The sequence below is a fragment of the Arsenicicoccus cauae genome, from assembly GCF_043162025.1.
Taxonomy (GTDB): domain Bacteria; phylum Actinomycetota; class Actinomycetes; order Actinomycetales; family Dermatophilaceae; genus Arsenicicoccus; species Arsenicicoccus cauae.
In genome coordinates, this window is sequence record NZ_CP171001.1 from 2,700,324 (window position 1) to 2,755,742 (window position 55,419).

A 55,419-nucleotide genomic window follows, 5' to 3' on the forward strand; every position below is an offset into this window, starting at 1 on the left:
GCGGAAGGACATCGGCAGCGCACCGAACTTCAGCTGCTGGGCCAGGGCCTCGGAGCTGGTGGCGTTGAACGACCCGGTGATGCTGGAGCGGCCGTCGAGGATCGGCACGGTGATGCGCGGGGCGACGATGACCTCGCCGTCCAGCACCGACGCGAACTGGTTGCGGGGCGGGGACAGGTTGAGCAGCCGCTTGGACAGGTCCGCGAACTTCTTGCCGCCGTCCCCGGTCAGCGTGAGGTTGACGCCGTACTCCGTGCCCGTGCCGCCCGCCTGGTTGGGCTGCAGGCCCGAGGTCGCGTCGGCGATGTCCTGGCCCTCGAGCTCGGCCGGGCCGAGGATGTACTTGGCCGCGCGGTCGGTCGAGCAGGTGACCAGCGGCTTCTTGGGGTCGTCGGTGACCTTGAGGTCGAGGTTCGGGTCGCTGCAGTTGAGCGCTTCGTACTGCGCCTGCACCTCGGGCGTCACCCAGGCGGGGTCGCTGGCGTTGGTCGGCGTGGTGCCGCTGGACGTCGGGGTCGCTGCGGGGGTCGACGGCGTGGCGGCCGGGGCCGACGGCGAGACCGTCGCGGCCGGGGACGACGGCGAGACCGTGGCGGCCGGGGTGGACGGCGTGGTGGCCGGGGCCGACGGCGAGACCGTCGCGGCCGGTGCGGCCTGCGCGGCGGCGGGAGGCACGACGGCGGGTGCGCCGCTGGGCGTGGCGGTCGCGGTAGCGGTGGCCTTCGCGCTGGCCGGGGCGCTCGGCGCCGCCGACGCCGAACCGGTCGCGGGCGCGGAGGCAGGGGCCGTCGCGGTCCCGGTGGGGGTCGGGGCGGGCTGCGTGGAGCCGGGACCCTCGACCAGGACCGGCCGGAAACGCATCATCGAGGACTTCTTGAGCGAGTCCACCGTCTCCTGCGGCGTGCCCTTGGGCAGCGACACGACGATGTTGCGGCCACCCTGGGTGGACACCTCGGCCTCGGCGACACCGGACCCGTCCACGCGCTTCTGCATGATGTCGACGGCCTGGTTCATGGTCGACTCGTCGAGGGCGCGATCGCCCTCGACCTGCGGGGCGAGCACGACCTGGGTGCCGCCGGCGAGGTCCAGCCCGAGCTTGGGGGTGAGCTGGGCGGTGCCCCAGGTGTGGACCCCGGCGAGGAGCGCCGCGAGGCCGAGCAGGAGCGTGGCGAACCAGACCAGGGTCCGGCGGGCTCCCCTGGTGCGAGGGTTGCGGGCCATCAGTCAGTGCCCTCGGCGCGGGTCGTCGTGGCGCCGCCGGCAGCGGGGGCCTCGCCCATGAGGGCGCGCTCGTCGAGGGTCAGCACCACTCCGTCGGCCACCTCGACCTGCGCGATGCCGCCACCACGGGACACGAGGGTCCCGATGATGCCGGAGGCGGTGAGGATCCGCTGGCCCGGCTGGAGCGACTCGGCACGGGTGGCCGCCTCCCGCTGGCGCCGGCGCGTCGTCCACCACAACCACCCCAGCATGAGCACGGGGAGCAGGAAGATCAGGTAGGACAGAGCCCCTTGGTCGTTCTGCGCCGCAGCGGCGACGAACGGGGTGGCAGAGATCATCGACACGTTCTCTCGATCGGATGGTCTGACAAGATCGCCGGCCTGGGATGACGCAGAGTGGCGACCTTGACACGTGGTGCAACGAGGAGGATTCCTCTCGGCAGTCTACGTGTCGGGTCTGTCCCCACCCAATCACCACGCGCTCAGGCGAACCGTCCCTCGCCGTCCAGGGGCAGCTGCTGGGCGACCGCTGCGCCTGGCGCATCCGGCGGGGCCGCGAGGCCGAGGTGCTGCCACGCCAGCGCCGTCGCCGCCCGGCCTCGAGGCGTGCGGACCATGAAGCCCTCGCGCACGAGATAGGGCTCGGCGACGGTCTCGACGGTGTCCGGCTCCTCCCCGACGGCGACCGCGAGGGTCGACAGGCCCACGGGACCGCCGCCGAAGCGCGTGCACAGCAGCTCCAGCACGCCCCGGTCGAGGCGGTCCAGGCCGCGCGCGTCGACGTCGAAGAGCGCGAGCGCCTCGTGCGCGGCCTCGAGGTCGACGACACCGCGTCCGTGCACCTGCGACCAGTCGCGGACCCGCCGCAGCAGGCGGTTGGCGATGCGGGGCGTGCCCCGGGACCGCCCGGCGATCTCGGCGATGCCGTCGTCGAGGGCCTCGACGCCGAGCAGTCGCGCGGAGCGCCCGAGGATGGCAGCGAGGTCGTCGGCGGAGTAGAAGTCGAGGTGCCCGGTGAAGCCGAAGCGGTCGCGAAGCGGCGCCGGGAGCAGACCGGCCCGAGTGGTGGCCCCCACCACGGTGAAGGGGGGCAGCTCGAGCGGGATCGCGGTCGCGCCCGGGCCCTTGCCGACGATCACGTCGACCCGGAAGTCCTCCATCGCGAGATAGAGCATCTCCTCCGCCGGTCGCGCCATCCGATGGATCTCGTCGAGAAAGAGCACCTCCCCCTCGGCCAGGCTGGACAGGATCGCAGCGAGGTCACCGGCGTGCTGGATGGCGGGGCCGCTGGTGACCCGGATCGGCCGCTCGAGCTCGGCTGCGACGATCATCGCCAGGGTGGTCTTGCCGAGGCCTGGGGGCCCGGACAGCAGGATGTGGTCGGGCACGGCGTCGCGACGCCGGGCTGCCTCGAGCACGAGCGACAGCTGGTCGCGCACGCGTGGCTGGCCGGGGAAGTCGGCCAGACGCTTCGGCCGCAGCGCCGCCTCGACCCGCTGCTCGTCGTCGTTGCCCCGGGCGTCGACGACCCGCGCGGTCGCGTCGTAGCTGCCGTCGTCGAACGGGTCGCCGGGCCCGCTCTCCCACACCTCCGCCACGGGTCAGCGCCCCAGCTCGCGCAGCGCGGCGCGCAGCATCTCGCTCGTGGTCCCCGGAGCCTCGCCGGCCTTGAGGACGCGCCCGACGGCGTCCTCGGCCTGCTTGGCGCTCCAGCCGAGCCCGACCAGTGCCTCCACGACCTGCGGCTGGGTCCCACCGGCGGTCGGCGCGACACCCGCGCTCGTGGCCGCGCCCGGAAGCGCGCCCACCTTGTCGCGCAGCTCCAGCACGATGCGCTCGGCGCCCTTCTTGCCGATGCCCGGCACCTTGGTCAGCGCGACGATGTCGCCCCCGGAGATGGCCGCGCGCGCCACGTCAGGGGCGTGCACCGACAGGATCGCGAGGGCCACCTTGGGCCCCACCCCGCTCACGGTCTGGACCTGCTCGAAGAGGGCCCGCTCGTCGTCGTCGCCGAAGCCGTAGAGCGTCAACGAGTCCTCCCGGACCACCAGGCTCGTCGACAGGCGCGCCTGCTGCCCCACCCGCAGCCCGGACGCCGTGGCGGGGGTCGTGTGCACGAGCATGCCGACACCCCCGACCTCGACCACGACGTGGTCGAGCCGGGCGGTCAGCACGGTGCCCGAGACGGACGCGATCATGAGCTCTCCTGTGGTCCGGTCTGATGGGTCGTATGCCGCAGCGGCCGGCTCATCGCGCGGTCCCCCGCTGCACCGCCTGCCGCCGCGCGGCCGCGACCGCCGGGTGAGCCGACCCGCCGCTCGCGCGGTGCGCCGCCACGGCCTGCTGCCACCGGTTGGGGGCGGCGGGCTGACGGCGTCGGGCCGCGTCCAGCGCCTCGGTCGTGCGGTTGTCGGTCACGGCGTCGGCGAGCCGTGACGCCGCCCCTCCCCGCCATACCTGGCAGATGGCGAGGGCGAGGGCGTCCGCGGCGTCCGCGGGGGTGGGTCGCTCGTCGAGACCCAGGACCCGCATCACCATGCTGGTGACCTGGGCCTTGTCGGCGCGACCGTTGCCCGTGACGGCCGCCTTGACCTCCGAGGGCGTGTGCAGCGCCAGGGGCAGGCCGCGGCGCGCAGCCGCCAGCATCGGGATCGCGCTGGCCTGGGCGGTCCCCATGATCGTCGACACGTCGCCGCGGGCGAACATGCGTTCCACGGCGATGGCGTCCGGGTCGTGGTCGTGCAGCCAGTCCTCGAGCTCGGTCTGGATCGTCAGCAGCCGTTGGTGCAGCGGGTCACCGCTGGGGGTGCGGATCACCCCGACGGCCACGAGCCGCAGGGGTCGCCCCGGGACCCCCTCGACCACGCCGACACCGCAGCGGGTGAGGCCAGGGTCGACCCCGAGCACCCTCATGCCGTCACCCCTCTCGCCGATCGTTCGCGCGACGGTCTCACCGTGCGCACCGACAGTCTCCACCGTGCGCACCGTCAGGCTCGGCGGGACACACCGAGGCTCCGAACACACGTTCGCCGCACCCCGCCATCCCCCGTCTTGGGCTGCAGCACGAGACCGTGGCTGCACCCCCGGACCAGCGGCAGAAGCCAGACCAGGGAGGTGAAGGCACACGCGAGCGGGGCCGGCACGACCCCCGTCGCCCCAGCCCCGCTCCTACGTCGCTCGTGTCCTCGCGCGGTCGTCAGTCCTCGAACCCTCTGGTCGGACCTCCTCCGCGCTCCGGGCCTCGCTCCTACGTCGCTCGTGTCCTCGCGCTGTCGTCAGTCCTCGTCGTTCAGGCCGAGCTCGTCAGCCACCTCGTCGCTGATGTCGCCGTTGGTCCAGACGTTCTGCACGTCGTCGCTGTCCTCGAGCGCGTCCACGACCTTCATCATCTTGGTGGCGCCGTCGGCGTCCAGGTCGACCTTGAGGTTGGGCACGAACGACGCCTCCGCCGACTCGTACTCCAGCCCGGCCTCCTCAATGGCCTTGCGTACGCCCACGAAATCCGTTGCCTCCGAGATGATCTCGAAGGTGTCACCCTCGTCGTTGACCTCCTCGGCCCCGGCGTCCAGCACGATCTCGAGCAGGTCGTCCTCGGTCAGGTCCCGGCCCTTGTTGGCCTTGGGCACCGCGACGACACCCTTGCGGGAGAAGTTGTAGGCGACCGAGCCCGGGTCGGCGAGGTTGCCCCCGTTGCGGGTCAGGGCCACGCGCACCTCGGTGGCGGCCCGGTTGCGGTTGTCGGTGAGGCACTCGATGAGCACGGCGACGCCGTTGGGGGCGTACCCCTCGTACATGATCGTCTGCCAGTCGGCGCCGCCGGACTCCGCACCGGAGCCGCGCTTGAGCGCGCGGTCGATGTTGTCGTTGGGGACGGAGTTCTTCTTGGCCTTCTGGACCGCGTCGTACAGCGTCGGGTTGCCGGCCGGGTCGGCGCCGCCGGACTTGCACGCGACCTCGATGTTCTTGATCAGCTTGGCGAACAGCTTGCCCCGCTTGGCGTCGATCGTCGCCTTCTTGTGCTTGGTGGTGGCCCATTTGGAGTGGCCGCTCATACGTAAGCTCCTCGTGTGTCCGGCGTGGCAACTGGCCCAGTCTACGCGCCGCGCACCAGGTCGACGAAGTACTCGTGCACCCGCAGGTCGCCCGTGACCTCGGGGTGAAAGCTCGTGACCAGCAGGGGGCCCTGCCGCGCCATCACGACCTTGCCCGCCGCGTCGCCCTGGACCGACGACGGCACGCTGGCCAGCACCTCGACCCCGCTCCCCACGTCCTCGACCCACGGCGCCCGGATGAACACCGCCCGCAGCGGGTCGGCCACCCCGTCCCGGATCGACGGCACCGACAGATCCGCCTCGAAGGAGTCCACCTGCCGCCCGAACGCGTTGCGCCGCACCGTGATGTCCATGCCGCCCAGCGTCTGCTGGTCGGCCGTCGCGTCGGTCACGCGGTCGGCGAGCATGATCATGCCCGCGCAGGACCCGTAGGCCGGCATACCGGCCGTGATCCGGTCCTGCAACGGGCCCTGCAGGCCGAAGGCCCGGACCAGCTTGTCCATGACGGTGGACTCGCCACCGGGGATGACGATCCCGTCCAGCTCGTCGAGCTCCTCGGGCCGGCGGACGGTGATGGCCTGCACGCGCAGGCACTCCAAGGCGTGGACGTGCTCGCGCACGTCCCCCTGGACGGCGAGGACTCCGATGCGGGTGGGGGCGGTCACCCGCGCCACCCTAGTGTCCCTGCTCGTATGACGACGACCGCGCCCGCCACGAGTCGTCGCCCAGCGGGGTTCGGGCATACAGGACCTCACGGCCCCGCCGCCGCGGACTGACCAGACCGGCCCGGGTCACGACCTGCTCCGCCCTGACCGTCACCGCCGTGCACCGCGTCCGGGGCTCCTCACCCCGCCCCGAGGCGAGGTGAGGAGCTCGGCGCGCTCAGCTCACCAGCCGCGCTCGGCGAGGCGGTGCGGCACGGGGATGTCGTCGACGTTGATGCCGACCATGGCCTCCCCGAGGCCGCGGGAGACCTGGGCGATGGTGTCGGGGTCGTCGTAGAAGGTGGTGGCCTTGACGATGGCCGCCGCCCGCTCGGCCGGGTTGCCGGACTTGAAGATCCCGGACCCGACGAAGACGCCCTCGGCGCCGAGCTGCATCATCATGGCCGCGTCGGCGGGGGTGGCGATGCCGCCGGCGGTGAAGAGCACGACGGGCAGCTTGCCGGCCTGCGCGACCTCACGCACGAGCTCGTAGGGCGCCTGCAGCTCCTTGGCCGCGACGTACAGCTCGTCGGCGGCCATGGACTGCAGCCGGTTGATCTCGCTGCGGATCTTGCGCATGTGCATCGTGGCGTTGGAGACGTCACCGGTGCCGGCCTCGCCCTTGGAGCGGATCATGGCGGCGCCTTCGGTGATGCGGCGCAGGGCCTCGCCCAGGTTGGTCGCCCCGCACACGAAGGGGACGGTGAAGGCCCACTTGTCGATGTGGTTGCTGTAGTCCGCCGGGGTGAGCACCTCGGACTCGTCGACGTAGTCGACGCCCAGCGACTGCAGCACCTGGGCCTCGACGAAGTGACCGATCCGGGCCTTGGCCATGACGGGGATGGAGACGGCGGAGATGATGCCGTCGATCATGTCGGGGTCGCTCATGCGCGACACGCCACCCTGGGCGCGGATGTCGGCGGGGACCCGCTCGAGCGCCATGACCGCGACGGCGCCGGCGTCCTCGGCGATCTTGGCCTGCTCCGGCGTGACGACGTCCATGATCACCCCGCCCTTGAGCATCTCGGCCATGCCGCGCTTGACGCGGGTGGTGCCGGTGCCGGCGCTGGGGACGGAGGGGGTGGTCGCAGGGGTGGACTCGGTGGTGCTCATCGCGATGGGGCTGCCTTAGCTCGAGGACTGCTGTGTCGACGTCGGTGTCGGCGTCATCGTAGGTCCAACCAGGCGCCACGCCCGCATCGGCCGGTCACTCCAGCGCGGACGGCAGCCGGTCGTCGAACTCGACGGTCCGCGGCAGCTCGGCGTGCCCGGCGAGCCGGAAGGCCCGCACGAGGCGCTTGCGACGCACCCGCTGCACGTCCACGACCGCGTCGTTGTGGAAGCGCCGCGCCAGCTGGACCCGCGTGCACGAGCTGCGGAGTCGCTGGAGGAGCACGCGCCCGCCGTGGTCACCGTCGCGGCGCAGCCCGTCGACCGTCTCGGGCGGCAGGGCGAGGTCCAGGGCCTGGGACAGGTCCGTCTCGGCCTCGACGCGGGCGTCGACCGGCTCGTCCTCGAGCTCGAGCGACTCGGCGGCCGCCGCGGCGAGGAACAGCGAGGTGGCAGGGTCCAGCAGGCCCGACCCGGCGAGCTCCTGCACCGTCTCGGCGCGTCTCACCAGCTGGGCGTCGACCGCGACCAGCGCGCCCTCCACGCGCGCGTGCAGCCGGTCCAGCCGCGCCGCGGTGTAGGTCAGCCGCCAGGCCAGCAGCACCAGCGCGAGCCCGAGGAGGACGAGCGGCCCGGGGATGCTGGGCACCTCGGGGATGCCGAGGAACCTCGCGATGACCGGGATGACCGGGATGACCGGGATGACCGCGATGACCGGGATGACCGGGGTGACCGGGGTGACCGGGACGGGCATCAGGAGCGCCTCGCCCCGCGGCCGAGGCTGTCACCGAGGCCCTGGGTGAGGCTGCGGCCGAGGCCCTCCAGCCGCCTCGACACGGCGCCACGGGGCTTCGCGGGGGCGCCGAGCAACACGGTCTCGTAGACCGCGAGCACCTGGTCGGCCACCACGGACCAGTCGAACTGCCGGGCCCGGTCCTGCCCCAGCCGGGACAGCTCCGCGCGCCGAGCGGGGTCCGCCAGCAGCGCCACGGCGGCCTCCGCCAGGGACCCGCTCGACTCGTTGGCAAAGGTCGCTCCGGCCCGGCCCCCGTCCAGCACGCGGACGAACGCCGGGATGTCCGACGCCAGCACCGGGGCCCCAGCGGCCATGGCCTCGACCAGGATGATCCCGAAGCTCTCGCCGCCGGTGTTGGGGGCGACGTAGAGGTCGGCGGAGCGAAAGAGCGCGGCCTTGTCGTCGTCGGAGACCGCCCCGAGCAGCTCGACGCTGCACCCGTCGGGCACCGCCGCGCGCACGGCCTCCTGGTCGCCCGGCCCCGCGACGAGCAGCCGCACGCCGGGCACCGCGCGGGTGATGGCGGGCAGAGCCTCGAGCAGCAGCGGCAGGCCCTTGCGCGGCTCCTGCAGCCGGCCGAGGAAGGCGATGGTCGGCCGCTCGGGCGAACCCTGCCACGCGGGCCGCACGGGCGCTGCCGCGAACCGGTCGACGTAGACGCCGTTGGGGATGACCACCGCGTCGCCGCCGTAGTGCGTGGTCACGGTGCGGCGCGCGTCCTCCGAGACCGCGATGCGGCCCAGGATCTTCTCCAGCGACGGGCGGAAGGCGGGATAGACGGTCTGCATCGCCCGCGAGCGCACCTGCGAGGAGTGGAAGGTCGCGACGATCGGGCACTCGGCCTGCCAGAGGGCGAGGGTGCCGATCGACGGGGTGATCGGCTCGTGGATGTGCACCACGTCGAAGGCGCCGTCCTCGAGCCAGCGACCGACGCGCGCGGCCGTCACCGGCCCGAAGTTCAGCCGCGCCACGGACCCGTTGTACTTGACGGGGACAGCGCGTCCGGCGCTCACGACGTACGGCGGCAGCACAGTCTCCTCGTCGGCCGGCGCCAGCACCGACACCGCGTGCCCCTCGCGCAGGAGCCACCCGGCCAGGTCGCGCACGTGGAACTGCACCCCCCCGGCCACGTCGAAGGAGTACGGGCAGACGATCCCGACGCGCAGCGAGGTCACCGCGCGTCCTCGGCAAAGACCCGCTGCATCATGTGCCAGTCGGCCGTGTGCCGGACGACCACTGCCTCGAGCGCCGCCGCACAGCTCTGGGTCATGGCCGCGGCCTTGTCCCTCGTGCGACCCGTCTCGGGCACGGGCACCTGCTCGTGGAAGGTCACGACGACGTCGTGGCCGCTGCCGGTCCCGCCCGGTCCCCGCCGGCGCTCGTAGTGCACCGAGACGGGGTGCAGGGGGTGCCCCCGTCGCGACGGCGAGGGCGGCCGGGCCGGGCGCCATCCGGGCCTCGCGCCCGCAGAAGGTCACGGTGACGCCCTGGTCGGTCAGGTCTCGGTCGGCGAGCAGGGGCACGAAACCCCCTGCGCGCAGCGCGCGCACGAGCTCGGGCATGGCCGGCGGCCCACCGGTCAGCGGCAGGATCCGCATGCCGAGCCGCTCGCGGAAGGCGACGAAGGCCTCGTAGACCTCCTCGGGGCGCAGGCGCTCCGCCACGGTCGTGACGGGCGCGAGCTCGTGCGTGGACCAGGCCCCCGCGAGGTCCCAGTTGCCCAGGTGGCCGAGGAACATCACTGCACCGCGCCCCTCGCGCAGCGACGCCCGCACCCCCTCGTCGCCGACGACCCGCACGGTCTCGTGCAGCACCTGCGGCGTGAGGTCGGGCAGGCGGAAGGCGTCGCACCAGTACCGCAGGTAGGAGCGCATCCCCTCGCCGACGAGCGTCTCGAGCTGGGTCGCCGTCAGCTCGGGCCGCACCCGCGCGTAGTTGGCCCGCAGCCGCTGCACCGAGCGCCCGTCCCGGCGGTGCGTGACGTCGGCGACCCGGTCGAAGGCGGCGTAGGCGACCCGGGCGGGCAGCAGGCGCACGACGCGCCAGCCGGCACGGAACGCCCAGACGGTGGCCCGGTCGGCGAGGCGGTTCGGCATACGGCCTCAGCCCCGGGCGAGGGCCTGGGTGCGCACCGCGAGGATCCGCTGGAGCACCGTGATCGCCGACAGGACGGCGAGGACCCACAGCGCCACCGCGACCATGGGCTCCCACAGGCCGGTGCCGGTCACGAAGGTCGCGACCAGGATCAGCACGAGCCGGTCCGCGCGCTCGGCCACGCCGACGCTGGCCGTCATGCCGAGGCCCTCGGCCCGCGCCCGGACGTAGGACACGAGCATCCCGAGCACGAGCACGGCGAGGGCGACGCAGGTCAGCACGCGCTCACCCCGCCACGCGTAGTAGAGGACGAGCCCGCCGAAGATCGAGGCGTCACCGATCCGGTCCAGGCTCGAGTCGAGGAAGGCGCCGAAGCTGGAGGTACGGCCGCTGTGCCGGGCCATGACCCCGTCGATGGTGTCGGAGAACACGAAGACGGCGATCAGCAGGGTCCCGACGAGGAGCTCGCCGCGAGGAAAGAACCACAGCGCGCTCGCCGCCACCCCGAGCGTGCCGACGACCGTCACGGCGTCGGGCGAGACCCCGAGGCGCAGCAGGATCTTGGCGACGGGCGTGAAGATCCGGGTGGCCAGAGCACGAAATCGGTTCAGCATGGTGCCCCCACCCTAGCCATAGGGGGACCCCGGTTGTCGGCACCGCTCGCCGGGAGTTGAGTATGGAACCACCCACCCTGCACGCGGGGGTGACGATCCGCCAACGACGAAGTCAGGTGAGATGACATGGCCGCTAACAACAGCCAGGGTCAAGGACCCGCGGGCTCCCCCGCCCCAGCCCGCCCCGAGGACATCCGGAATGTCGTCCTCGTGGGGCCGTCCGGGTCGGGCAAGAGCACGTTGTTCGAGCACCTCGTGGCCGCTCGCGTGCCCGGGCGCCGCGTCAAGGAGACCCCCAAGGGCGAGGACACCCGGTCGGTCGGGCTGGACGCGGCGTCCTTCGACGTCGACGGGACGACGGTCAACCTGCTCGACACGCCGGGGTACCCGGACTTCGTCGGTGACCTGCGGGCCGGGCTGCGCGCGGCCGACGCGGCGCTGTTCGTCGTCTCGGCGGTGGACGGGGTGGACGCGGCGACCGGCATGCTGTGGCACGAGTGCGAGGTCGTGGGTATGCCGCGCGCCATCGTCGTGACCAAGCTCGAGGCAGGGCGCGGGTCCTTCGAGGAGACGGTGGACTCGTGCCGGCGGGTGTTCGGCGACGCGCAGCCGTTGTACCTGCCGGTCCAGGCCGACGACGGCACGATCACCGGGACGCTGGCGCTGCTCAGCCGCCGCCACTACGACTCCTTCGGCGGGGACGTGCGGATCAGCGACGCCACGCCCGAGCAGCTGGAGGTCATCGACGAGGTCCGTGGCGACCTGGTCGAGGCGATCATCACCGAGTCGGAGGACGACACCCTGCTGGACCGCTACCTCGAGGGCGAGGACGTGTCCTTCGACACCATCCGGGCCGACCTCATGACCGCGGTGGCCGCCGGCACCTTCTTTCCCGCCATCCCGATCAGCGCACTGACGGGGGCGGGCGTCCCCGAGCTGCTGGAGATCTTCACCGACGCCTTCCCCGACCCCACGCGGCACCCCCTGCCGACGGTGACCTCGCTGGACGGCGAGCCGATCGAGGCCCTCGTCGGCGACCCGGACGGACCTCTGGTCGCCGAGGTCGTCCGGACCTCCACGGACCCCTACGTCGGGCGCGTCTCGCTCGTCCGCGTCTTCAACGGCACCCTGCGCGCCGAGGACGTGGTGCACGTCGCCGGCCACCTGTCGACCTTCGTCGGCAAGGAGGTCGATGGTCACCCCGACCACGACTCGGACGAGCGCGTGGGCCAGTTGTCCACGCCGCTCGGCGGCACCGAGCACGCCCCCAAGTCGTCCGGGTCCGCGGTGGCCGGCGACCTGGCGATCGTGGCCCGGCTCGCGCACGCCGAGACCGGGGACACGCTCTCGGACAAGGACTCCCCGTGCGTCGTGGAGCCCTGGCTGCTCCCCGACCCCCTGCTGCCGGTGGCGATCCACCCGGCCTCCAAGGCCGACGAGGACAAGCTCGCCAGCGCCCTGCAGCGGGTCGTCGCCGAGGACGTGACGATGCGGCTCGACCACGACGCCGAGACCCACCAGACGGTCCTGTGGACGATGGGCCAGGCCCACGTCGACGTGCTGCTGGGCCGGCTCCAGGAGCGCTACCAGGTCACCGTGGAGGCGGAGCCGCTGCGCGTGGCGCTGCGCGAGACCTTCGTGGCCCCGGCCAAGGCCCAGGGCCGCCACGTCAAGCAGTCCGGCGGGCACGGGCAGTTCGCCGTCTGCCACGTCGAGATCGAGCCGCTGGAGCGGGGCGCGGGCTTCGAGTTCGTCGACAAGGTGGTGGGCGGGGCCGTCCCGCGGCAGTTCATCCCGTCGGTGGAGAAGGGCGTCCGCGCCCAGATGGCCAAGGGCACCCTGGCGGGCTACCCCATGGTCGACATCCGCGTCACCCTGACCGACGGCAAGGCGCACTCCGTCGACTCCTCGGACATGGCCTTCCAGACCGCGGGGGCGCTGGCGCTCAAGGAGGCGACCAGCTCGGCCACCGTCACCCTGCTCGAGCCGGTGGACCGCGTGGACGTCGACGTGGCGGACGAGTACGTCGGTGCCGTCATGAGCGACCTGTCGACGCGCCGGGGGCGGGTCGTCGGGACCGAGGCCGGCAGTGTCGGGCGCACGGTCGTGCACGCCGAGGTCCCGGCGCTCGAGCTGACGCGCTACGCCATCGACCTGCGGTCGGTCTCCCACGGGACGGGCACCTTCGGCCGGGACCGGCTGCGCTACGACCCGCTGCCGCAACACCTCGCGGCCAAGCTCGTCACGGGCTGACCGCCGCGCCCGGCCAGTAGTCTGTGGGCATGAGCATCCAATTCCCGCATGGTGTGACGGTGCCCGAGATCGGCATCGGGACATGGTTCGTCGGCGACGAGCCGTCGCGTCGCGACGAGGAGATCGCCGCCATCCGTGCCGGGCTGGATGCGGGGCTGCGCGTGATCGACACGGCGGAGATGTACGGTGACGGGCGCTCGGAGCAGCTCGTCGGCGAGGCGATCCGCGGCCGGCGCGACGAGGTCTTCCTGGTGAGCAAGGTGCTGCCGTACAACGCGTCGGAGGCGGGTGTGCGCTCGGCGGTGCACGCGAGCCTGCAGCGGCTGGGCACCGACCGTCTCGACCTCTATCTGCTTCACTGGCGCGGCTCTGTGCCCTTCGACGAGACCGTCGCCGCGTTCGAGCGGCTGCAGAAGGACGGCGACATCGGCGCGTGGGGTGTCAGCAACCTCGGTCCGGATGACATGGCCGACCTGCCGCACGGATGCGCGACCGATCAGGTGCTCTACAACCCGATTCGCCGCGGTCCGGAGCTGGATCTCTTCCCGATCCTGCGATCCCGGGGTATTCCGGTGATGGCGTACTCGCCGCTCGAGCAGGCTCGGCTGCTCGATGACCCTCGGCTGCAGGCTCTTGCGGTCGAAAGCGGCCTCTCCGCGGCGCAGCTCGTGCTGGCCTGGGTGATCCGCGACGGCGACGTGCTGGCGATCCCGAAGGCGGGTTCCGCAGGCCATGCCCGCCAGAACGCCGCCGTGCTGGGCATGACTCTGTCCGCCGACGTCCAGGCGGAGATCGACCGGCTGTTCCCGGCTCCGCAAAACCCGGTGCCCCTCGAGATGCTCTGAGGCCGTCGACGCCCCTGGGTCAGAGTCGCTGCGCCGGGGGCGCAGACGTCTCGCCGGCGCGGGGCTGGCACGTGAAGTGCACCGACTGACCCTCGTCGCCCCCGAGCATGCGGGCCACCCCGGGCTGGGCGCCGGCCGTGGCGGATGACAGACTCTGGGGCATGGACCTCTTCGTCATCCGCCACGGTCAGTCCGAGAACAACAAGCTGTATGCCGAGACCGGCAGCCGCGCAGGCCGCACGCCCGACTCCGAGCTGTCCGAGCTCGGTCACGAACAGGCCCGGCGCCTCGCCGAGGCGGTGCGGGAGGACCGCAGCCACCTCGACGTGGAGGTCCTCCACACCGCCCTCACGCACCGGTGCCTGCAGACCGTCGCCCCGCTCGCCGACGCCCTAGGGCTCGAGCCCATCGGCCGGACGGACCTGGGCGAGGTCGGTGGCCTGTACGCCGCCCACCCTGCCACCGGCGTGCGCCGCCCCTACCCCGGCCTCAGCACGCAGGATATGCACGACATCGCGCCGTCCCTCACGCTGCCGGCCGACGTCGAGCAGGGCTCGGAGTGGGACGGCGGCTTCGAGGAGGAGCACGCCGAGGCCCAGCGCCGGGCCGCCGCGGTCCTCGACGACCTGGCGTCCCGTCACGGGGACCGGGCCAAGATCGGCATCCTCACCCACCAGCACTTCGGTCAGCTGCTGATCGGGGCGGCCGCCGGGATCGGCGAGGCCGGCCGCAAGTTCGAGCTGTCCAACTCCTCGGTGACCGCCCTGCGGCACGAGGACGGCGAGTGGCGCGTGCTCTGGGTCAACCGGGTCCGCCACCTCGACAGCGACCAGATCAACGCCTGAGGCGCCAACCGCTATCCTGGGCGACGAAAGGGAGTAGTCCCCAACAGTCGAGTCGACACATTGGCCCTAGGGCCCGGCTCGGCAGGCCACGACCTCGTGGCGGACGAGACTTTCGACCAGCACCCCGTCGACGGACGTGCCTGGCCGAGGTCCGTCCACGACGCGGGTCCGGCAGGCCTGAGAGGACCCCCTCGTGTACGCCTTCCTCCTGAGCACCGCGGTGATCTTCGCCGCCGAGCTCGGCGACAAGAGCCAGCTGATGGCCATGACCTTCGCCGCCCGCTACCGCGCCCGGGACGTGCTCCTCGGGATCACCGCGGCCACGGCCCTGGTCCACCTCGCGTCCGTCGGTATCGGCTACGCCATCGGTGACGTCTTCGCCGACGCCCAGGGCGCCATCCAGGTCGTGGCGGGCATCGCCTTCCTGGCCTTCGCCGCGTGGACCCTGCGCGGCGACGAGCTGACGGACGACGAGGCCGCCAAGGCCCGCAACAGCCGCGGCATGGCGCTGCTCGCGGTCGGCACGGCTTTCTTCCTGGCCGAGCTGGGCGACAAGACCATGCTCGCGACCATCACCCTGGCCACCCAGGAGGGGTGGTTCGGCACGTGGGTGGGCTCCACGCTCGGCATGGTGGCGGCCGACGCCCTCGCGATCGGTGCCGGGGCCCTGCTCGGCCGCAAGCTGCCAGAACGCACCATCAAGATCGGCGCCGCCCTGCTCTTCCTGGCCTTCGGCGTGGTGATGGTAGTCAGCGGCGTGCGCGCGCTCTGACGAGCCCCTCCACCGGGCGCACACCCGGCCGCAGGAAGCGGTGGCCGTGCCGCAGCAGCTCCGGCCAGACCCCGCGGCCGCGGGTCACCGTGCCGTCCCCGCCGACCCAGACCAGGTGTCCGCGGCAGTCCTCGGGGGCGAGACCCCACCGCTCGAGCGCCACCCGGCGCCAGGGCCGCAGCTCGAACCTGTCGCGCGACACCACGTGCCACAGCACCCGCGCCCGCGCCCGGCCGAGGGCGGTCGTGTCGTCGTAGAGGAGGACGGGCTGGGGGTCCGTCGGCATGGCGGGCAGGTCCGGCATACGGCTCACTCCCCCGGCCAGGCCGCCACGATCTGTTGCCGGGTGTCCTCGAGCAGGACGGGCAGGGCCTTGGTCTGACCGACGATCGGCAGGAAGTTCATGTCGCCGCCCCACCGCGGCACCACGTGCTGGTGCAGGTGCGCGGCGACGCCCGCCCCGGCGACGGCGCCCTGGTTCATGCCGAGGTTGAAGCCCATCGGGCTGCTCGCCGCCTCCAGCGCGCGGATGGCCGCCTTGGTCAGCCGGGTGAACTCCTCGGTCTCGTCGTCGGTGAGGTCGAGGTAGAGCGGGACGTGCCGGTAGGGGCAGACGAGCAGGTGCCCGGGGTTGTACGGGAAGAGGTTCATCACCACGAAGCACAGCTCGCCGCGGTGCACGATCAGCCCGTCGGCGTCGTCCTTGTCGGGGGCCGCGCAGAACGGGCATCCCTGTCCCGGACCGGTGCTCGGCCGGTCCGCCTGGATGTAGGCCATGCGGTGCGGCGTCCACAGACGCTCGAACCCGTCGTCCACGCCGGCGAGCTGGCCGGCGTCCTCGATGCTGCGCGGGCCCTGGAGGTCTGTCACCCCTCGATCCTAGACTCGACGGTATGGCGACGACGCCAGACCCCACGCCCGGCGCCCCGGAGCACCCGCAGTGGTTCCACAACCTGGTCGCCCACCCGCACCTGCGCCTGCAGGACGGCACGACCGTCACGCGTCAGGTGGCGCGCCTGGCCACCGATGACGAGCGCGCCGGTGGGTGGCCCCGCTGCGTCGAGGCGTTCCCGCCCTGCGCCGACTACCAGACCGAGACGGACCGTCAGATCCCGACCTTCCTGCTCGGGCAGCCGTGAAGGAGACCCGGCAGGAGCTCCACCGCCTCCAGGCGTTGCTCGACGCGTCGCGCTCCCGGTCCGCCCCACGGATCAGCGCGGTGGACGGGCACTTCCTGCACAGGACGTGGACCTTCTCGACCGCTCGGGAGTGGACCAAGGCACACCAGATCGCCGACAACGACGAGGTGGCCGAGGTGGACGCCCACTGGATGATCGGTGACGGCTTCGACGAGGTCGCCCAGGGCAGCCTGGCATGCTGGGCGCCATGACCAAGCACGCCGACACCCGTCGGGCCCGCATCCGCGCGACGCTCCAGGACGCCATCGATCAGACGACCTGCGTGCGCCTCACGACCCGGGACGGTGACGACGTCGTCGGCTACTGCGTCGGCGTGGGTCGCCGCTGGTGCCTGGTCGCGCTCGCCGCACCGTGGCCCGACGGCTACGCCGCTGTCCGGCTGGCCGCCCTCGAGCGCATCCACCGCGTCGAGCCCGCCACCGTCGAACGCCGCGCCTTCGAGCGGGACGACCGCTGGCCGCCGGCCGCTCTCGAGGACCTCGACCTGGACCGCACGGACGCGCTGCTCGCAGGACTGGCCGACCGCTTCCCGCTGGTGGGGCTGGACCTTCGCGACAGCGAGGACGACGTCTTCGTCGGGGCCCCCGCCCTGGTCGCCGAGGGCACGCTCATGCTGCTGGAGCTGGGGTCGGACGCGCAGTGGGACGCCCTGTCCGCGTGGCGCCTGCGGGACATCACGCGCGTCACCGTCCAGGACCGCTACCTGCAGCTGCTGGCGGACCTCGCGCCGCCGCAGCCGCAGCAGCCCTCCCCCTTCTCCGACTGACGGAGCAGGCCGGAGAGTGACAGGATCGCCGTGCCCGCCACCATGACCACCAACGACATCACGAGGCCCATATGCCGCCAGACGGACGGTGGTCCTGCGTTGCCGCGCGCGGCGTCATACCCGGCAGTGAGCGTCAGGACATCGGCAGGGCGACGAACGGGTCCATGATGGCGAACAGGCCACCCAGGGCCTTGACGCGCACGGTCTGGTCCATGACCGGATGAACTCAGAAGAGCGTTGCGGGGACCCTCAGCACCGACTCGAAGATCCCCTCATGAGCGGGCCGTCCACCCAGACGACGCGCGATGCCCGGGGCTGCCGGGCCGAGCTCGGTGAGGTCACCGCGCAGGTGCGTCAGCCCCTCGGCCGAGGACCACGCGAACACCTCCCGCGCCATCTGCCCACCGATCCCGCACCGGCGGAAGGTCGGCGTCACGAACATCGTGTGCACCTGGCCCCACCGCGAGCGCCGGGGGCCGCCGAGAACGGGCAGCTGCTCGACGAGGGTGACGCCGGCGATGCCGAGGGGCCGCTTCTCGATCTCGGCGAGCCAGTAGGCGTGGGAACCGCTGCTGCGCAGCCAGGCGTCGGCGAACCGGTCGATGAACTCCGGGTCCGGCGAGGCGCCGCGCTCCCTGCCGAGCTGCAGCATCATCGCGGCAACGGCGAACGCGTCGTGCGGACGGGCACGGCGGATGTGGGCAGGGGCGCTCATGGCCACAGTGAACCATCGGTCGAGGGTCTCGGCACCTCCTCGTGACCAAACCGTCACTCCATGGGAGCGTGGTCCGTATGCCGGGACGCCCCTCCCTCGCCCTGCGAGACCCCTCCTAGAGTCGCCGCAGGTCATGAGCGTCAGGAAGGGTACGTGGTCATGAGCGACTGGGCATTCGAGACCAAGCAGATCCATGCGGGGCAGACCCCGGACTCCGAGACGGGCGCGCGGGCGCTACCGATCTACCAGACCACCTCGTTCGTCTTCGACGACGCGCAGGTCGCGGCGGACCGGTTCGCGCTGTCGGACCTCGGACCGATCTACACCCGCCTCGGCAACCCGACGAACAACGCCATCGAGGAGCGCATCGCGACGCTGGAGGGTGGGGTCGGCGCGCTGCTGCTGGGGTCGGGCATGGCGGCGACGACCTTCGCGATCCTCAACGTCGCGCAGGCGGGCGACCACGTCGTGGCCTCCCCCGCGCTGTATGGCGGGACCTACAACCTGCTGCGCTACACGCTCCCGAAGCTGGGGATCACGACGACCTTCGTCGACGACCAGGCAGACCTTGAGCAGTGGCGCGCCGCGGTCCGCCCGGAGACCAAGCTCTTCTTCGGCGAGACGATCTCCAACCCCGACCAGAAGGTCCTCGACATCGCCGGGATCGCCGAGGTCGCCCACGAGGCGGGCGTGCCGTTGTTCGTCGACAACACCGTCGCGACGCCCTACCTCATCCGCCCGATCGAGCACGGCGCCGACGTCGTCATCCACTCGGCCACGAAGTTCCTCGGCGGCCACGGCACGTCGATCGTGGGGGCGCTCGTCGATGCCGGCACGTTCGACTACGCCCAGGACCCCGAGCGCTTCCCGCAGCTCAACACGCCGTCCGACAGCTACCACGGGCTCGTCTACGCCCGCGACCTCGGGGTCGGCTCGGCGCTCGGCGCCAACCTGGCGTTCATCCTCAAGGCGCGCGTCGAGCTGCTGCGCGACCTCGGCTCGGCGTGCTCGCCGTTCAACGCCTTCCTCGTGGGCCTCGGCATCGAGACCCTGTCGCTGCGCATCGAGCGGCACCTCGCCAACACCCGCCGCGTCGTCGAGCACCTGGCGGGCCACCCGCAGGTCGAGCGCGTCTACTACGCCTCGCTCGACGGCAGCCCGGAGAACGCGCGCGCAGAACGCTACTGCCCCAAGGGATCCGGTTCGGTGTTCTCCTTCGAGCTCGCCGGTGGGGTCGACGCGGGGCGGGCCTTCGTGGACGCTCTTGAGCTGCACAGCCACGTCGCCAACATCGGCGACGTCCGCTCGCTCGTCATCCACCCGGCCTCGACGACGCACTCGCAGGGGTCGGACGAGGACCGCCTCGGGGCCGGCGTCACGCCCGGCCTGGTGCGCCTGTCGGTGGGCCTGGAGCACATCGACGACATCCTGGCCGACCTCGACCGCGGCCTTGCGGCGGCGGCGTCAGCGGCGGGCACCGACCAGGCCTGAGGACGCGACACGGCACCCACCCCCGGGGGGTGGGTGCCGTCGGTCATCCTGCGCCGGTATGCCGAGCGCGTGCCGTCAGGCGCGAGCGGCGCTCAGGCAGTCTCGGCGGTCGTGGTGGGCTCAGCGGGCTCGACCGCCTCGGGCGACGCCTCGGGCGAGCCGATAGGCGCGGTCATGACCTGCTCACGGGACTCCACGGACCGCACGATCTCCTCGACAGCCTGTCCCACCGGGATCCCGTTGCGCTGCGACCCGTCGCGGTAGCGGAAGGACACCGCCCCCGCCTCGACGTCCTCGCCCCCCGCGATGAGCACGTAGGGCACCTTGGACTTCGAGGCGTTGCGGATCTTCTTGGGGAAGCGGTCGTCGCTGTGGTCCACCTCGACCCGCACGCCCCGGCGGCGCAGCTGCCGCGCCACGTCCTCCAGGTAGTCCGCGAAGTCCTCGGCCACCGGGACGCCCGTCACCTGGACCGGGGACAGCCACACCGGGAAGGCCCCCGCGTAGTGCTCGACCAGCACCCCCATGAACCGCTCGATCGACCCGAACTTGGCCGAGTGGATCATGACCGGCTGCTTGCGGGTGCCGTCGGCGGCCTGGTACTCCAGCCCGAAGCGCTCCGGCTGGTTGAAGTCGTACTGGATGGTCGACATCTGCCAGGTGCGCCCGATGGCGTCGCGGGCCTGCACCGACACCTTGGGGCCGTAGTAGGCGGCGCCGCCCGGGTCCGGCACGAGCTTGAGACCCGACTCGAGGCACACCTGCTCCAGCACGCGGGTCGCGGCCTCCCACTGCTCGTCCGAGCCGATGAACTTGTCCTTCTTGGCGCCCTCGGTCTCCCGCGTGGACAGCTCGAGGTAGAAGTCGGACAGCCCGAAGTCGCGCAGCAGCCCGAGCACGAAGTCCAGCAGGTGCTTGATCTCCGCCGGCGCCTGCTCGGCCGTGACATAGGAGTGCGAGTCGTCCTGGGCGAAGCCGCGCACGCGCGTCAGCCCGTGAATGACCCCGGACTTCTCGTAGCGGTAGACCGAACCGAACTCGAAGAGCCGCAGGGGGAGCTCGCGGTAGGACCGGCCACGGGAACGGTAGATGAGGTTGTGCATCGGGCAGTTCATCGCCTTGAGGCGGTAGTCCTGACCCGGCTTGGTCACCTCGCCGGCGTCGTTGCGCTCCTCGTCCACGTGCAGCGGCGGGAACATCGTGTCCGCGTAGTACGGCAGGTGCCCGGAGGTGTGGAAGAGCCCGTCCTTGGCAATGTGCGGGGTGCCGACGTACTCGAAGCCCTCCTCGATGTGCCGGCGCCGGACGTAGTCCTCCATCTCCCGCTTGATGATCCCGCCCTTGGGGTGGAACACGGGCAGGCCGGAGCCGATCTCGTCGGGGAAGGAGAACAGATCGAGCTCGACGCCCAGCTTGCGGTGGTCGCGCTTCTCGGCCTCGGCGAGGCGGTCGAGATAGGCGCGCAGCTCGTCCTTGCTGGGCCAGGCCGTGCCGTAGAGGCGCTGCAGCTGCTCGTTGGCCTGGTTGCCGCGCCAGTAGGCGGCGGCGGAGCGCATGAGCTTGAAGCCGTTGGCGATGATCTTGGTGCTCGGCAGGTGCGGGCCGCGGCACAGGTCGCTCCACGCGACGGTGCCGTCGCGGCGGACGTTGTCGTAGATCGTGAGCTCGCCCGCGCCGACCTCGACGCCCGCTCCGGCGTCCTCGTCGTCGTGGGTCATCGAGCCCTTGAGCCCGACCAGCTCGCACTTGAAGGGCTCGCCCGCGAGCTCCTCCAGCGCCTCGGTCTCGCTCACCACGCGGCGGCGGAAGGTCTGCCCCTCGTTGATGATCTTCTGCATGACCTTCTCGAGGGCCTTGAGGTCCTCGGGCGTGAAAGGCTCGTCCACCTGGAAGTCGTAGTAGAAGCCGTCGCGGACCGGCGGTCCGATACCGAGCCTGGCGTCGGGGTTGACCTGCTGCACGGCCTGCGCCATCACGTGCGCGCAGGAGTGCCGCAGCACGTCGAGGCCGTCGTCGCTGGCGATGTCGACGCCCTCGACCTGATCGCCGTCGCGCAGCTCCGTGGCCAGGTCCTTGAGCTCGCCACCCATGCGGGCCACGACGATGCGGCGGTCGTCGGCGAACAGGTCGGCGGCAGTCGTGCCTGCCGTCACCGTTCGCTCGTCTCCAGCGATGTGCACGGTGATGTCGGCTGACACAGGTGTCTCCAGTTCGTTCTCGTATGACGTCCCGCTGCCTCGCGGGCGGCCGTCACCGCTGCGGTGACGTTCTTCCTAGGCTATCGGGCAGGGCAACCGGGTTCGGTCAGGATGACCTCCCGCCGAGTGGTCAGAAGGACGCGCAGCAGCGCACGACGCGCGCCTGGTCCCCCACCAGCAGATCGCCGCCCTTGACGGTCTCGGCATACAGGCCCTCGCAGGCGCTCGGCTTGCACCCCAGCCGCACCACCACGTCACCGATCCGCAGCTCTTGCCCCTCGAGGGCGGCCAGCTCGTCGTCGCTCATGTCGAGGACCAGGTTGGCGCGCAGGTCGCCGGCTGCCTGCGTGGCCGTGGCGACCAGGAGCGGGTGCCGCTTGGCGCGGTCGCCGACGAGGCCGGAGTCGGTGAGCACGGCCTGGCGCAGGGGACGGCCCGGCTCACCCTTGACGGGATAGACGGCGATGTCGGTGAGGGGCCACACGGGCGTGACGCTGGATGCCATGGGTCAAGCGTGCACCCCCAGCACCGACCAGGGCCAATCCGCGCCGCCAGCCGGATCGACCCCGTCGGCAACGCCAGAGGGACCGGCACGCCCACAGCGTCCGGCCCCTCTCGATGATGGTGGACGTGAAGGGACTCGAACCCCTGACCTCTCGCGTGTGAAGCGAACGCTCTAACCAACTGAGCTACACGTCCAGGTGCCGCCGCGGCGGACAACTACGGCATCGTATCCGGTGTCGGGGTCCAGCACGAAATCGGGTCTCAGGGCAGCAGATCGACCAGGACTCGCTCCACCGGGTCGGGCAGCCAGGCGGGCACGCCGGTGATCGCCATGGTGGTCAGGACGACCAGCCCGACGAACGCCGCCGTGGCCAGGCCGACGGCCGCGCGCACCCACACCGGTTGCCGCAGGAGCCAGTCGTTCCACCGCCGCAGGTGCCCCATCCCCCACCCGTGCAGCCGCTGGGCCCACGCGAACTCCGTCGCCCAGACGAGGACGCCGAGAAAGACGATCAGCCACCCCGGCCCGGGGAACGGCACCAGGATCAGACCGACCACCACGATCACCAGGCCGACCGCCCCGACGACCGCCCGATACACGGCGTGGCTGCGCGGGTCCGCCCTGAGTCGCCGCCTCCAGGCCCAGTCACGCTCCGTCATGTTCACGCCCCCTTTGCGCGTTGATGCACGTCGATGACCCGATTCGTCTGGTCACAACCTGTGTTTCCGCCAAAGGTGGGGTTGCGCCAGCATCCGTGGGTAGTATCGCTGACAAGGCTGGCACCGAGGGCGTCCCCTAGCGGGTACCGGCCGGCCCGCAGGTCTAGAAGACGGCCTGTCTTACCCCGACAACGATCGAGGTTCCCCTGTTGAGCAAGTCTTCTCATCACATCGTCTTCGGCCTGCCGCACGTCCGGCCCGTCGGCGACGGCGAGTCCGAACGACTTCTCGCCACGATCCCCGACCTCCCCGCCGAGGAGCGCCAGGCCGTCTACAACAAGGTCATCTCCGACAACCTGTCGCTCGCCAAGCGGCTCGCGAGCCGCTACCGCAACCGTGGCGAACCCGCCGACGACCTCGAGCAGGTCGCCAACCTGGGCCTGGTCATGGCAGTCCTGCGCTACGACCCCTCCCACGGGGTCAGCCTCATCGACTTCGCCACCCCCACCATCATCGGTGAGCTGCGCAAGCACTTCCGGGACAAGTGCTGGTCCGTGCGCCCGCCGCGCCGGCTGCAGGAGCTGCGTCCCCGCGTCCGCGAGACCCAGCAGGAGCTGGAGCAGAAGCTCGGCCGCGCCCCCACCTCCACCGAGGTGGCCGACGCCCTGGGCCTGACGGCGCAGGAGCTCGCCGACGTCGAGCGCGCCGCCACCGGCTACCAGCCGCTGTCGCTCGAGCACCCGACCGGCGAGGGCTCGTCCACGACGCTGGGGCACCTGATCCCGGACGACGACGACGACCTCGCCAACCTGATGAACGAGATGACCGTCCACACGCTCCTGGACTGCCTGACCCCGCGCCAGCGCAAGATCATCGAGCTGCGCTACTTCTCGGAGATGACGCAGCAGGAGATCGCCGACGAGATCGGTGTCAGCCAGGTGCAGGTCTCGCGGCTGCTGTCCCAGATCCTGCGGCGCCTGCGCCACATCCTGGACATCCAGCGGATGCCGGTGCGCCCGGTCGCCTGAGCCGCAGCCCCTCCCGTATGTCGAAGGCCCGGTGCTCTCACGTGGTGAGGGCACCGGGCCTTCGTGACGCCAGGACGTCCCGCCAGGGTTGAGCCCCGGCGGCCACGATCAGGACCTCGGCCCCAGACGCACGAACCCCCTCTGGTCGCATCGCTGCGGCCAGAGGGGGTTCGCTGTGGTGGGCGATACTGGGTTTGAACCAGTGACCTCTTCCGTGTCAAGGAAGCGCGCTACCGCTGCGCCAATCGCCCTAGGGCGAGGGGCGCGATCTCTCGCGCCCCTCGTCGGAGCGGACAACCGGGCTCGAACCGGCGACCTCAACCTTGGCAAGGTTGCGCTCTACCAACTGAGCTATGTCCGCCTGCACCACGCCGTGGTGCGCGTAGAAACGATAGCCGATGGGTGACGTGCGGCCCAAATCGAGGTTACGGGGCGTCGGGCAGCCGGACGGTCAGGTCCGAGCCTGCGCTGAGCGTGATCGTGGCCTTGCCCGACAGACCCACCGCCGTGCCAGGCGCCGGGGCCTGCGCGGCCACGACGTCCTTGGGCCGCAACGGATCTGGGCCCGCCGCCGTCGGTGCCAGCGTGACGTCGAAGCCCGAGTCCTGCAGCACGCGGACGGCCTGGTCGCGCCCCAGGCCCCGGACGTCGGGCATGACGGCGTGGGTGCCGGCCAGCTCGGCGGGCCCGACGGGCGCGAAACCCTGGACCGGGAGCCCCTCGTGCATGGACCGCATGGCGTCCTGCCAGATGGGTCCGGCCGCCGTGGAGCCGAAGACGGAGCCGATGCGGCGGCCGTAGAGCTGCACGCTGTCGATGGGGTGCTTCTGGCCTCCGCGCGGATCCCCCACCCACACGGCGGTCGCGAGCTGGGGGGTGTAGCCCGCGAACCACACGGCGGCGTTGCCGTCCATGGTCCCGGTCTTGCCGGCGACCGGGCGCCCGATCGACAGGCGCTTGCCGGTGCGGTACGGGTCGGGGCCGTCGATGGTCTCCGCGAGACCCGCGGTCACGGCGTCGGCGATGCCCGGCCGGATCTCCTGGTGGCACTGCGGGTCGGGCGCCTTGCGCGGCTTGCCGTCGGCGCCGGTGATGGCCACGATGCCGACCGGCTTGCACACCCTGCCGTGGGCCGCGAAGGACGCGTAGACGGAGGCCACCTGGATCGGTGACGCGTCGTGCGTCCCCAGGGTCGTGGACCCCTCGTCCGCCCCGATCTTGTCGGCGGGCAAGGTCATCCCGAGCCGGTTGGCCATCTGGACCACCTTGGGCACGCCGACCTGCTCCTCCAGCATGACGAACCACGTGTTGGACGAGCGGGCGAGCGCCTGACCGGCCGTGAGCCGGCCCGCGTCGGCCGCCATCGAGTTGCGGTATCCCCCAGGCGGATAGCTCAGCTTGTCCGGGCGGTAGCGCGCGGGCGCGTCCTGGACGCCGTTGACGGGGAAGCCGCCCTCGAGCGCCGCGGCATACGTGATGGGTTTGAAGGTCGAGCCCGGCTGAAAGGCCGTCAGCGCCGGATAGATCTGGTTGGTCCGGCCCTGCCCCAGACCGAACGAGCGGTTCTGCGCGAAGGCCACGACCTGCCCGGTCCCGGGCTGCACGACCGCCACCCCGGCGGCGAACTGGTTGTCACGCCCGAGCGCATCGTCGGCGGCGCGCTGGGCCTGATCGGCGAGCCTCGGCTGCAGAGCGGTCCGGATCGTCAGCCCGGAGTTCATGAACCGACGTCGCTGCGCCGGGGTGGCGCCGAAGGTAGGGTCCCGCTCGAGCGTGTCCCTGACCCACTGGCAGTAGAAGGGGTAGCGGCTGGCCGTGCACCCGTTGGCGGCCTCGGACGGCTTGAGCCCGAGCGGGGTTCGCTGCGCCTGGGCCGCCTCCGGCGCGGTGATGACCCCCGTGTCGCGCATGCGTGCCAGCACGACGTTGCGGCGCTTCAGCGCCTGCTCGGGGTGCACCATCGGGTTGTAGCCGTAGGGGTTCTGGACCAGACCCGCGAGCAGCGCGGCCTGGGTGAGGGTCAGTCGGGACGCCGGGACGGAGAAGAAGTGCTGTGCGGCCGTGCCGATGCCGTAGGCGCCGTCGCCGAAGTAGGCGATGTTGAGGTAGCCCTGCAGGATGTCGTCCTTGCTCATGGTCCGGTTGAGCGCCGCCGCGAGCTTGGCCTCCTGCGCCTTGCGCGTGATCGTCGTCTCGGTGGCCCGCGCGCGGTCCTGCGGCGTCTCGGCGTTGTTGAGCAGGACGTTCTTGACGTACTGCTGCGTGAGGGTCGACCCACCCTGGCGGCCCCCGTCCCCGGCGTTGTTGACCAGCGCGCGCAGGGTGCCGCGCAGGTCGACCCCGCCGTGCTCGTAGAAGCGGTCGTCCTCGACCGCCACCACGGCCCGGCGCGCGACGGGGGCGACCTGCGCGAGAGGCAGCTCGACGCGGTTCTCGGAGTAGAACGTCGCGACGATGCTGCCGTCCGCCGCGAGGATCGTGGACCGCTGCGGCACCGGCTCGATGGGCAGCGTGGTCGGCAGCGCGTCCCAGTAGTCCGCGACGCTGTTGGCCGCGGCGCCGGTCATCATCACCGCGGGCGCGGCCGTGGCGGCGGCCGCGAGACCGGCCACCGCCGCGACACCGACCAGCCGCGCCATGAGGGCACGTCGCCGAGGGGCGGGCTGCCGCCCGCCAGGCCGGTCGTCGTACGGGATGGTCATCGTCAGGGCCTCGGGGTGGGGCGTGGGTCGGGCGGCGGGGACGGCGAGGTGGGCGAGGCGGGAGGCGGCAGGTCGAGGGCCGGGTCCCGTGCCGGGGGGCACGTGGGTGCCGGGACGCTGGTCGCGCTCGGTGCCGGCGAGGGCTGCGCCGGGTCCGTGGACGGCGGCGGCACCGTCGTCGCGCAGGCCGCGACCGCCGAGGCGTAGGCCGTCGCCAGGTCCTCGCGACGGCGAGTCTCCGCGTCGTAGGCCGCCAGGGCCTGCTGGTAGCCCTCGAGCGCCACCCGGTAGGTCTCCTGCTGGGCGCGGATGGTCGCCCACGCGCTCTCCACCTGCTGCGCGGCCACCGCGTAGTCGGTGTAGGCCTGCGCCTCGCGCTGGTAGCGCTGCCACGCCTGCTCGTAGGCCCGGACCGCCGCGGGGTAGGCCGCGACGGCGGCCTGCATGGCCGTCACCGCCGCCTTCCTCCGCTGCTCCTGCGTGGCGGCCGCCGCCTGCTCGTCGTAGGTCGGCGCGATGGTGCCGGTGAACGCCCAGCCGCAGCCGGGCCCCCGCTCGTCGGGGGCGGGCGCGAGGTAGGACGTCTGGACGGGGTAGGGCGTCGGCGGCTGCGGCTCGGTAGGGCTCGGGACCGGGTCGGGGGCCCGCTCGGGCCAGTAGGGCGGTTGTGGCGGCGTGGGGGTCGTGACGGGAGGCAACGGGGTGCCGGCGTGCGGGGGCGCGAGGTCGGGCAGCGGCGTGCCCTGGGCCGGCAGGTCCACCCCGCGAGGCACCTGCAGGCCCGTGAAGGCGGTCCGCGTGATGAGCGGAGAGCGGGCGAAGTCGGCCGTCGTCGAGTCCTGGTCGGCGCACAGCGGAGCGAGCAGCTGGGCCAGCCGGCGGTCGAGGTCGGCCGCGGCGTCCTCGGGCACGGGCCGCCCGGTGCCGGACACCGACACCACCACGTCGCCGCGCCGGAACAGCACCGACCGCGTGTCCACCGCCCCCTTGGTCCTGGCGGCCCGCAGCGTCTGCACACCGAGCCCCGAGGAGGCCGTCACCCGGGTCTGCCCCACGCACTCCTGGCGCGCGACCAGCATCGCGTCGAGGGCCGGTGCACCGGCTCCCGGCCCGTATGCCGTGGCCGTCACCGTCACGCCGGAGCCGAACCCTCCGGCGCCCGGCGGGCTCGCCCAGGTGCGCGAGCGCGACAGGACCGGCGAGACGGGGGTGTCGCACGTGGGCGACACGGCCGGCGACACGGTGCCCGTCACGGACGACGCGTCGACCAGGCCGGACGGCATCCCCGCCGGCACGGGCGCGAGGAGGGCGCGCAGCACGCCGGCCGCCGGAGCCGCCTCGGCCCGGGCCAGGGCGGCGCGCGTGGTGGCGGGTGGTGGCGCAGCGACGGTCGTCCGCTCCGGGCGCTGGTTGGTGAACCTCAGCGAGGGGTACATCGCGGTCAGCAGCAGCACCGCGCACACGCACCCGACCAGCACGCCCAGCAGCGCGCGACCGGCGTACACCCGGGCCTCGCGCTCCGGGTCCTGCGGTGACGCGCGCAACCACCGGGGCAGCCGGTCCGCACCGGCCGGCCGCGGGTGCTCCGGGCGCTCCGTGGGGTCCAGGGTGTCTCCGTCGCTGGGGTCGTCGTGGCAGGTCCCGTCACCGTACCAACGCAACCGATGGCCCAGCCGCATCCCGGTCCGCACACGCCAGCGGGCCCCGGACCGATCGGTCCGGGGCCCGCTGGAGGTGGTGGGCGATACTGGGTTTGAACCAGTGACCTCTTCCGTGTCAAGGAAGCGCGCTACCGCTGCGCCAATCGCCCGAGGTGGAGACGGGATTTGAACCCGTGTACACGGCTTTGCAGGCCGTTGCCTCGCCTCTCGGCCACTCCACCGTGCCGATGCGCCAGCATGGTGGCAGGTGCAACCATGCTAGCCAATGCATCACCGGAGGGTCCGAGGACCCCCCTGAGGGTCCAGGACCCTCGGAGCGGACAACCGGGCTCGAACCGGCGACCTCAACCTTGGCAAGGTTGCGCTCTACCAACTGAGCTATGTCCGCGTGCTGCACCGTGCGGTCGCCGGATCTTGGTGAATCCGCAGCGTGCACCTTCACCCGCCGTGCGTGCTGACCGACACTAACCGATGCCGCCGCGGGACGTCCAATTCCTGAGCACCCCGCGCGTCGGCCACGAGACCCACGATCACCGGCCCGAACGGCGAGGTCCGCGGGCGCGGCTCGCGGCGCACCTCGAGCTCGGTCCGGACCGCCTCGACCACCCGGGCCCGGGCGCTGGGCCGGTCGGGCACGGGCCACAGGTGGCGGACGGCAGCGTTCATGGCGGCTCCGATCAGGACGGCGATGGCGAGGAGGTAGAGCCAGACGAGCAGGACGATGGGTGCGGACAGTGGTCCGTAGACGGAGGTCCCGCCGATGGACGCACCGAGCCAGGTCCGCACGACGTAGGAGACGAGCACCCAGAGCACCACGGTGAGGGCGGCCCCCGGAAGGTCCCGGCGCCAGGGCGAGCGCCGGGGCGTGGCAACGTGGTAGAGCGAGGTCACCGCCCACAGCACGCCACCGGTGACGAGGGTCCCGTGGACGATGCCGACGAGCACCTCCGGCCCCGGCAGGACCCGGGACAGGATCGCGGGGCCGAGCAGGACCAGCGGCATCAGCACTGCGCCGACCATCACGGCGACGGAGTACATCGTGAAGGACAGGGTCCGGGCGCGCACGATGCCGCGGACCCCGCTCTGGCCATACATGATCGAGATGGTGTCGATGAAGACGTTCAGGGCCCGCGAACCCGACCACAGGGACAGGACGAACCCCAGCGACACCAGATCGATGCGACCTCCCCGCAGCACCTCGTCGATCGTCGGGACGATGACCGCGCCCACGCTGTCGTCCGTCAGGAACCGCCGCGCGTAGGCGGCGAGCCCGGCCACCACCTGGTCGACGGTGCCCTGCCCGGCCCAGCTCCCGGCATATCCCAGTCCCCCGATCAGGCCGAGGACCAGCGGGGGCAGGGAGAGGAGGGCGAAGAAGCCCGCCTCGGAGGCGAGCCCTGTCACGCGGTAGCGCAGGCAGACGCGGACCGTCTCGCGCACGAGGCGCGCGAAGGACAGCCCACCGGGCACCTGCTGGAGCAGGTGTCGCAGGGCCGTCCGAGGGGTCATGGCCACGACGCTAGGACGCGCGCCCGGCCGGGACGGCTGGGGCACGAGGGGCACGTGGGGCTCGTTGTCGAGACGTGATGTCGTCTCGCCGAGACCCGCAATCCCCCGGGGGGTCTCGTGGACCGCGTAAGGTGACCGGTTGATCGATCCCACCACCACTGCACGCGAGGACGAACCCCTTCATGGAAATCTGGCCCGGCAAGCCGTATCCCCTCGGCGCCACGTTCGACGGCAGCGGCGTGAACTTCGCCGTCTTCTCCGAGGTCGCCGAGCACGTCGAGCTGTGCCTCGTCGACGACGAGGGCGCGGAGCAGCGCGTCTCCCTCACCGAGGTCGACGGCTACGTGTGGCACTGCTACATCCCGCAGATCCAGCCGGGTCAGCGCTACGGATATCGCGTCCACGGCCCCTTCGACCCGGCGAGCGGCCACCGGTGCAACCCGGCCAAGCTGCTGCTCGACCCCTACGCCAAGGCGATCGACGGCCAGATCAGCAACGACGAGGCGCTGTTCTCCTACCGGTTCGACGACCCGTCGGCGTTCAACGACATCGACTCCCTCGGCCATACGATGCTGTCCGTCGTCATCAACCCCTACTTCGACTGGGGCCACGACCGACCGCCGCGCCGGGAGTACCACGACACGATCATCTACGAGGCGCACGTCAAGGGCCTGACGATGACGCACCCCGAGGTGCCCGAGGACATCCGCGGCACGTACGCCGCCATCGCGCACCCGGCCGTGATCACGCACCTCAAGCAGCTCGGCATCACGGCGATCGAGCTGCTCCCGGTGCACCAGTTCATCCAGGACACCTCGCTGCAGGAGAAGGGGCTGCGCAACTACTGGGGCTACAACACCATCGGCTTCCTCGCCCCGCACAACGAGTACGCCTCCTCCGGCACCCGCGGCCAGCAGGTCACGGAGTTCAAGGCCATGGTCAAGGCGCTGCACGAGGCCGACATCGAGGTCATCCTCGACGTCGTCTACAACCACACGGCCGAGGGCAACCACATGGGCCCGACGCTGGCCTTCCGCGGCCTGGACAACAACGCGTACTACCGCCTCGTGAGCGACGACCTCGCGAGCTACTACGACACCACGGGCACCGGCAACTCGCTGCTGATGCGCAACCCGCACGTGCTGCAGCTCATCATGGACTCGCTGCGCTACTGGGTCACCGAGATGCACGTCGACGGCTTCCGGTTCGACCTGGCGGCGACCCTCGCACGTCAGTTCCACGAGGTCGACAAGCTGTCGGCGTTCTTCGACCTGATCCAGCAGGACCCGGTGGTCAGCCAGGTCAAGCTGATCGCCGAGCCGTGGGACGTGGGCGACGGCGGCTACCAGGTCGGCAACTTCCCCCCGCTGTGGACCGAGTGGAACGGCAAGTACCGCGACACCGTCCGCGACTTCTGGCGTGGGGAGCCCTCGACCATCGGCGAGTTCGCCTCGCGCATCACGGGATCCAGCGACCTGTACGCCCACTCGGCCCGCAAGCCGATCGCGTCGATCAACTTCGTCATCGCGCACGACGGCTTCACGCTGCGCGACCTCGTGTCCTACAACGACAAGCACAACGACGCCAACGGCGAGGGCAACAACGACGGCGAGAGCCACAACCGGTCGTGGAACTGCGGGGTCGAGGGCCCGACCGACGACCCCGAGATCAACGCCCTGCGCGCCCAGCAGCAGCGCAACTTCCTCACCACCCTGCTCGTCAGCCAGGGGGTGCCGATGCTGGCCCACGGCGACGAGCTGGGGCGCAGCCAGGGCGGCAACAACAACGGCTACTGCCAGGACAACGAGATCTCCTGGATCGACTGGGACCTCGACGCCGACGACCTCGCGCTTCAGCAGTTCACGGCCAAGCTGACCGCGCTGCGCTCCGCCCACCCCGTGTTCCGGCGCCGTCGGTTCTTCGCCGGCGACGCGGCCCACGGCGGCATGTCCGACCTCGGCGACATCGCCTGGTTCACCGCCCACGGCACGCAGATGTCCGACCAGGACTGGGAGTCCGGCTACGCCAAGACGCTGAGCGTCTTCCTCAACGGTCACGCCATCGCCGCCCCGGACCAGCGCGGGCGCATGGTCGTCGACGACGACTTCCTGCTGCTGTTCAACGCCCACCACGACCACATCGACTTCACGATGCCGCCGGAGGACTACGGCACCGAGTGGACCGTGGTGCTCGACACCGCCGACCCGGAGCTGACCGAGCCCCGCGTCTGGGCGGCCCGCAGCGTCAACCGCGTCCCGGCTCGCTCGGTGGTGGTCCTGCGGTCCGAGCAGCCGGCCGAGCAGGCCTCCCCCGGGCTGGCGTCGCCGCTCACCGCCAAGACCGGTGCCGGCATCACGGGGCCGGTCACGACCGACCCCGCCGCCCGCCCGGCCCCCACCGAGCCGGTGACGCACCAGCACCAGGACAAGGACGACAGCGCCGACAGCGGTGCGGACGACCAGGCCGGCGGGTCGAGCGGCGGCAAGGCCCAGCCCGCGACCAAGGCGGACGGCGAGGGCTGAGTCCCGCTCCGCACCCCGTTCGCGCAGCGGGCCCGCCTCGTCCTGGACGAGGCGGGCCCGCTCGTATGCCGGACGCTGGGCACCCGACGTGGGCGCCGGGTGCCGCGAGACTCAGGTCTGGGCGAGGCGCTCCTGCTCGGTCGCCACGTCGAAGGTCGCCGCCGGCCACTCCAGGTCCAGCCCCCGCAGGTGCTCGAGCAGGATCTGCTGGACCGCGAGCCGGGCGTACCACTTGCGGTCCGCCGGGACGACGTGCCAGGGCGCGCCCTTGGTGCTCGTCTTGGCCAGCACCGCCTGGTAGGCCTCCATGTAGTCGTCCCAGCGTCCCCGCTCGGCGATGTCGCCCGGGTTGTACTTGTAGTACTTGTCCGGACGGGCCAGGCGCTCCTCGAGGCGCGACCGCTGCTCGTCGGAGGAGATGTGCAGCATCACCTTGACGACGGTGATCCCCCGCGCCAGGGCGGCCCGCTCGAAGGCGTTGATCTGGGCGTAGCGCCGCATCCACTCGGCGCGCGGCACCAGCTCGTTGACCCGGACGACCAGCACGTCCTCGTACTGCGACCGGTCGAACACCCCGAGCTGACCGGGGTCGGGCAGCGCCCGCTCGATGCGCCACAGGAAGGCGTGGGCGCGCTCCTCGGGCGTAGGCGCCTTGAAGGCGGTGTACTTGACGCCGCCCGGGTCGGTCGCGCCGACCACGTGGCGCATGATGCCGCCCTTGCCGGAGGTGTCCATGCCCTGCACGAGCAGCAGGACCGACGGTCCGTCGCCGTCCTTGCCGTTCGCCCAGAGGCGCTCCTGCAGGTCGGACAGCTCGGTCTGGCCCTCCACGAGGTCCATCGCGGCCGACTTCTTGTCGCCGGAGTAGCCCGGAGTGGACCGGGTGTCCACGTCCGCGAGCACGAATCCCCGCCCCACGCGCAGGGCCTCGCTGAACGTGAAGTCCGGGTCGCCGAAGGCGAGCGGCGCCGTGACCACCTCCGAGGCGCCGTCCTTCGACGTCTTGCCGCGGTCCTTCTTCGACGCCTTCTTGGACGCCTTCTGGTCGTCCTTGTGCGCCTTCGCCTCGTCGGTCGCGGCTGCGCTGCCCTCGTCCCGGACGAGCGTCTCGACGGCCTCGTCGGCGCGGTCGGCGGCCTTCTTCTTCTTGGAGGTCTTTGCCATGCGGCTTATGGTCGCACCCCCGGCGCAGGTGGGGCCGCACCTCGGCCCACGAAGCCCTCGACGAGTTGCTCCCACCGCTGCTGGTCGACGTTCCACTCCTTGCAGTGCCGGGCGACCTGCCAGGTCTCCAGCTGGACGAGGTCGGGCCGCGCCGCGGCCAGGTCGAGCGAGCGCTGGGCGGGCACGAACTCGTCGTCGAGCGAGTGCATCAGCAGGATGGGGTGACGCAGCTCGTCGGCCCGCCGCACGAAGTCGGTGGCCGCCAGGTCGATCACCGACTCGATCCCCACCAGGTGCCGTCCGGGAGGCACGCCGAGCAGCCGCATGCTCAGCGTGGTGAGCTGCCCGGGCACCCGCATCGCGCGCGCGTGGTGGTGCAGGACGTCCGGCCAGTCGACGACCGGCCCGTCCAGGACCACCTGCGAGATGCGGTCCCCGTGCGTGGAGTTGATGAGGGTCTGCAGCACGATCGCCCCGCCCATCGACCACCCGACGAGGACGACGTCTCGGGCGCCGTGCTCCAGGGCGTAGGCGACGGCAGCGTCCACGTCACGCCACTCGGACAGCCCGAGGCCGTACAACCCGTCGTTGCTGGCGGGGGCGACCTGGTCGTTGCGGTAGGACGGGGTGAGGCAGGTCAGGCCGGCGCGGTGCAGGGCGGCGATCCCACGCACGGTCTCCTCCCGGCCCGCGCCGCGACCGTGCACGAGCACGGCCCACCGGCTTCCGTCGACGCGGCCGCCCGGCGGCGGGACCAGCCAGGACGGCAGCGGACCGACCTCGCCGGGGACGTCCACGTCGCGCGTCGGGAGGCCCAGCGCGCCGTCGGGTCGCAGGGCGTAGTAGTAGGAGTGGAACCGGGCCGGTCCGGCGTGCAGCCGCCCGAGGTCGACGCCGTGCAGCCGCCGGGTGATGGTGCCCTGCCCCGGGTGGTCGGCCAGGATCCGGCCGAACCTCACGTGAGACTGCCCGCCATCCAGGAACAGGCCGTACTTGCCGGGCACCACGGTCTCGGCCGTGCGGCTCAGCGTGATGCTCCGCTCGTCGAAGGACACCACCTCGGTGTCGTCGGGGCGTCTGCGTTCCGGCGTCACGACCTTCTTGGCGAGGTAGACCGCGGCGCTCAGCCAGCCCGTCGCGGCTCCGACCGCCCCGACACCGCCGGCCACGGCTGCCGCCACCGCCCGAGGGTGCGCGCGCAGCACACCGGCGGGCCCCCCTGCCCTGTCGCGCGTGCTCACCCGCCCATCGTGACATCCGAGGGCGCGCGGGTGGGTCAGGTGGCGCGAGCGTGGCGCGGCATACGGCCCTCGACGAGGGACACAATGGGCCGTATGACGCTGCCCATCGCCACCCCGGTCTCCCCCATGCTGGCCAAGGCCGTCCCGACGGTCCCGGCCGCGGACTCCGTCCCGGGTGGGCTGTCCTACGAGCCGAAGTGGGACGGCTTCCGCTGCATCGTGATCCGCGACGGCGACGAGATCGAGCTGGCGAGCCGCGGCTCCAAGCCGCTCACGCGGTACTTCCCCGAGGTCGTCGAGCGGGTGCGCGAGCACCTGCCCCCTCGCTGCGTGGTCGACGCCGAGATCGTGGTCCGCGCGGGTGCCGCCGGCGCCGAGCACCTGGACTGGGACCTGCTCTCCCAGCGGATCCACCCGGCGGCCTCCCGCGTCGCCAAGCTCTCTGCGGAGACGCCGGCCGAGCTCATCTGCTTCGACCTGCTGGCCGACGACGACCGGGACCACACGGATCGACCCTTCCGCGAGCGCCGTGCAGCCCTGGAGTCCCTGCTCGCGGACGTCTCGCCCGCGTCGGGCATCCACCTGACCCGGGTCACCCGAGACCCGGAGCTGGCGCAGTCGTGGTTCGAGGACTTCGAGGGGGCGGGGCTCGACGGGGTGGTCGCCAAGCCGCTGGACGGGACCTACGAGCAGGGTCGGCGCACCATGCTCAAGGTCAAGCACAAGCGGACCGCGGAGGCGGTCGTGGTGGGCTACCGGGTCCACAAGAGCGGCCAGGGGGTCGGGTCGCTGCTGCTCGGGCTCGTGGACGAGGGAGGGCGGATCGTCAACGTCGGTGGCATCGCGGCGTTCACGGCCGCGCGGCGGCTCGAGCTCGTCGAGGAGCTCGAGCCCTATGTCATGCGGGAGGAGGACGGCTCGGTGGTCGCGGCGGAGACGGACCGGTCGCGGTTCAGCTCGTCCAAGGACGTGTCCTACGTGCCGCTGCGACCCGAGCGGGTCGTGGAGGTCGCCTTCGACCAGCTCGAGAAGTCCCGGTTCCGGCACGCCGTGACCTTCCTGCGCTGGCGTCCCGACCGCGAGCCGATGTCCTGCACGCTGGCCCAGGTCAGCCGGGCCCCGAGCTATGACCTCGGTCGCGTCCTGGTCGAGTAGCCCACGACAGCGTGTCGCGCCGAGTGACCGTCCGTCACCGGCTCACTCTGCATGCAGGTGAATCCCCTGATCGTTCCCTGGTGTGGTCCCGACCTGCGGATATGCCGTGTGACAGTGAAGTCATGACCACGCCAGCCGCCACCTGGGCCAGCCGCGACCTCCCGGTGCTCCGCGCCGTGGAGCAGCTGGACCTGCTCGGCGGTCCCACCCACGAGCTGTCCGAGGTCGTGGCCCGCACCGGCCTGCGCGGCGACGAGGTGGTCGCGGCCCTCGAGACGCTGCAGGCTCTGCGGGCGGTCCGGGTCGAGGTCCTCGACGGTCGGCGGACCCGCGTCGGCAACGTCACCGCCATCGGCGCCGCCATGCTGGCGATGCAGGCCGAGAACGACCTGGCCTGCTGATCCGCCTCGCCTGCTGATCCCCGGCCTCGTGCCCGGCGCGACGGCTCCCCTCATGCGTCGTCGACCTTGCGGGCCCGGGACGGCTGCACCCGCGGCGGCTCGCCCGCCATCTTCGGATAGTCCGGGGGGAAGTTGAGCTCCCCGAGCCCGCGCTCGTCCACGTCCCGCTGCCACCACTGCAACGCGGTGTCCACCCGTGCCCGGGCGTCGTCGAAGCCCGCCCAGGGGTCGTCCTCGGCGGCGACGATCTCGGGCGTCGTCCGCACGGTGTAGTCGCCGGGGGCGATGTCCCCGAGGACCTCCCAGGCGATCGGCATACTGACGGGCGCACCCGGCAGGGGGCGCGGGCTGTAGGCACCGGCCAGGGTGCGGTCACGACAGGCCTGGTTGAAGTCCGCGAAGATCCGCTCGCCCCGCAGCTCCTTCCACCAGGCCGTGGTCACCAGGTCCGGGACGCGGCGCTCGAGCTCACGGGCGATGGCGATCACCGCGTGGCGCACCTCGAGGAACTCGTGCGCCGGCTCGATCGGGGCGAAGACGTGGAGCCCGCGGTTGCCGCTCGTCTTGACGTAGGGGGTCAGGCCCGCCTCCTGCATGACCTCCCGCAGCACCCCCGCGGCCTCGACGGCCTCGGCGAAACCGGTGCCCGGCTGCGGGTCGAGGTCGATCCGCAGCTCGTCGGGGTCGTCGGTGTCCGAGGTGGTGACGGGCCAGGGGTGGAAGGTGACGGTGTTCATCTGCACGGCCCACACGGCGGTCGCCACCTCGTCGACGACGAGCTGCGGGTGCGTGCGACCGGAGGGATAGGTGCACACCACGGTGCGGGCGTAGTCGGGGACGCCACGGGGCGGGTTCTTGGAGTAGAACTCCTCCCCCGTGATCCCCTCGGGGAAGCGCTGCAGGGTCACGGGCCGGTCCGCGAGCCGGGCCACGAGCCGGTCCCCCACCGCCACGACGTAGCGGGCGAGGTCCTCCTTGGTGATCCCGTCGTCAGGCCACATGACCCGGTCCGGGCTCGAGACCCGCACCTGCCGGGTCGCGCCGTCCGGACCCGGGACCTCGATCGAGATGGCCTTGCTCGCCACGACGTGCTCCTGTCGGCCTGGTGAGCGGAATCTGCCGCGACCCCGCGAGGTTGGACCCAGTATGACCCAGCGCGAGTACCCCGTGACCAAGTCCGACGAGCAGTGGCGTGCCTCGCTGACGCCCGCCGAGTATGCCGTCCTGCGCCAGGCCGGCACCGAGCGACCCTTCGTCGGCGAGTACACCGACACGACCACCGAGGGCGTCTACAGCTGTCGCGCATGCGGCGCCGAGCTGTTCACGCACACCGAGAAGTTCTCCTCGCACTGCGGGTGGCCGTCCTTCTACGCCCCCTCCGAGGCCGACAACGTCGAGCTGCGCGAGGACCGGTCGCTGGGCATGGTGCGGGTCGAGGTGCTGTGCGCGCAGTGCGGCTCGCACCTGGGCCACGTCTTCGAGGGCGAGGGCTACCCGACGCCGACCGACCAGCGCTACTGCATCAACTCCGTCTCGATGCGACTCTCCCCCCGCTGACCCGCCGGGGGCCGGGGCATCGACCGGCCTTCGTCCCCCAGGCTGATGTTCCTAGGGCCGGCTGATCTCGCGGTCGTGCCCGTATGCCGACCCCCGATCCCCCTCGCGGCAGCTCAGGAGCTGTCTCATTGCCGCGCCCAGCCCGGTGTCCCTGCTCTGGGCCACGTTCTCCACCAGGTCGGCCAGACCGATGCCCTGGTCGTTCAGGGTGTGGTCATCCTCCGGTCGGAGGAGTCTCGGGGGTGAACGCGGCATCGGGCAGCATCGGGCGTGACATGGTGCCCCATCAGGAGTGGGCGATCTCGTGGCGGCGCGCGGTCGACCAGGACTCGCCGTCCTGGTCGGCACTCGTGGGGTGCACGCCGAGCTCGGACGGGCCGGTGCGATAGATCGGCCAGTCGTCGACCCCGACGCTGGGCAGCTGCGGCACGTCGCTCGGGAACGCGCGGGTCGCCTCGGGGTCGTCGGAGTAGATGAGGGTGTGCACCGCGGTGATCATGGCGCGAGCCCAGCCATCGCTTGCGGGGGGCCGCTGATCCTGCTCCGCCCCGAGATCAGCTGGAACCGCTCGTGGAGGAGACGGTCGCCGCCGTGATCGCCGCGATCATCCCGGCGTTGGCCGACTGGACCGCCCGGGCAACGCCGTCGGCACCGGGGCCGGCAGACTCCGCGACGGCCTTGATGCCTCGCTTGAGGTCACCCTTGTCCAGGCCGACCTCGTCGGGGTGGAAGACCTTGGTGCCGAGCTCCAGGCCGTGGACCAGCCCGACCAGCGCGTGCTGCTCGACCGTCGGTGAGGCGCCGCGCAACACCGCGACCAGCCCGCGGCGCAGCTCGGCCTCGCGGCTCACGTCCACGATCGGGTAGCGCTGCGGCTTGAGACCGAGCATGCCGCCCTCCTCGACCCGCACCACCCCGCGTCGGGCGAGGTAGTCCCCGACCTCGCGCTCGAGCTTGCGGGCTGCTCCGGGGATGACGGACGAGAGCCGCTTGCCGTCCTTGTGCCCGAACCTGCGCAGCCCCTCGTCGAGGAGCTCGTCGCCCGTCACGCTGGTGTCCAGGACACGGAGCTTCTTGCCGTCGTCGCTCACGCCGAGGCGACCGGCCGCGACGAGGTCGGAGAGCAGGGCGCCGGCCAGACCGTAGCCCGTCTGCTGCCCCATCGACACAGGCTTGCCATCGTCCTTGAGGACGAGCAGGAAGAGCGAGGTGGTCGTGCTGGGCTGGTTCGTCGTCATGCCCACGAACCTAGGGCGGGGCGCGGGGCGGGGCATCCCTCGGGAGGATGGTTCGCGTCGGCATACCTCCTCCTCCGGGAGGACGAGATCGACCGGCCTTGGTCTCATCGGCCTGGGGGACGAAGGCCGGTCGATGCCCCTACCCCCGGTAGGTCATGGAAGGTCGGCGACGAGCTGGTCGAGGTCGACGCGCGGGCCGGTGAAGAACGGCACCTCCTCGCGCGTGTGCCGCCGCGCAGCCGCCCCCCGCAGGTGCCGCATGAGGTCGACGATCCGGTGCAGGTCGTCGGCCTCGAAGGCCAGCAGCCACTCGTAGTCGCCGAGGGCGAAGCTCGCCACCGTGTTGGCCCGTACGTCGGGGTAGTCGCGGGCCATCCGGCCGTGCTCGACGAGCAGGTCGCGGCGCTCCTCGTCGGCAAGGAGGTACCACTCGTAGGACCGCACGAAGGGGTAGACGCACACGTAGGCGCGCGGCGTCTCGTCGGCCATGAACGCCGGGATGTGGCTCTTGTTGAACTCCGCCGGGCGGTGGATCGCGACATTGGACCACACCGGGTCGCACGCCCGGCCCAGCCCCGTGCGCCGGAAGGCGTGGTAGGCCCGCTGCACCGCCTCGACGGACTCGCCGTGCCACCACACCATGAAGTCCGCGTCGGCCCGCAGCCCGGCCACGTCGTAGATCCCGCGCACCGTGACCTGTCCGTCGGCGGCGAGCTGGTCGAAGAACGCCTGCGCCTCGGCGAGCAGCCCCTCGCGCTCCGCCTCGTCCCCCACGGAGTCGGTCACCTGGAAGACGGACCACATGGTGTAGCGGATCGAGTCGTTGATCGCGCGGACCTCGGCGGGGGACGGACGGCGGTGCTGCTGGGGCTTGAGACTCATGCCCGCATCATCCCACCTGCGCGCTGCCCAGAGCACACGCCAGGCAGCACGCGGCCCCGGGCCGGTCAGCGTCAGGCGACCGGCCCGGGGCCGCGGGATACGTGCGGTCAGGCGTTGTGGGCCTGGTAGCGCACGATCTTGGCGAACTCCTCCGGGTCCAGCGAGGCCCCGCCGACGAGGGCGCCGTCGACGTCCTCCTCGGCCATGATCTGGGCGACGTTGCCGGACTTGACCGAGCCGCCATAGAGGATGCGGACACCGTCGGCCAGCTCGGCGGAGTAGAGCTCGGCGAGCTTGCCGCGGATCGCGCCGCAGACCTCCTGCGCGTCCTCGGGGGTCGCGACCTCGCCGGTGCCGATGGCCCAGATGGGCTCGTAGGCGATGACGATGCTCCTGGCCTGGTCCTCGGGCAGCCCGTCGAGGTCGGCCTCGATCTGGGCGAGCACGTGCTCGACCTGACGCCCCTCCTTGCGGACGTCGAGGGCCTCGCCGCAGCACAGGATCGGCGTCAGGCCGTGCCGGTAGGCCGCCTTGACCTTGGCATTGAGCAGCTCGTCGGTCTCGCCGTGGCCCTCGCGCCGCTCGCTGTGACCGACCGCCACGTAGGTGCAGCCGAGCTTGGCGAGGAAGGCGCCGGAGATGTCACCGGTGTAGGCGCCGGAGTCGTGCTGCGAGAGGTCCTGGGCGCCGTACTTGAGCTCGAGCTTGTCGCCCTCGACCAGGGTCTGCACCGAGCGCAGGTCGGTGAACGGCGCCAGCACCGCGACCTCGACCGCGGCGTAGTCGTGCTTGGCGTCGCGCAGGGTCCAGTCGAGCTTTTGCACGAGGTGCGTGGCCTGCAGGTGGTCCTGGTTCATCTTCCAGTTGCCGGCCATCAACGGCGTGCGGGATGCCATGTGCGTCTCCTTGTGAGTCAAGAGTTTTCAGTCGTATGACGAGAAGGCGGCCCCGCCACCCGGGTCGGGTTCACGGGGCCGCCTCGTGTCGTGCAGCCGGCGTCAGCCGAGGATGGAGATGCCCGGGAGGTCCTTGCCCTCGAGGTACTCCAGGCTCGCGCCGCCACCGGTGGAGATGTGACCGAACTGGTCGTCGGAGAAGCCCAGCTGGCGCACGGCGGCGGCGGAGTCGCCACCACCGACGACGGTCAGCGCGCCCTTGGCGGTCGCGTCGACCAGGGCCTGGGCCACCGCCTTGGTGCCGGCGGCGTACGGCGCCATCTCGAAGGCCCCCATGGGGCCGTTCCAGAAGACGGTCCTGGCGTCGGCGACCTTGGAGGCGTAGAGCTCCGCGGACCTCGGCCCGATGTCCAGGCCCATCTGGTCTGCCGGGATCGCATCGGCAGCCACCGTGGTGACCTCGCCCTCGGCGCTGAACTCTGCGTTGCAGACCACGTCGACCGGCAGGACGATCTCGACGCCGGACTCCTCGGCCCGGTCGAGGTAGCCCTTGCAGGTCTCGACGTTGTCCTCGTCGAGCAGGCTCTTGCCCACCTCGTGGCCCTGGGCCTTGAGGAAGGTGAAGGCCATGCCGCCCCCGATGAGGAGGCGATCGGCCTTGCCGAGGAGGTTGTCGATGACGGCGAGCTTGTCGGCGACCTTGGCGCCGCCGAGGACCACGGCATACGGCCGCTCGGGGTCCTCGGTGAGGCGCTCGAGCACGTCGACCTCGGTCTTGACCAGACCGCCCATGGCGGCGGGCAGGATCTGCGCGACGTCGTAGACGGACGCCTGCTTGCGGTGCACGACGCCGAAGCCGTCGGACACGTAGGCGTCCGCGAGCGACGCGAGCTCCTTGGCGAAGGCCTGACGCTCGGACTCGTCCTTGCTCGTCTCGCCGGGGTTGAACCGGAGGTTCTCCAGGAGTGCCACCTGGCCGTCCTGCAGTCCCTCGACCGTGGCCTTGGCGGACTCCCCCACCGTGTCGGTGGCGAAGGCGACGTCCTGGCCGAGCAGCTCGCCCAGGCGGGAGACCACGGGCCTCAGCGAGTACTTGTCCTCCGGCGCGCCCTTGGGGCGACCGAGGTGGGCGACGACGACGACGCGCGCACCCTGCTCGGTCAGCTCCTGGATGGTGGGCACGGACGCGCGGACCCGGCCGTCGTCGGTGATGCGGTCACCGTCGAGCGGCACGTTGAGGTCCGAGCGGACGAGGACTCGCTTGCCGCGCAGGTCACCCAGGTCGGCAATGGTCTTCATCGGCTGTCCCCGATCGCTCAGAGCTTGGAGCCGACGAGGGCCGTGAGGTCCACGAGGCGGTTGGAGTAGCCCCACTCGTTGTCGTACCAGCCGACGACCTTGACCTGGTTGCCGATGACCTTGGTCAGCTGGGCGTCGAAGACGCAGGAGGCCGGGTCCGTCTCGATGTCCTTGGAGACGATCTCGTCCTCGGTGTAGACGAGCTTGCCCTTCATGGCGCCCTCGGCGGCCGCCTTGACGATCGCGTTGACCTCCTCGACCGTGGTCTCGCGCGAGGCCTCGAAGGTGAGGTCGGTGGCGGAGCCGGTCGGGGTCGGCACGCGCATGGCGTAGCCGTCGAGCTTGCCCTTGAGCTCGGGCAGGACGAGGGCGACGGCCTTGGCGGCACCGGTGGTGGTGGGGACCATGTTGAGGGCGGCGGCGCGGCTGCGGCGCAGGTCCTTGTGCGGACCGTCCTGGAGGTTCTGGTCCTGGGTGTAGGCGTGGATCGTGGTCATCAGACCCTTGACGATGCCCAGGCCGTCGTTGAGCGCCTTGGCCATGGGGGCGAGGCAGTTCGTGGTGCACGAGGCGTTGGAGATGATCGTCTGGGAGCCGTCGTACTGGTCGTCGTTGACGCCCATGACGATGGTGATGTCCTCGTTCTTCGCCGGGGCGGAGATGATGACCTTCTTGGCGCCGGCGTCGATGTGCGCCTTGGCCTTGGTGGCGTCGGTGAAGAAGCCGGTGGACTCCACGACGATGTCGACGGCGTTGTCCTTCCACGGCAGGGCGGCGGGGTCCTTCTCGGCGAAGGCCAGGATCTTCTTGCCGTCCACGGTGATGGACTCGTCGTCGTAGGTGACCTCGCCGGGGAAGCGGCCGAGGATCGAGTCGTACTTCAGCAGGTGGGCCAGCGTCTTGTTGTCGGTGAGGTCGTTGACCGCAACGACCTCGATGTCGGCACCGGAAGCCACCACGGCGCGGAAGAAGTTGCGGCCGATGCGGCCGAAGCCATTGATCCCAACGCGAACAGTCACGTCTTGAGCCTTCCTAGAGGGTCTTCGTCTTGGCGTTGTCCACCCTAGTCGGAAGTGGTGCGCGGCGCGTTGTCGGGCCGTGACCGGTCCGAGATGTGGGAGGGTCGGTCCGCTCTGCGGACCGACGGCGTCACGGACTACTCAGAGGTCGAGCATGTCGGGCGTCAGGTTGGCCTCGGTCCCGGGTATGCCGAGGTCCTGGGCGCGCTTGTCGGCCATCGCCAGCAGGCGCCGGATCCGCCCCGCGACCGCGTCCTTGGTCATCGGGGGCTGCGCGAGCTGGCCGAGCTCCTCGAGGCTGGCCTGCTTGTGCTGGAGTCGCAGCGTGCCGGCCTGACGCAGGTGGTCGGGCACCTCCTCGCCGAGGATCTCCAGGGCGCGCTCCACCCGCGAGCCCGCCGCGACGGCGGCCCGGGCCGAGCGCCGCAGGTTGGCGTCGTCGAAGTTGGCGAGGCGGTTGGCGGTGGCGCGGACCTCGCGACGCATCCGCCGCTCCTCCCAGGCCAGCACCGCGTCGTGGGCGCCCATGCGCGTGAGGACCTGGCTGATGGCGTCCCCGTCGCGGATGACGACACGGTCGATGCCCCGCACCTCCCGCGCCTTGGCCGCGATCGAGAACCGCCGGGCCGCGCCCACGAGGGCGAGGGCGGCCTCGGGGCCAGGGCAGGTGACCTCGAGGGCCGAGGACCGGCCAGGCTCGGTGAGCGAGCCGTGGGCGAGGAAGGCCCCGCGCCACGCGGCGACCGCGTCGTCGGTGGCGCCCGAGACGACCTTGGGCGGCAGACCGCGCACGGGGCGACCGCGCGGGTCGATCAGGCCGGTCTGGCGCGCGAGCGCCTCGCCGTCCTGGACGACGCGCACGACGTAGCGGCTGCCCTTGCGCAGGCCCCCGGCGGACAGCACCCCGATCTCGCTGGTGTAGCCGTAGACGTCGGCGACGTCCTTGACCAGGCGCCTCGCGACGGAGCCGGTGTCGAGCTCGGCCTCCACCACGATGCGTCCACCGACGATGTGCAGGCCACCGCTGAACCGGAGGATGGCGGAGACCTCAGCCTTGCGGCACGAGGGCTTGGTGATCTGGAGCCGGCTGAGCTCGTCCTTGACCATGGCCGTCATCGACATGGGATCCATCCTGACAGTAGGCCGCACGGTGCGTGGGCGAATTCGGCACGTTTCGTACAAATGCGACAGCGCAGTGTAGTCAGCTCATGATGTCACGGTAGGCGGCGGCGAGACGTAGCGAGTCGTGCTGGCCCGGGCTCCCGGCGGTCGCCACCTTGGCCACGACCAGCTCGGCACCGAGCTGCTGCGCCGCCTGGCGCAGGGCCTGCTCGTCGGCGACCACGGACGGGTCCGCCAGCACGACGTCCAGCCGCAGCTCCGGCGCGTGCGCCGCCAGCACCTCGAGGTGGCGCTCGGCGGTGAAGCCGGAGGTCTCGGACGTGTCCAGCTCGAGGTTGAGGTTGAGCAGGCGGCGCGCCGGGGTGCGCACCAGGGCCGCGCGCAGCTCCGGGACCAGCAGGTGCGGGATGACGGACGTGAACCACGACCCCGGTCCCAGCACGACCCACCCGGCCTCGTCGATGGCCTGCACCGCCTCGGGACTGGCGGGCGGCTCCTGCGGGACGACGGCGATCGACGCGACCTGGCCCGGGGTCTTGGCGACCGACGCCTGCCCCGTCACGGTGCTGAGCGCCTCGGGGTCGCCCGGGTCCAGCCCCCGCACCACCGCCTCGATCGTCAGGGGCACCGCGGCCATGGGCAGGACCCGCCCGCGGGCGCTCAGCAGCCGACCGACCATGTCGAGGCCACGCACCGTGTCGCCGTAGTGCTCCCACAGCGACAGGATCAGCAGGTTGCCGAGGCTGTGGCCGCCGAGCGGCCCCTCCCCCGCGAACCGGTGCTGCAGCACCGCCGCCCACGTGGTGCCCCACTCGTCGTCGTTGCAGAGCGCCGCCAGCGCCATACGGAGGTCGCCCGGTGGGAGGACGTCGAACTCCGCCCGCAGCCGACCCGAGGAGCCACCGTCGTCGGCCACGGTCACGACCGCGGTGATCTGGTCGCTGACCAGCCGCAGGGCGGACAGCGTCGCCGCCAGCCCGTGGCCTCCCCCCAGCGCCACGACCCGGGGCCGACTCACTCGCGCCCCAGGTCTCGGTGGACGGTGATCGTGCCGACCTCGGGCCCGGAGAGCTCGCGCGACAGGCGCTCGGCGACGGCCACGGACCGGTGCTTGCCGCCCGTGCACCCCACGGCCAGCGTCACGTAGCGGCGCCCCTCGCGGACGTAGCCGCTGATCATCGCGTCCATCATCGCCACGGCGCGCTCCACGAACTCATCGGCGCCCAGCGCGTCGAAGACGAAGCCGGCGACCTCCGGGTCACGCCCGGTCTTGCTGCGCAGCTCGGGCACCCAGAAGGGGTTGGGGAGGAAGCGCATGTCGAGGACGATGTCGGCGTCCAGGGGTATGCCGTACTTGAAGCCGAAGGACATGACCGCCACCCGCAGGCGCGGGCCCCGCTCGGAGTCGAAGATCTGGGCCATCTTGGCCGAGAACTGGTGGACGTTGAAGCCGCTCGTGTCGACGATCGTGTCGGCCACCGAGCGGATGTCACCCAGCCTGCGCCGCTCCTCCTGGATGGCCTCCAGCAGCCCCCCGTCCCCCTGCAGGGGATGGGGTCGGCGCACGCTCTCGAAGCGCCGCACCAGCGTCTCGTCGGTCGCGTCCAAGAAGACCACGCGCGGCTGCCACCCCAGGTCACGCAGCTCCTGCAGCGCCTCCGACAGCGACTCGAACATGTCGCGCGACCGGACGTCCACCACCGCCGCGACGCGCAGCACCTCCGGCTGCTTGTCCCGCAGCAGGGTCGCCATCGGCGCCAGCATCTGCGGCGGCAGGTTGTCCGTGACGTACCACCCGGTGTCCTGCAGGACGTTCGAGGCCGTGGACCGCCCCGCGCCGGACAGGCCGGTGACCACGACGAACTCGTGGCGGCGCGAGACGAGCGGCATGTCCGCGGTGTCGGGGTCACCCGACCGTCGGGAGGGTTCGCCCGGGCGGGTGTCGGACTCACGCTGCTCGGTCGGCTCGGCCACGGGTGGGCTCCTTGTCGGGTGGGCGGGTGGCCGTCAGTCTAGCCAGCGACGGCGCCTCGTCCTGGCGCTGTCGTCGTCACCAGACCGGCCAGGAGCAGGGCCAGCACGGCGATGACGACGACGGCGCCCGGCTCGGCCAGGGACAGGGTGGTGGCGGTGCTGGCACCGACGCTCGCCAGGCCGCGGCCGAGCAGGACGTACCCGAGGAACATCGGGACCACGGCGAGATGGGTGACGACGGCCAGGTTGACGCGCGTGGCCAGGATGCCGGACCCGGTGAGCACCAGGACCGGCATCAGCAGCACCCCGCCGAGGCCGAAGACGGCGCCCATCGCGGCGCGGGTCGGGATGCCGGTCCGGATGACCCGGACAGCACCCCAGGAGTCGAGGGCGTAGGTCGCCCCGCCGAGCAGGCCGAGGCCGATGCTGGCGACGTGGCCCCACCCGTCGACCGCGGCGGCACCTGCTCCCACGGGGCCTCCTCCTGCCGGGCCGGCGTGCGAGAAGGCCAGAGCGGTGACGCCCAGGAGGCCGAGGGCGGTCCCGACGGCCCACCGGCGGGAGAGGGGCGTGCCGTCCACGGCTCGGTCGACGAGCGCAGCGACGAGCGCAGCGGCGGGCGGTGCGGAGCCGATGGTGACGACGGTGCCGACGGCGACGCCACTGAGGCGCATCGAGGAGTAGAAGGCGAGGGGGAACACCGCCACGGCCGCCGCGGAGAGGGCCACGGCCGGCCCCTGCGCGCGCAGCGCCACCCGGTGACGACGGAGCTGCTGCACCTCCTCCTTGTGCCGCCGGACCTGCTCGCGCCCGGGAGCTCCGCTCGGCAGCTCCGCCGCTGCGTTGAGCAGACCGCACCCTCGGAAGCCGTGGACGTATGCGGCGTTGGCGTGGTCGGCATACGCGTCGAAGACCGCCGCCACGCCCGCCCGGCCGGAGCCGTCACCGGCGGCCCGCCTCGCCTCGTAGAGGCCGAGCCACTCCTCGTGGCGCTCCTGGAGGTAGGCGAGCACGAGCTCGTCCTTGGACGAGAAGTTGTTGTAACGCGGCCTACTAGAGCACCTCCCCGGTCGTGAGGTTGACCCCCGGCTCCGCCTGCTCGCCCGCCAGCCTGGCGTGCACGACCTCGGCCAGCGCCGGACCGATGCCCTGCACCTCCTGGAGCTCCTCGACCGTGGCGCCGCGCAGGCGCTTGACCGACCCGAAGGTCCGCAGCAGGGCCTTCTTGCGGGCCTCGCCGAGCCCGGGGATGCCGTCGAGCGCGCTCGTCGTCATTGCCTTGGAGCGCCGCTGCCGGTGGAAGGTGATCGCGAAGCGATGGGCCTCGTCGCGCAGGCGCTGCAGCAGGTAGAGACCCTCGCTGGAGCGCGGCAGGATCACCGGGAAGTCCTGGTGCGGGATCCACACCTCCTCGAGACGCTTGGCCAGCCCCACCAGGGCCACGTCGTCGATGCCGAGCTCGTCGAGCACCCGCTGGGCGGCGTTGACCTGCGGTAGCCCACCGTCGACCACGACGAGCTGCGGGGCATAGGCGAACCGGCGCGGCCTGCCCGTCTCGGGATCGATGCCCGCGGGCGTGTCGGGCAGGTCGGCGGACGCCCCCGCCGTGGCGGTCGGAGCCTCCTCGGTGGCGGTCTCCCCCTGCGCCTCGGCCTGGGCCAGGTGCCGACGGAACCTCCGCAGGAGGACCTCACGCATCGCAGCGGTGTCGTCGACGGCGGGACCCGCCGCCTCGTCGCCCCGCACGATGAAGCGGCGGTACTCCCCCTTGCGGGGCAGCCCGTCCTCGAAGACCACCATCGAGGCCACGACATTGGTCCCCTGCACGTGGGACACGTCGTAGCACTCGATCCGCAGGGGCGCCTCGTCGAGCTCGAGCGCGTCCTGCAGCTCCTGCAGCGCCTGGCTGCGCGCCGTGAGGTCGCCCGCCCGCGTCACCTTGTGCCGCGCCAGGGCCTGGTCGGCGTTGCGGCGCACCGTCTCCATGAGCTGGCGCTTGTCGCCCCGCTGCGGCACGCGCACCTCGACCCGGGCGTGGCGCAGCTCGCTCAGCCACTGCTCGACCGCCTCGGCATCCTCGGGCAGCACGGGGACCAGGACCTCGCGCGGCACGCCCTCGCTGCTCTCGCCGCCGTAGACCTGCTGCAGCAGCCGCTCCATGAGCAGGGGCAGGGAGGCGACATCCTCGGACTCGCGCTCCACCACCCAGCCCCGCTGGCCGCGGATGCGGCCGCCGCGCACGTGGAAGACCTGCACCGCGGCCTCGAGCTCGTCGTCGGACACGGCGAAGACGTCCGCGTCCGTGGCGTCGCCGAGCACCACCGCGGACTTCTCCAGGGCCTTGGTCATCGCCCCGAGGTTGTCCCGCAGGACGGCGGCGCGCTCGAACTCCAGCGCGGAGGACGCGGCCTGCATCTCGCGCTCGACCCGGCGCACGAAGCGGGTGGTGCTGCCCGCCATGAACTCGCAGAACTCCTCGGCGATCTCGCGGTGCTCCTCGGGCGTCACCCGCCCGACGCAGGGCGCCGAGCACTTGTCGATGTACCCGAGCAGGCAGGGTCGACCGACCTGGGCGGCCCGCTTGAACACGCCGGAGCTGCACGTCCTCACCGGAAAGACCTTGAGGAGCAGGTCGAGGGTCTCGCGGATCGCCCAGGCGTGGCCGTACGGCCCGAAGTAGCGCGTCCCCTTGCGCTTGGCCCCCCGCATGACCTGGGCGCGGGGGAACTCCTCGCCCATCGTGACCGCGAGGTAGGGGTAGGACTTGTCGTCGCGGTACCTCACGTTGAACCGCGGGTCGAACTCCTTGATCCAGGAGTACTCCAGCTGCAACGCCTCGACCTCGGTCTTGACGACGGTCCACTCGACCGACGCCCCGGTCGTGACCATGCGTCGCGTGCGGGGGTGCAGGGCACCGACGTCCTGGAAGTAGGAGCTCAGCCGGGAGCGCAGCGACTTCGCCTTGCCGACGTAGATGACCCGGCCTTCCTTGTCGCGGAAGCGGTAGACGCCCGGGTCGACCGGGATCTCTCCCGGGCGGGGTCGGTAGGACGAGGGATCAGCCACCCGACAACCCTATGCCGGTGCACCGACACACCCGGGACGGCGTCCGCGAGCGGGAGCCACCCCCGTCGTCATCCGTTCGGCTCAAACGACCCGAGTGCCGTGCGAGTGCGTCCGGGTTTGCCGCGAGCGGTCGCTTGGCGGCGATGAACGGTCACCCAGGACCCGCCCCCGGCGCCAGCCGGGCGGCATACGGAAGCAAACACGACCAAACGCTCGGGGTAACAGGCCAAGTCACTGGTAACAGGCAGGTCACAGTCACGCTCCGGCATCGACCGGACCCTGGTAGGACCTGGCCGGTAGCCCTATTGTCAGCCGCACTTCAAGCGGCGTCGACCATGACACCGCTCCCCCACACCCTCTGGGAGGAAACGTGCAGCAGCGTTCCTGGATGACCCTCGGTGCCACCGCGCTGGCGGCATCCCTCGCACTGTCGGCCTGCGGCTCGCGGGAGGCGTCCACGTCCAACAGCGGCTCGTCGGGCTCCGGCGCGGCCGCCACCAAGACCGTCAAGATCGGCGTCATCGCCCCCGTCTCGGGCGACCTGTCGGCGCTGGGTCTCGGCATCCAGCACTCCGTCGAGCTCGCCGCCAAGAAGGCCAACGAGAGCAACGCCGTCCCCGGCTGGAAGTTCGAGGTCGTGACCAAGGACGACGAGGCCAAGCCCGACGTCGCCAAGAACGCCGCCACCGCGATCGCCGCAGACAAGGACGTCCTGGGGGTCGTGGGGACGCTCAACTCCTCGACCTCGCAGTCGGTCCAGCCGGTGCTCTCGACCGCCAAGATCGTCCAGATCTCGCCGGCCAACACCAACCCCTCGCTGACCCGCGGCGCCAAGTTCGCCGACGCCCCGCAGCGGATGTACCCCTCGTACTTCCGCACCTGCACCACCGACTCGGTGCAGGGCCCGTTCGCGGCCAAGTACCTCCTCGAGCAGGGCATCAAGCAGGTCGCCACCATCCACGACAAGAAGACCTACGGCCAGGGCCTGGTCGAGGCCTTCACCGCGGAGTTCAAGAAGGGCGGCGGCACCGTGGTGGCCGCCGAGACCATCAACCCGGACGACTCCAACTACGGCCCGGTCATCTCCAAGATCAAGCCGTCCGCGCCCAAGGCGATCTACTACGGCGGCGAGTACCCCCAGGCCGGCCCGCTCTCGCAGCAGGCCAAGTCGGCGGGGCTCGCGGTCCCGGTGATGGGTGGGGACGGCATCTTCGCCGCCGACTTCATCAAGCTGGCCGGCGCCACCGCCACCGGTGACCTCGCCACCTCCGTCGGCGCCCCGACCGACACGCTCGAGAAGGGCAAGACCTTCCTGGCGGACTACAAGACGGCCGGCTACAAGGAGCCCTCCGAGGCCTACGGCGCGTACTCCTACGACGCGGCGAACGTCATCATCGAGGGCGCGAAGACGGCCCTCAAGGACGCCAAGACCGTCGAGGACGCCCGCGCCAAGATGGCCGACGCGGTCGGCAAGGTCGCGATCGAGGGAGTCACCGGCAAGGTCGAGTTCGACGAGTACGGCGACACCAAGACGCGCACCCTGACGGCGTACAAGGTCGAGGGCGGCAAGTGGGTCGCCGCCAAGACCGGCACGGCCTGATCGCCAGGTCGCCGGACGAGCTCCATCGGAGGCGGGGAGGCCAACCCTCCCCGCCTCCCACCCCTGTCATCACTCGATCGAAGGTGCCCGCATGCATTTCCTGCAGTACCTGGTGGACGGAGTGACCCTCGGTTCCCTCTACGCCCTGATCGCCGTCGGCTACACCGTCGTCTACGGCATCGTCCAGCTCATCAACTTCGCTCACGGCGAGGTCTTCATGATCGGCGCGTTCGGCGCCATGTCGACCTACCTGCTGCTCTTCAAGGGTCAGACCTCGATCTGGATCCTGCCCGTCCTGATCCTCGGCGCCATCCTCGCCTCGGTCGTGACGGCGGTCCTCATGGAGAGGGTGGCGTACCGGCCGCTGCGCAACGCGCCACGGCTCGCACCCCTCATCACCGCCATCGGCATCTCGGTCCTTCTGCAGGAGGCCGTGCGCCTCTTCTACGACCGGCCCGGCCTGTTCGTCGACTGGAACCCGCTCGAGTTCCCCAGCGCCAAGTCCAAGATCTCCTTCCCGCAGATCGAGGGCGTGACCGGGGCGGCCTGGAGCGTCGGCGGCGTGAGCCTGGCCCGGCCGGCGCTGTTCACGATCGCCTCCCTCCTGGTGTCCGCCGCCTTCCTGTGGTGGTTCGTCAACCGCACCCGGACCGGCCGCGGCATGCAGGCCGTGTCCCAGGACCCCGACACCGCCCGACTCATGGGCGTCGACGTCGACCGCATCATCGTCGTGTCCTTCGCCCTCGGCGCCGCGCTGGCTGCCATCGCCGGTGTCGCGCAGGGCCTGCAGGACGGGACCATCGGCTTCCGCATGGGCTTCCTCTACGGCCTCAAGGCGTTCACCGCCGCGGTGCTCGGGGGCATCGGCAACATCCAGGGCGCCGTCGTCGGCGGCATCGCCCTCGGGATCGTCGAGGCCTTCGCCACCAACCTGTTCCCCTCCGACTGGAAGGACGTGTGGGCCTTCGGGCTCCTCATCGTGTTCCTCGTCTTTCGCCCCCAGGGCATCATGGGCGCTCGGGTGGTGGACCGGGCATGAGCACCGTCACCACTTCGTCGAGCGACTCCCGTATGCCGCGTCGCGGGGCCGCCGCGGACCAGGCCCCCCTCGAGCCCCGGCTGACCCGCGCCTGGCTGCTGGGCATCGTCGGCTCGCTCCTGCTGATCGCCAGCGCGTTCCTCCCGTGGACCTACGACCCGGCCCTGCTGGGCAACGTCACGATCGTCGGCTACCCCGCACCGGTGCAGCTCATGGCGATCGCCCTCGGGCTGCTCGCGTTGTTCATGACGTTGGTCCGCAAGGGTCCGCTGGCCCGCCTGGGCCGGCACCTCGGGTCGCCGTCCGGGCTCAAGCGCCTCGGCATCGGCTCGCTGGTCTTCATGCTGCTGGTGCTGGTGGGGGTCGCTACCTCGGACCCCGCGCTGGTCGCTGCGGCCGACCCCGGTCTGTGGATCGGCATCGTGGGGGCCCTCCTCGTCGCCGCCGCCGGCTTCCTGCTGCCCGTGCGCAAGGTCCGCTCCGAGCCGCACCAGCGGTTCGCGGGGTGGGTCGAGATCTTGATCATCGTGGCGCTCGTCGCGCTGGTGCTGTTCGGCGCCGCCTACGGCCTCGGCATCGAGGACGCCTGGGTGTTCGTGCTCTTCCTGACCTTCGTCTTCGCGATGGGGGCGGGCCTGGTCGGGGGCGGGTTCTTCGACTGGTTGTCCGTCGTCGCCGCCCACCACAGCCGGGTGCTGCTCCTGGCGACCTTCCTGGCGGCGTTCGCCTTCCCGTTCACCCAGGGCGGGTCCAACGCCAATATGTCCATCGCGACGCAGGTCATCATCTTCGCCGCCACGGCGATCGGCCTCAACATCGTGGTCGGCCTGGCGGGCCTGCTCGACCTCGGCTACATCGCCTTCCTCGGGGCGGGTGCCTACGTGGCGGCGACCATGTCGGAGTCGACCTTCGCGACGATCGGGTGGCACCCGCCGTTCCTCGTCGTGGTGCTGATCGGCGCCTGCTTCTCGGCCGTCCTCGGCCTGATCATCGGCTCGCCGACGCTGCGCGTGTCCGGTGACTACCTGGCGATCGTGACGCTGGCCTTCGGCGAGATCTTCCGCCTGGCCATGAACAACCTCGACGGCGCCCACGGGCCCAACATCACCCGGGGCCCCAACGGGATCCCCGCCATCCCCGACCTGGAGTTCTACGGCTTCAACTTCGGGGACACGCACAACCTGCTCGGCGTCGACATCCCCCGGTTCGCCAACTACTACTTCCTGCTGCTGCTGCTGCTCGGCCTGATCACCCTGGTGTTCAGCCGCCTCAACGACAGCCGCATCGGGCGTGGCTGGATCGCGATCCGCGAGGACGAGAAGGCTGCCGAGGCCATGGGCGTCAACGTGTTCGGGCTCAAGCTGCTGGCCTTCGCCGGCGGCGCCTTCCTCGCCGGCCTCGCCGGCACGGTCAAGGCCCACCACGACCAGTCCGTCACCCCGGACCAGTACCAGTTCCTGGAGTCCGCCTTCCTGCTCGCCGCCGTGGTCCTCGGCGGCATGGGCACCATCGGCGGCGTCCTGCTCGGCGCCGTGGTGCTCAAGCTGCTGCCCGAGAAGCTCCGGTTCTTCAGCGAGTACCGCCTCCTGATGTTCGGTCTCCTGCTCGTGCTGATGATGCGCTTCCGGCCCGAGGGCCTGGTCGCCAACAAGCGTCGTCAGCTGGAGTTCCACGAGGACGACGAAGAGCTGGCGGACGAGATCGAGCACGTCCACGTGGAGAAGGTGTCATGAGCACGCGAGTCGACGAGCGTCCGGGCGGCCAGCCCTCGGGCGCGCCCAGCCCCGGCGGGGCCGTCCTGCTGGAGGCCCGAGGCGTCACCATGCGCTTCGGTGGCCTCACGGCCGTCAACCAGGTCGACATGGTCGTCCACGAGGGCGAGATCATGGGTCTGATCGGCCCCAACGGCGCCGGCAAGACGACCTTCTTCAACTGCCTCACCGGGCTCTACAAGCCCACGGAGGGACGGGTCGCCCTGGCGGGCAAGGAGATCCCGCCCAGGCCCGGCCTGGTCGTCAAGGAGGGGATGGCCCGCACCTTCCAGAACATCCGTCTCTTCGGCAACATGACCGCCCTCGAGAACGTCATGGTGGGTCGCTTCTGCCGCACCTCGGCCGGCCCGCTCACCTCCATCGTGCGCGGCCCGAAGTACCGCCGCGAGGAGCGCGAGACGCGCGAGCGAGCCCAGGAGCTCCTGGAGTTCGTGGGGCTGGGGGGCTCGACCGAGCTGCTGGCCCGCAACCTGCCGTATGGCGACCAGCGCCGCCTCGAGATCGCCAGGGCCCTGGCCACGGACCCCAAGGTGGTGCTGCTCGACGAGCCGACGGCCGGCATGAACCCCCGCGAGACCGAGCAGGCCCAGGAGCTCATCTTCCGCATCCGCGACAACGGCATGGCGGTCGTGGTGATCGAGCACGACATGCGCTTCATCTTCACGCTCTGCGACCGGGTGCTGTGCCTGGTGCGGGGCGAGGCGCTGGTCGAGGGCGCACCCTCGGTCGTCCAGTCCGACCCCCGGGTCATCGAGGCCTACATCGGGAGCCCGGACGTCGACGAGTCGGACGAGGAGCTCGACGCCGAGATCGGCAGCGAGCTGCACACCCAGAGGGAGGAAGGCCGATGAGCATGCTCGAGGTCAAGGACCTGCGCGTCGCCTACGGCAAGATCGAGGCCGTCAAGGGCATCTCCTTCGATGTCGAGGAGGGCCAGGTCGTCTCGCTCATCGGCACCAACGGTGCCGGCAAGACCACCACCTTGCGGACCATCTCGGGACTCCTGCGGCCCGCGCGCGGCTCGATCACCTTCGAGGGCAAGCGGATCGACGACGTGCCTGCGCACAAGATCGTCACCCTTGGCCTCGCGCAGTCACCCGAGGGTCGGCGCATCTTTCCTCGCATGACGGTCGAGGAGAACCTCATGCTCGGCGCCTTCGCCCGCAAGGACGGCTCCTCGGCCGTCCGGCAGGACCTCGACGCGGCGTTCGAGCTGTTCCCGATCCTGCGCGAGCGTCGCTCGCAGCCGGCCGGGACCTTCTCCGGCGGTGAGCAGCAGATGTTGGCCATGGGTCGGGCCATGATGTCGCGTCCGCGCCTGATGCTGCTCGACGAGCCGTCGATGGGGCTGTCCCCGCTGATGATGAAGAAGATCATGTCGACGGTGCAGACCCTCAAGGCCCAGGGCACGACGATCCTGCTGGTCGAGCAGAACGCCAACGCGGCGCTCAAGATCTCCGACGTGGGCTATGTCCTCGAGGTCGGCAAGATCGTGCTGCGGGGCACGGGCCAGGAGCTGCTGTCCTCGGACGAGGTGCGCAAGGCCTACCTCGGCGAGGAGTGACCGCCCGGTCGCCCTGACCGGTGGGCCCCGACCTCGCACGGCGGGGTCGGGGCCCACCGTCGTCAGGTCATCCCTGCGCCGCCGCCTCCAGCGCCGCGACCCAGATGCGATCGACCTCCTCCTGGTCGTCGCACACGACCTGGAGGGAGACGCACTCGCTGAACGGGACT

Annotated in this window: 52 protein-coding genes, 6 tRNA genes and 1 pseudogene (2 of these 59 running past the window's edge); 18 read left to right on the forward strand and 41 right to left on the reverse strand. The window is 71.6% G+C overall.

The window, feature by feature from the left end; genetic code table 11:
* The 11 genes from secD to pgsA form a co-directional block, all read right to left on the reverse strand.
* Positions 1-1,221, reverse strand: partial view of a protein translocase subunit SecD gene (gene secD / locus ACF3NS_RS12635; RefSeq protein WP_392466438.1) — the 5' portion only. The gene continues 717 nt to the left of window position 1, outside the view; 1,221 of the gene's 1,938 nt are visible here — the first part of the coding sequence; its start codon is at positions 1,219-1,221; its stop codon lies beyond the left edge, outside the window.
* On the reverse strand, positions 1,221-1,559 hold the full coding sequence (gene yajC, locus ACF3NS_RS12640; protein WP_154591874.1) for a preprotein translocase subunit YajC: 339 nt from the start codon (positions 1,557-1,559) through the stop codon (positions 1,221-1,223). The genes secD and yajC overlap by 1 nt, the downstream gene beginning before the upstream one ends.
* A 143-nt stretch (positions 1,560-1,702) precedes the next feature.
* Positions 1,703-2,818 (reverse strand): Holliday junction branch migration DNA helicase RuvB, encoded by a 1,116-nt coding sequence (ruvB, locus tag ACF3NS_RS12645; protein WP_288800207.1) that lies wholly within the window; start codon positions 2,816-2,818, stop codon positions 1,703-1,705.
* 3 nt (positions 2,819-2,821) lie between these two features.
* Positions 2,822-3,418, reverse strand: a complete 597-nt coding sequence (gene ruvA / locus ACF3NS_RS12650; RefSeq protein ID WP_154591875.1) for a Holliday junction branch migration protein RuvA — start codon at positions 3,416-3,418, stop codon at positions 2,822-2,824.
* Positions 3,419-3,467: 49 nt separating this feature from the next.
* Positions 3,468-4,133, reverse strand: coding sequence for a crossover junction endodeoxyribonuclease RuvC (locus ACF3NS_RS12655; protein ID WP_392466440.1), 666 nt, complete (start codon positions 4,131-4,133; stop codon positions 3,468-3,470).
* A 362-nt stretch (positions 4,134-4,495) separates the two neighbouring features.
* A complete protein-coding gene (locus tag ACF3NS_RS12660; protein ID WP_392466441.1) occupies positions 4,496-5,272 on the reverse strand; it encodes a YebC/PmpR family DNA-binding transcriptional regulator in 777 nt (258 codons plus the stop codon).
* A gap of 41 nt (positions 5,273-5,313) precedes the next feature.
* Positions 5,314-5,937, reverse strand: coding sequence for a pyridoxal 5'-phosphate synthase glutaminase subunit PdxT (gene pdxT, locus ACF3NS_RS12665; RefSeq protein ID WP_392466443.1), 624 nt, complete (start codon positions 5,935-5,937; stop codon positions 5,314-5,316).
* A gap of 222 nt (positions 5,938-6,159) precedes the next feature.
* On the reverse strand, positions 6,160-7,089 hold the full coding sequence (gene pdxS, locus ACF3NS_RS12670; RefSeq protein WP_392466445.1) for a pyridoxal 5'-phosphate synthase lyase subunit PdxS: 930 nt from the start codon (positions 7,087-7,089) through the stop codon (positions 6,160-6,162).
* Between the two features lie 94 nt (positions 7,090-7,183).
* On the reverse strand, positions 7,184-7,840 hold the full coding sequence (locus tag ACF3NS_RS12675) for a hypothetical protein (RefSeq protein WP_392466446.1): 657 nt from the start codon (positions 7,838-7,840) through the stop codon (positions 7,184-7,186).
* Entirely contained in the window at positions 7,840-9,978 is a 2,139-nt protein-coding gene (locus ACF3NS_RS12680) for a phosphatidylinositol mannoside acyltransferase (protein WP_392466447.1), read from the reverse strand. The genes ACF3NS_RS12675 and ACF3NS_RS12680 overlap by 1 nt, the downstream gene beginning before the upstream one ends.
* 6 nt (positions 9,979-9,984) lie before the next feature.
* Positions 9,985-10,590 carry a phosphatidylinositol phosphate synthase gene (gene pgsA / locus ACF3NS_RS12685; protein ID WP_392466448.1) on the reverse strand — a complete coding sequence of 202 codons (606 nt, stop codon included), beginning with the start codon at positions 10,588-10,590 and terminating at the stop codon, positions 9,985-9,987.
* A 126-nt stretch (positions 10,591-10,716) separates the two neighbouring features.
* Between pgsA and ACF3NS_RS12690 the strand changes: the two genes are divergently transcribed.
* From ACF3NS_RS12690 to ACF3NS_RS12705, 4 genes are all read left to right on the forward strand, one after another.
* On the forward strand, positions 10,717-12,843 hold the full coding sequence (locus tag ACF3NS_RS12690; protein ID WP_392466450.1) for an elongation factor G-like protein EF-G2: 2,127 nt from the start codon (positions 10,717-10,719) through the stop codon (positions 12,841-12,843).
* 29 nt (positions 12,844-12,872) lie between these two features.
* The gene (locus tag ACF3NS_RS12695) at positions 12,873-13,688 is read left to right on the forward strand and encodes an aldo/keto reductase (RefSeq protein WP_392466452.1); all 816 of its coding nucleotides are present in this window, start codon (positions 12,873-12,875) and stop codon (positions 13,686-13,688) included.
* Positions 13,689-13,849: 161 nt separating this feature from the next.
* Positions 13,850-14,533, forward strand: a complete 684-nt coding sequence (locus ACF3NS_RS12700) for a histidine phosphatase family protein (protein WP_392466453.1) — start codon at positions 13,850-13,852, stop codon at positions 14,531-14,533.
* Between the two features lie 193 nt (positions 14,534-14,726).
* The gene (locus ACF3NS_RS12705; RefSeq protein ID WP_392466454.1) at positions 14,727-15,305 is read left to right on the forward strand and encodes a TMEM165/GDT1 family protein; all 579 of its coding nucleotides are present in this window, start codon (positions 14,727-14,729) and stop codon (positions 15,303-15,305) included.
* On the opposite strand, the gene ACF3NS_RS12710 is transcribed toward ACF3NS_RS12705, so the two are convergent.
* Positions 15,283-15,609: a hypothetical protein gene (locus ACF3NS_RS12710; protein WP_154591885.1), complete on the reverse strand. Its 327-nt coding sequence runs from the start codon at positions 15,607-15,609 to the stop codon at positions 15,283-15,285. The genes ACF3NS_RS12705 and ACF3NS_RS12710 overlap by 23 nt on opposite strands.
* Positions 15,610-15,614: 5 nt before the next feature.
* On the reverse strand, positions 15,615-16,175 hold the full coding sequence (locus tag ACF3NS_RS12715) for an HIT domain-containing protein (protein WP_311966321.1): 561 nt from the start codon (positions 16,173-16,175) through the stop codon (positions 15,615-15,617).
* Between the two features lie 23 nt (positions 16,176-16,198).
* Between ACF3NS_RS12715 and ACF3NS_RS12720 the strand changes: the two genes are divergently transcribed.
* The 3 genes from ACF3NS_RS12720 to ACF3NS_RS12730 are packed head-to-tail and all read left to right on the forward strand — an operon-like array spanning position 16,199 to position 17,270.
* Positions 16,199-16,444: a nitroreductase/quinone reductase family protein gene (locus ACF3NS_RS12720; RefSeq protein WP_288798892.1), complete on the forward strand. Its 246-nt coding sequence runs from the start codon at positions 16,199-16,201 to the stop codon at positions 16,442-16,444.
* Complete coding sequence (locus tag ACF3NS_RS12725; RefSeq protein WP_392466457.1) at positions 16,441-16,695, forward strand: hypothetical protein; 255 nt, start codon at positions 16,441-16,443, stop codon at positions 16,693-16,695. The genes ACF3NS_RS12720 and ACF3NS_RS12725 overlap by 4 nt, the downstream gene beginning before the upstream one ends.
* Positions 16,692-17,270 carry a hypothetical protein gene (locus ACF3NS_RS12730; protein ID WP_392466459.1) on the forward strand — a complete coding sequence of 193 codons (579 nt, stop codon included), beginning with the start codon at positions 16,692-16,694 and terminating at the stop codon, positions 17,268-17,270. The genes ACF3NS_RS12725 and ACF3NS_RS12730 overlap by 4 nt, the downstream gene beginning before the upstream one ends.
* A gap of 226 nt (positions 17,271-17,496) precedes the next feature.
* On the opposite strand, the gene ACF3NS_RS12735 is transcribed toward ACF3NS_RS12730, so the two are convergent.
* Positions 17,497-17,985: a GNAT family N-acetyltransferase gene (locus ACF3NS_RS12735; RefSeq protein WP_154591888.1), complete on the reverse strand. Its 489-nt coding sequence runs from the start codon at positions 17,983-17,985 to the stop codon at positions 17,497-17,499.
* Between the two features lie 159 nt (positions 17,986-18,144).
* On the opposite strand from ACF3NS_RS12735, the gene ACF3NS_RS12740 reads away from it, so the two are divergent.
* A complete protein-coding gene (locus ACF3NS_RS12740) occupies positions 18,145-19,476 on the forward strand; it encodes a bifunctional o-acetylhomoserine/o-acetylserine sulfhydrylase (RefSeq protein WP_392466460.1) in 1,332 nt (443 codons plus the stop codon).
* Between the two features lie 92 nt (positions 19,477-19,568).
* Here the strand turns inward: ACF3NS_RS12740 and thrS are convergent, their stop codons facing one another.
* From thrS to ACF3NS_RS12760, 4 genes are all read right to left on the reverse strand, one after another.
* Entirely contained in the window at positions 19,569-21,674 is a 2,106-nt protein-coding gene (thrS, locus tag ACF3NS_RS12745; protein ID WP_392466462.1) for a threonine--tRNA ligase, read from the reverse strand.
* Positions 21,675-21,804: 130 nt separating this feature from the next.
* Positions 21,805-22,179: a hypothetical protein gene (locus ACF3NS_RS12750; RefSeq protein WP_154591891.1), complete on the reverse strand. Its 375-nt coding sequence runs from the start codon at positions 22,177-22,179 to the stop codon at positions 21,805-21,807.
* 117 nt (positions 22,180-22,296) lie between these two features.
* Positions 22,297-22,373: transfer RNA gene (locus ACF3NS_RS12755), tRNA-Val, on the reverse strand.
* Positions 22,374-22,439: 66 nt separating this feature from the next.
* Positions 22,440-22,838, reverse strand: a complete 399-nt coding sequence (locus ACF3NS_RS12760; protein WP_392466464.1) for a TIGR02611 family protein — start codon at positions 22,836-22,838, stop codon at positions 22,440-22,442.
* A 209-nt stretch (positions 22,839-23,047) separates the two neighbouring features.
* On the opposite strand from ACF3NS_RS12760, the gene ACF3NS_RS12765 reads away from it, so the two are divergent.
* Positions 23,048-23,866: a SigB/SigF/SigG family RNA polymerase sigma factor gene (locus ACF3NS_RS12765; RefSeq protein WP_392466466.1), complete on the forward strand. Its 819-nt coding sequence runs from the start codon at positions 23,048-23,050 to the stop codon at positions 23,864-23,866.
* Between the two features lie 176 nt (positions 23,867-24,042).
* Here ACF3NS_RS12765 and ACF3NS_RS12770 read toward each other — a convergent pair.
* The 8 genes from ACF3NS_RS12770 to ACF3NS_RS12805 form a co-directional block, all read right to left on the reverse strand.
* Positions 24,043-24,117: transfer RNA gene (locus ACF3NS_RS12770), tRNA-Val, on the reverse strand.
* 37 nt (positions 24,118-24,154) lie between these two features.
* A tRNA-Gly gene (locus tag ACF3NS_RS12775) sits at positions 24,155-24,227 on the reverse strand.
* A gap of 64 nt (positions 24,228-24,291) precedes the next feature.
* Positions 24,292-26,568, reverse strand: coding sequence for a transglycosylase domain-containing protein (locus tag ACF3NS_RS12780; protein WP_154591894.1), 2,277 nt, complete (start codon positions 26,566-26,568; stop codon positions 24,292-24,294).
* A 2-nt stretch (positions 26,569-26,570) separates the two neighbouring features.
* A complete protein-coding gene (locus tag ACF3NS_RS12785; protein ID WP_154591895.1) occupies positions 26,571-28,247 on the reverse strand; it encodes a hypothetical protein in 1,677 nt (558 codons plus the stop codon).
* Between the two features lie 56 nt (positions 28,248-28,303).
* A tRNA-Val gene (locus tag ACF3NS_RS12790) sits at positions 28,304-28,378 on the reverse strand.
* Position 28,379: 1 nt separating this feature from the next.
* A tRNA-Cys gene (locus tag ACF3NS_RS12795) sits at positions 28,380-28,450 on the reverse strand.
* 94 nt (positions 28,451-28,544) lie between these two features.
* Positions 28,545-28,617 (reverse strand) — tRNA-Gly (locus tag ACF3NS_RS12800).
* Between the two features lie 50 nt (positions 28,618-28,667).
* Positions 28,668-29,738, reverse strand: a complete 1,071-nt coding sequence (locus tag ACF3NS_RS12805) for a YihY/virulence factor BrkB family protein (RefSeq protein WP_392466468.1) — start codon at positions 29,736-29,738, stop codon at positions 28,668-28,670.
* Between the two features lie 182 nt (positions 29,739-29,920).
* On the opposite strand from ACF3NS_RS12805, the gene glgX reads away from it, so the two are divergent.
* Positions 29,921-32,260, forward strand: a complete 2,340-nt coding sequence (glgX, locus tag ACF3NS_RS12810) for a glycogen debranching protein GlgX (RefSeq protein WP_289032861.1) — start codon at positions 29,921-29,923, stop codon at positions 32,258-32,260.
* A gap of 111 nt (positions 32,261-32,371) precedes the next feature.
* Here glgX and ACF3NS_RS12815 read toward each other — a convergent pair whose 3' ends face one another.
* On the reverse strand, positions 32,372-33,424 hold the full coding sequence (locus ACF3NS_RS12815; RefSeq protein WP_392466470.1) for a PPK2 family polyphosphate kinase: 1,053 nt from the start codon (positions 33,422-33,424) through the stop codon (positions 32,372-32,374).
* Positions 33,425-33,429: 5 nt separating this feature from the next.
* On the reverse strand, positions 33,430-34,665 hold the full coding sequence (locus ACF3NS_RS12820; RefSeq protein WP_392466472.1) for an alpha/beta hydrolase family protein: 1,236 nt from the start codon (positions 34,663-34,665) through the stop codon (positions 33,430-33,432).
* 93 nt (positions 34,666-34,758) lie between these two features.
* Between ACF3NS_RS12820 and ACF3NS_RS12825 the strand changes: the two genes are divergently transcribed.
* Positions 34,759-35,820, forward strand: coding sequence for an ATP-dependent DNA ligase (locus tag ACF3NS_RS12825; RefSeq protein ID WP_288799889.1), 1,062 nt, complete (start codon positions 34,759-34,761; stop codon positions 35,818-35,820).
* 122 nt (positions 35,821-35,942) lie between these two features.
* Positions 35,943-36,221 carry a hypothetical protein gene (locus ACF3NS_RS12830; RefSeq protein ID WP_154591900.1) on the forward strand — a complete coding sequence of 93 codons (279 nt, stop codon included), beginning with the start codon at positions 35,943-35,945 and terminating at the stop codon, positions 36,219-36,221.
* Positions 36,222-36,271: 50 nt separating this feature from the next.
* Here the strand turns inward: ACF3NS_RS12830 and ligD are convergent, their stop codons facing one another.
* Complete coding sequence (gene ligD / locus ACF3NS_RS12835) at positions 36,272-37,306, reverse strand: non-homologous end-joining DNA ligase (protein ID WP_392466475.1); 1,035 nt, start codon at positions 37,304-37,306, stop codon at positions 36,272-36,274.
* A 61-nt stretch (positions 37,307-37,367) separates the two neighbouring features.
* On the opposite strand from ligD, the gene msrB reads away from it, so the two are divergent.
* Positions 37,368-37,778: a peptide-methionine (R)-S-oxide reductase MsrB gene (gene msrB, locus ACF3NS_RS12840; protein ID WP_154591901.1), complete on the forward strand. Its 411-nt coding sequence runs from the start codon at positions 37,368-37,370 to the stop codon at positions 37,776-37,778.
* Between the two features lie 286 nt (positions 37,779-38,064).
* On the opposite strand, the gene ACF3NS_RS12845 is transcribed toward msrB, so the two are convergent.
* The 11 genes from ACF3NS_RS12845 to uvrC all read right to left on the reverse strand — a co-directional run bounded on the left by ACF3NS_RS12845 (position 38,065) and on the right by uvrC (position 49,274).
* The gene (locus ACF3NS_RS12845) at positions 38,065-38,277 is read right to left on the reverse strand and encodes a hypothetical protein (RefSeq protein ID WP_392466478.1); all 213 of its coding nucleotides are present in this window, start codon (positions 38,275-38,277) and stop codon (positions 38,065-38,067) included.
* Between the two features lie 55 nt (positions 38,278-38,332).
* Complete coding sequence (locus ACF3NS_RS12850) at positions 38,333-39,016, reverse strand: GPP34 family phosphoprotein (protein WP_154591902.1); 684 nt, start codon at positions 39,014-39,016, stop codon at positions 38,333-38,335.
* Between the two features lie 153 nt (positions 39,017-39,169).
* Entirely contained in the window at positions 39,170-39,898 is a 729-nt protein-coding gene (gene hemQ / locus ACF3NS_RS12855; RefSeq protein ID WP_154591903.1) for a hydrogen peroxide-dependent heme synthase, read from the reverse strand.
* Between the two features lie 107 nt (positions 39,899-40,005).
* Positions 40,006-40,794 (reverse strand): triose-phosphate isomerase, encoded by a 789-nt coding sequence (gene tpiA, locus ACF3NS_RS12860; protein ID WP_288799747.1) that lies wholly within the window; start codon positions 40,792-40,794, stop codon positions 40,006-40,008.
* Between the two features lie 102 nt (positions 40,795-40,896).
* A complete protein-coding gene (locus ACF3NS_RS12865) occupies positions 40,897-42,093 on the reverse strand; it encodes a phosphoglycerate kinase (protein ID WP_288799745.1) in 1,197 nt (398 codons plus the stop codon).
* Positions 42,094-42,110: 17 nt separating this feature from the next.
* Positions 42,111-43,112 carry a type I glyceraldehyde-3-phosphate dehydrogenase gene (gap, locus tag ACF3NS_RS12870; RefSeq protein ID WP_288799743.1) on the reverse strand — a complete coding sequence of 334 codons (1,002 nt, stop codon included), beginning with the start codon at positions 43,110-43,112 and terminating at the stop codon, positions 42,111-42,113.
* Between the two features lie 141 nt (positions 43,113-43,253).
* A complete protein-coding gene (whiA, locus tag ACF3NS_RS12875; protein ID WP_154591906.1) occupies positions 43,254-44,234 on the reverse strand; it encodes a DNA-binding protein WhiA in 981 nt (326 codons plus the stop codon).
* A 79-nt stretch (positions 44,235-44,313) separates the two neighbouring features.
* On the reverse strand, positions 44,314-45,252 hold the full coding sequence (yvcK, locus tag ACF3NS_RS12880) for a uridine diphosphate-N-acetylglucosamine-binding protein YvcK (RefSeq protein WP_392466484.1): 939 nt from the start codon (positions 45,250-45,252) through the stop codon (positions 44,314-44,316).
* Positions 45,249-46,124: an RNase adapter RapZ gene (gene rapZ / locus ACF3NS_RS12885; protein WP_392469132.1), complete on the reverse strand. Its 876-nt coding sequence runs from the start codon at positions 46,122-46,124 to the stop codon at positions 45,249-45,251. The genes yvcK and rapZ overlap by 4 nt, the downstream gene beginning before the upstream one ends.
* Before the next feature lie 122 nt (positions 46,125-46,246).
* The gene (locus ACF3NS_RS12890) at positions 46,247-47,221 is read right to left on the reverse strand and encodes an EamA family transporter (RefSeq protein ID WP_392466486.1); all 975 of its coding nucleotides are present in this window, start codon (positions 47,219-47,221) and stop codon (positions 46,247-46,249) included.
* A gap of 40 nt (positions 47,222-47,261) precedes the next feature.
* Positions 47,262-49,274, reverse strand: a complete 2,013-nt coding sequence (gene uvrC, locus ACF3NS_RS12895; protein WP_392466489.1) for an excinuclease ABC subunit UvrC — start codon at positions 49,272-49,274, stop codon at positions 47,262-47,264.
* 388 nt (positions 49,275-49,662) lie between these two features.
* Here uvrC and ACF3NS_RS12900 point away from each other — a divergent pair, with 388 nt between their 5' ends.
* The 5 genes from ACF3NS_RS12900 to ACF3NS_RS12920 all read left to right on the forward strand — a co-directional run bounded on the left by ACF3NS_RS12900 (position 49,663) and on the right by ACF3NS_RS12920 (position 55,249).
* Positions 49,663-50,874, forward strand: coding sequence for a branched-chain amino acid ABC transporter substrate-binding protein (locus ACF3NS_RS12900; protein ID WP_392466490.1), 1,212 nt, complete (start codon positions 49,663-49,665; stop codon positions 50,872-50,874).
* Positions 50,875-50,965: 91 nt separating this feature from the next.
* The gene (locus ACF3NS_RS12905) at positions 50,966-51,913 is read left to right on the forward strand and encodes a branched-chain amino acid ABC transporter permease (protein WP_154591909.1); all 948 of its coding nucleotides are present in this window, start codon (positions 50,966-50,968) and stop codon (positions 51,911-51,913) included.
* Positions 51,910-53,646: a branched-chain amino acid ABC transporter permease gene (locus ACF3NS_RS12910; RefSeq protein WP_392466493.1), complete on the forward strand. Its 1,737-nt coding sequence runs from the start codon at positions 51,910-51,912 to the stop codon at positions 53,644-53,646. Before ACF3NS_RS12905 ends, ACF3NS_RS12910 begins: the two co-directional genes overlap by 4 nt.
* Positions 53,643-54,536 (forward strand): ABC transporter ATP-binding protein, encoded by an 894-nt coding sequence (locus tag ACF3NS_RS12915; RefSeq protein ID WP_392466495.1) that lies wholly within the window; start codon positions 53,643-53,645, stop codon positions 54,534-54,536. Before ACF3NS_RS12910 ends, ACF3NS_RS12915 begins: the two co-directional genes overlap by 4 nt.
* A 2-nt stretch (positions 54,537-54,538) precedes the next feature.
* Entirely contained in the window at positions 54,539-55,249 is a 711-nt protein-coding gene (locus tag ACF3NS_RS12920; protein WP_249776243.1) for an ABC transporter ATP-binding protein, read from the forward strand.
* Between the two features lie 162 nt (positions 55,250-55,411).
* Here ACF3NS_RS12920 and ACF3NS_RS12925 read toward each other — a convergent pair.
* Positions 55,412-55,419 (reverse strand): annotated as a pseudogene (locus ACF3NS_RS12925) (VOC family protein) (its annotated part continues 463 nt past the right edge of the window); the annotation flags it as partial.

Bases quoted from the DNA above. Each gene is read 5' to 3' on its own strand.
- yajC (WP_154591874.1), bottom strand. From the start codon at position 1,559: ATGATCTCTGCCACCCCGTTCGTCGCCGCTGCGGCGCAGAACGACCAA.
- ruvA (WP_154591875.1), bottom strand. From the start codon at position 3,418: ATGATCGCGTCCGTCTCGGGCACCGTGCTGACCGCCCGGCTCGACCAC.
- ACF3NS_RS12655 (WP_392466440.1), bottom strand. From the start codon at position 4,133: ATGAGGGTGCTCGGGGTCGACCCTGGCCTCACCCGCTGCGGTGTCGGC.
- ACF3NS_RS12660 (WP_392466441.1), bottom strand. From the start codon at position 5,272: ATGAGCGGCCACTCCAAATGGGCCACCACCAAGCACAAGAAGGCGACG.
- pdxS (WP_392466445.1), bottom strand. From the start codon at position 7,089: ATGAGCACCACCGAGTCCACCCCTGCGACCACCCCCTCCGTCCCCAGC.
- ACF3NS_RS12675 (WP_392466446.1), bottom strand. From the start codon at position 7,840: ATGCCCGTCCCGGTCACCCCGGTCACCCCGGTCATCCCGGTCATCGCG.
- ACF3NS_RS12680 (WP_392466447.1), bottom strand. From the start codon at position 9,978: ATGCCGAACCGCCTCGCCGACCGGGCCACCGTCTGGGCGTTCCGTGCC.
- pgsA (WP_392466448.1), bottom strand. From the start codon at position 10,590: ATGCTGAACCGATTTCGTGCTCTGGCCACCCGGATCTTCACGCCCGTC.
- ACF3NS_RS12690 (WP_392466450.1), top strand. From the start codon at position 10,717: ATGGCCGCTAACAACAGCCAGGGTCAAGGACCCGCGGGCTCCCCCGCC.
- ACF3NS_RS12695 (WP_392466452.1), top strand. From the start codon at position 12,873: ATGAGCATCCAATTCCCGCATGGTGTGACGGTGCCCGAGATCGGCATC.
- ACF3NS_RS12700 (WP_392466453.1), top strand. From the start codon at position 13,850: ATGGACCTCTTCGTCATCCGCCACGGTCAGTCCGAGAACAACAAGCTG.
- ACF3NS_RS12710 (WP_154591885.1), bottom strand. From the start codon at position 15,609: ATGCCGGACCTGCCCGCCATGCCGACGGACCCCCAGCCCGTCCTCCTC.
- ACF3NS_RS12720 (WP_288798892.1), top strand. From the start codon at position 16,199: ATGGCGACGACGCCAGACCCCACGCCCGGCGCCCCGGAGCACCCGCAG.
- ACF3NS_RS12730 (WP_392466459.1), top strand. From the start codon at position 16,692: ATGACCAAGCACGCCGACACCCGTCGGGCCCGCATCCGCGCGACGCTC.
- ACF3NS_RS12735 (WP_154591888.1), bottom strand. From the start codon at position 17,985: ATGAGCGCCCCTGCCCACATCCGCCGTGCCCGTCCGCACGACGCGTTC.
- ACF3NS_RS12740 (WP_392466460.1), top strand. From the start codon at position 18,145: ATGAGCGACTGGGCATTCGAGACCAAGCAGATCCATGCGGGGCAGACC.
- ACF3NS_RS12750 (WP_154591891.1), bottom strand. From the start codon at position 22,179: ATGGCATCCAGCGTCACGCCCGTGTGGCCCCTCACCGACATCGCCGTC.
- ACF3NS_RS12760 (WP_392466464.1), bottom strand. From the start codon at position 22,838: ATGACGGAGCGTGACTGGGCCTGGAGGCGGCGACTCAGGGCGGACCCG.
- ACF3NS_RS12780 (WP_154591894.1), bottom strand. From the start codon at position 26,568: ATGACCATCCCGTACGACGACCGGCCTGGCGGGCGGCAGCCCGCCCCT.
- ACF3NS_RS12785 (WP_154591895.1), bottom strand. From the start codon at position 28,247: ATGCGGCTGGGCCATCGGTTGCGTTGGTACGGTGACGGGACCTGCCAC.
- ACF3NS_RS12805 (WP_392466468.1), bottom strand. From the start codon at position 29,738: ATGACCCCTCGGACGGCCCTGCGACACCTGCTCCAGCAGGTGCCCGGT.
- glgX (WP_289032861.1), top strand. From the start codon at position 29,921: ATGGAAATCTGGCCCGGCAAGCCGTATCCCCTCGGCGCCACGTTCGAC.
- ACF3NS_RS12815 (WP_392466470.1), bottom strand. From the start codon at position 33,424: ATGGCAAAGACCTCCAAGAAGAAGAAGGCCGCCGACCGCGCCGACGAG.
- ACF3NS_RS12825 (WP_288799889.1), top strand. From the start codon at position 34,759: ATGACGCTGCCCATCGCCACCCCGGTCTCCCCCATGCTGGCCAAGGCC.
- ACF3NS_RS12830 (WP_154591900.1), top strand. From the start codon at position 35,943: ATGACCACGCCAGCCGCCACCTGGGCCAGCCGCGACCTCCCGGTGCTC.
- msrB (WP_154591901.1), top strand. From the start codon at position 37,368: ATGACCCAGCGCGAGTACCCCGTGACCAAGTCCGACGAGCAGTGGCGT.
- ACF3NS_RS12845 (WP_392466478.1), bottom strand. From the start codon at position 38,277: ATGATCACCGCGGTGCACACCCTCATCTACTCCGACGACCCCGAGGCG.
- ACF3NS_RS12850 (WP_154591902.1), bottom strand. From the start codon at position 39,016: ATGACGACGAACCAGCCCAGCACGACCACCTCGCTCTTCCTGCTCGTC.
- hemQ (WP_154591903.1), bottom strand. From the start codon at position 39,898: ATGAGTCTCAAGCCCCAGCAGCACCGCCGTCCGTCCCCCGCCGAGGTC.
- tpiA (WP_288799747.1), bottom strand. From the start codon at position 40,794: ATGGCATCCCGCACGCCGTTGATGGCCGGCAACTGGAAGATGAACCAG.
- ACF3NS_RS12865 (WP_288799745.1), bottom strand. From the start codon at position 42,093: ATGAAGACCATTGCCGACCTGGGTGACCTGCGCGGCAAGCGAGTCCTC.
- whiA (WP_154591906.1), bottom strand. From the start codon at position 44,234: ATGTCGATGACGGCCATGGTCAAGGACGAGCTCAGCCGGCTCCAGATC.
- rapZ (WP_392469132.1), bottom strand. From the start codon at position 46,124: ATGCCGCTCGTCTCGCGCCGCCACGAGTTCGTCGTGGTCACCGGCCTG.
- ACF3NS_RS12900 (WP_392466490.1), top strand. From the start codon at position 49,663: ATGACCCTCGGTGCCACCGCGCTGGCGGCATCCCTCGCACTGTCGGCC.
- ACF3NS_RS12905 (WP_154591909.1), top strand. From the start codon at position 50,966: ATGCATTTCCTGCAGTACCTGGTGGACGGAGTGACCCTCGGTTCCCTC.
- ACF3NS_RS12910 (WP_392466493.1), top strand. From the start codon at position 51,910: ATGAGCACCGTCACCACTTCGTCGAGCGACTCCCGTATGCCGCGTCGC.
- ACF3NS_RS12915 (WP_392466495.1), top strand. From the start codon at position 53,643: ATGAGCACGCGAGTCGACGAGCGTCCGGGCGGCCAGCCCTCGGGCGCG.
- ACF3NS_RS12920 (WP_249776243.1), top strand. From the start codon at position 54,539: ATGCTCGAGGTCAAGGACCTGCGCGTCGCCTACGGCAAGATCGAGGCC.